Raw genomic sequence first — 57,671 nt, 5'->3', positions numbered from 1 at the left:
ACAAGATCATCGTTCTGGAGCCGCGGCGGCTCGCAGCAAGGGCGGCGGCGGCCCGTATGGCGTCCTTGCTCAACGAACAGATCGGCGACACCGTCGGCTACCGCATGCGACTAGACAATCGCATCTCCGCCAGGACCCGCATCGAGGTGGTGACGGAAGGCGTGTTCGCGCGGATGATCCTCGACGACCCCGAACTCCCCGGCGTCTCCACGGTCATCTTCGACGAATTCCATGAGCGCTCGCTGGATGCGGATTTCGGTCTAGCGCTGGCGCTCGACGTGCAATCGGCGCTGCGCGAGGACCTGCGCATCCTTGTCATGTCGGCGACGCTCGACGTGGAGCGTGTCGCAGCCCTGCTTGGGCATCCACCTGTAATAGAGAGCATGGGCCGCAGTTTCCCGATCGACATCCGTCATCAGGATCGGCCGGCCGGCGAGCGGATCGAGGATACGGTGACACGGGCAATCCTCGATGCGCATGCCAGCGAACAGGGCTCCATCCTCGCCTTCCTGCCGGGACAGGCGGAAATCACCCGCACCGCCGAACGGCTTGAGGGCCGGTTCGGCCCCGCGACGATGATCGCGCCGCTCGTACGGCAATCTCAGCCAGAAGGAACAGGACGCGGCAATCCGGCCGGCGCTGGCGGGTACCCGCAAGATCGTGCTGGCAACCTCGATCGCCGAGACATCGATCACCATTGATGGCGTGCGTATCGTTATCGATAGTGGTCTGCAGCGGTTACCCGTCTTCGAGGCCTCGACCGGCATTACGCGGCTGGAAACAGTGCGCGTGTCGCGCGCTTCGGCCGATCAGCGGGCCGGGCGCGCGGGGCGAACCGAGCCGGGCATTGCCATTCGTCTCTGGCATCCCGGCCAGACGGCGGCATTGCCTGCCTTCACGCCACCGCAAATCCTCTCCAGCGATCTCTCCGGCCTGGCGCTCGATCTCGCGCATTGGGGCGTACAGGATCCGACGACCCTCGCCTTCGCCGACCAACCGCCAGTCACAACTCTTGCCGAGGCGCGATCGCTGTTGCGTCAGCTGGGGGCGCTCGATGCGGAAAACGGGCTGACGGCACGCGGCCGGCTGATGCGGGAGCTGGCACTGCCGCCGCGGCTGGCCGCGATGGTGATCTCGGCCGCCGAGTTTGGCCAGGCACGTGAAGCGGCGTTGCTGGCCGTATTGCTGACGGAACAGGGGCTCGGCGGGCAGAGCATCGATCTCGAAGAGCGGCTGCGGCGCTTCAAGACGGAGAAGGGCGAACGCGCCGAGGCCGCACGCCGGCTGGCCGGAGAGCTCGCCTCGGCGGCCGGCGGCAGCGGAACCGCGGCCTCCGCACCGCCTGCTCTGGCGGGCTCGTTGTTGCTGCATGCCTTTCCGGACCGGATCGCCCTGCAGCGCGGCGACCGCGGACGCTTCGTCATGGCGAATGGGCGCGGTGCGGAACTGCCGGAAACGGAGCGCCTTGCCGGATCGCCGATGCTCGTTATCGCCGATCTGACCGCGGCGCGCGGCACAGGCACGCATCCTGGCAGCCGCAGAGATTTCGCGAGGGGATGTCGAGGAACATCTGCCGGGCGAGATCCGCACCGAGGATCAGAGTTTCTTCGACAAAGCCAGCCGGCAGGTGCGGGCACGGCGCGCCACGCGGCTCGGCGCCATCATCTTTGAGGAAACGCCGCTACCGCGCCCCTCCGGCGAACAGGCGGCAAAGGCGCTGGCCGAAGGAATTCGCGAGCTCGGGATCAGCGTGCTGCCCTTTTCCAAGGAGGCGGCGCAATTGCGGGCGCGGATAGGCTTTCTATACCGCACGATCGGCGAGCCGTGGCCCGACATGAGCGACGAGGCCTTGCTCGCACGGCTCGACGACTGGTTCACGCCGTTCCAGACCGAGGCGCGCGGCCTTTCCGACATTGCATCGGGCGGCCTTTCGAATGGTCTGATGTCGCTGGTGCCGCATGAGCTGCAACGGGATCTCGCCCGGATGGCGCCGACGCATTTCGAAGCGCCGACCGGCCAGCGCCATCCCATACAATATGATGGCGAGGAGCCGCTATTGACCATTCGGGTTCAGGAGTTGTTCGGCCTGAAGCAGCATCCGACCATCGGCGGCGGCAAACTGCCGCTGGTGCTGGAATTGACATCGCCGGCGCACCGGCCGATCCAGACGACGCGCGACCTGCCCCGCTTCTGGGCCGGATCCTGGAGAGATGTGCGCGCCGACATGCGCGGGCGTTATCCAAGGCACCCCTGGCCGGAAGCCCCGGCGGATGCGCCGCCGACGACACGCGTCAAACCAAGGGGGACCTGAAGATGGCACGCTTCTTCAGAGGACTGGAAAAACTCTCCGAGGCCGAGCTCAAGGCTCAGGATGGCCATCTCAGCAGCCGGCGGCTGAGGCTGCAGACGCTGGTGCGCCTGCGCTGGCTTGCCGTTGGCGGCCAGACGGTGACCGTCATGATCGTCGCCTTCTGGCTGAAGTTCCCGATGCCGCTAATGCCGTGCTGCGTGCTGATTGCCTGCCTCGCCTGGATCAACTTCTTCCTGACCCTGCGCTTTCCGCCGACGCACCGGCTGGAGCCGCCGGCGGCCTTCGCGCTGCTCAGTGTCGATCTTCTGCAGCTTTGCGGGCTGCTGCTGATCACCGGCGGCCTAGCCAATCCCTTCTCGATCCTGGTCTGCGTGCCCGTCATCATTTCCTTCGCCTCGCAGCCGATCCGCTACAGCATGACGCTGATAGGGCTGGCGATGATCTGCATTACCGGCCTTGCCTTCTCGCCCTTCCCGCTGCCCTGGTATGACGGTGTCGCCACCAGCGTGCACAGCGTGATGCAGCTGGGCGTATGGTGCTCCATCGCTTCCACCATGGCGTTTGCGGCTTTCTATGCCTATCGCGTCTCCATGGAGGCCTCGCAGCTTGCCGATGCCCTTTCGGCGACGGAGCTGGTGCTGCAGCGGGAAAAGCACCTCTCCCAGCTCGACGGGCTGGCGGCGGCGGCAGCACATGAGCTCGGCACACCGCTTGCGACCATCAGCGTCGTCGCCAAGGAGATGGAGCGCGAACTCAAGGAGGACGACCGGTTCCGCGAGGATGTGGCGCTGCTGCGCAGCCAAAGCGAACGCTGCCGCGATATTCTGCGGCGGCTGACGACGCTCTCCTCGGAAGACGAGGCGCATATGCGGCGGCTGACGCTGTCGTCGATGATGGAAGAGGTCATTGCGCCGCATCGCGAATTCGGGATCGCTCTGGAACTGATAGAGAGAAGCCCACGAGCCGGCGAGCCGGTGCTCAACCGCAATGCCGGCATCATGTATGGGCTCGGCAACCTGATCGAGAATGCCATCGATTATGCCCGCAAGACGGTGACCGTCACCGTGGAATATACCACCGATACGCTGACGATCGTCATCGAGGACGACGGCAACGGTTATTCGCCTGAGATACTGATGCGGATCGGGGAACCCTATGTGACCACACGGCAGCGAGACGACACCGCTGGCGGTCTTGGGCTCGGCCTCTTCATCGCCAAGACCCTGCTCGAGCGCTCCGGCGCCGCTCTCTCCTTCGGAAACCGCGATCCGGAAACACCGGGAGCCCGCGTCCGCGTCGAATGGCCGCGCATGTTGATCGACAGTAATTCGACAAAATGATTTTCACGGCTTAAAACAACGGCTGTCAAAATTGGTAGAATATGCAGGCGGATGATCGCCGGGATAGAAGATAGAATGACGGATAAAGAGCTTGCAGCCCCGTATGCCGGGGACAAGGACGCCGCTGCCCATATCGGCGCGGATGCGACATTGCTGATCGTCGATGACGACGGCCCGTTCCTGCGCCGCCTGGCGCGCGCGATGGAGACCCGGGGCTTCGTGGTCGAGACGGCGGAATCAGTGGCGGAAGGCGTTGCCAAGACCAAGGCCAACCCGCCGCAATATGCGGTCGTCGACCTTCGCCTCGGCGACGGCAACGGCCTGGATGTCATCGAAGCCATCAGGCAGAAGCGCGACGACACGCATATCGTCGTCTTGACCGGATACGGAAACATCGCCACGGCCGTCACCGCCGTGAAGCTCGGCGCGCTCGACTATCTGGCCAAACCCGCGGACGCCGATGACGTCTATGCGGCGCTAACGCAGCGCCCCGGCGAAAAGGCGGAAGTGCCCGAGAATCCGATGTCGGCCGACCGCGTGCGGTGGGAGCATATCCAGCGCGTCTATGAAATGTGCGAGCGCAATGTCTCCGAGACGGCGCGGCGCCTCAACATGCATCGCCGCACGCTGCAGCGCATCCTTGCCAAGCGCGCGCCGAAATAGAGCATTTCCTGGAAAAGTGTGCAGCGGTTTTCCGTCCGGAATTGCGCTGGCCGGAATTGCGCTGGAAAGTGACCTATTCCGGCGCGAAGGACTTGCCCGTCGCCCATTCCGCCAACAACAGGCGCTGGGCAGCCGCGCGGGAGAAATTCAACGTCACCGACTTGCGGGTTGCCGGCGCCAGACGATGCTCCGGCGCCTCGCGGATCATGTGGGCGCCGTAGCCGTCCGACAGAAACAGCCCGCATTCCTCCGGAAAGATATCCAACGGCACATCCTTATGCGTGGCGAAGAAAAGCCGATCGCAATGCTGCCGATAGTCGGGCCATTTGCGGTCGACGCGAAAATCCTCGATCGATGTCTTGATCTCGATGATCCAGATCTCGCCCTTTTCCGAGAGGGTGATGAGGTCGGCCCTGCGACCGCTGGCCAGCGGCAACTCAGGCAAGATGGCATAGCGCATCTCGTGCAGTAATAGTTGCATGCCTTTGCGTACAAGCATGGCACGTTCCGACTGCCGGCCATCTATTAACGGATTATTATTGTAAACGTTCAAAATCGTCATGAATTGCCTCGGGGACAGGCAAGCATTGTTGCAAAAAAACCATGTCCCTCTAATTTGCGCGCCGGCGCTATTTTTGTAGCCCCGCAGCAGCTTGCAAAGTTTAGTTTAATGGAAAATAAACCGTAGACAAAGATGATCAATAGTCATCCTTCCCCTGCCACGAAATTTCAAGAGTCTTCCATGCGCATCCGTAATGCTATGACCGCACTCGGCCTTGTCGCAATGCTCGCGTCGGCTGGCTATGCCACCACTGCCGCAGCCGCGCCGTCCGCAACCGCAAACTCCGCCGCCGACACCATCAAGACCTTCGATGGCGACTACGGCATGACGAGCGACAACGGCTTCGAGCTGCCGGCGATCCCGATCCAGAAGGTGAAGCCGCAGTTCCGCCGCCAGATCGTTGCTTACAAGTCCGACGAGGCTGAAGGCACCATCATCGTCAACACGCGCGAACGCCACCTCTATTACATTCTCGGCAATGGCGAAGCGATGCGCTACGGCATCGGCGTCGGCAAGCAGGGCTTCTCCTGGTCCGGCACCGCCTACGTCGCCTGGAAGCAGGAATGGCCGAACTGGCATCCGCCGAAGGAAATGGCGGTCCGCCGTCCGGAAATCGCCAAATATGTCGATGGCGGCATGAACCCGGGGCTTTCGAACCCGCTCGGCGCGCGCGCCATGTATCTCTACAATGAAAAGGGCCAGGATACGCTGTTCCGCCTGCACGGCACGCCGGAATGGGCTTCGATCGGCACCGCTGCTTCCTCGGGCTGCATCCGCCTGATCAACCAGGACGTCATCGATCTCTACAGCCGCGTCCTGCCGGGCCGCAGCACCAAGGTCGTCGTTATCCAGTAGTTATTACTGGTATCCAGATTGAAAAAGGCCGGGTTCGCGATGAACCCGGCCTTTTTGTTTTGGGGAATTGCGGTCGATGCTATGCCGCCTCACTCGCCCTTCGAGGCTTCGCCTTCCGCTGCGCGCCTCAGGATGAGGACTGATCTTTTCCCTTGCCGCAAGACTCTCTCCACCTCATCCTGAGGTGCCTTGCCGTCAAAGCGTCAGCGCAGACGACAAGGCCTCGAAGGATCGAGGTGGCCTCTGACCGAGGGAAGGACCTATCTCGCCTGCTTCGCCTTCAGCTCGATACGGCGGCGGTGCAGGACCGGCTCCGTATAGCCATTCGGCTGCTCGCGGCCCTTGAGCACGAGATCGAGCGCTGCCTGGAAGGCGATGGAGCCATCGAAATTGCCTGACATGGCGACGTAGAGCGGATCGGAAGCGTTCTGCTGGTCGACGACGGCGGCCATGCGCTTCATGGTTTCGATGATCTGTGCTTCGGTGATGACCTTGTGGTGCAGCCAGTTGGCCATGTGCTGCGCCGAGATGCGCAGCGTGGCGCGGTCTTCCATGAGGCCGACATTGTTGATGTCGGGCACCTTGGAGCAGCCGACGCCCTGATCGACCCAGCGGATGACATAGCCGAGAATGCCCTGGCTGTTGTTGTCGATCTCGCGCTGGATTTCCTCCGGCGTCCAGTTCGGCCTGGAGGCAACGGGCACGGACAGGATATCGGAAAGCTTGGCGCGAGCGCGGCTCTTCAGGCTCTTCTGCACGTCGGCGACATTGACGCGGTGATAGTGGGTGGCGTGCAGCGTCGCCGCAGTCGGCGACGGGACCCAGGCGGTATTGGCGCCAGCCTTCGGATGGGCAATCTTCTGCTCCAACATGGCCGCCATCAGATCCGGCATGGCCCACATGCCCTTGCCGATCTGGGCATGGCCGGAGAGACCGCATTCCAGGCCGATATCGACATTCCAGTTCTCATAGGCGGCGATCCATGCGGCCTGCTTCATATCACCCTTGCGGATCACCGGGCCGGCTTCCATCGACGTATGGATTTCATCGCCGGTGCGATCGAGGAAGCCAGTGTTGATGAAGACGACGCGCTCGCCAGCGGCGCGGATGGCTTCCTTGAGGTTGACCGTGGTGCGGCGCTCCTCGTCCATGATGCCCATCTTGATGGTGTTGCGTGGCATGCCGAGCACATCCTCGACACGCGAGAAGATCTCGGCCGCAAACGCGACTTCTTCCGGCCCGTGCATCTTCGGCTTGACGACATACATCGAGCCGGTGCGGGAATTCTTGCGGCAACCGCTCGGGCCGATATCGTAGAGCGCGATCAGGGCGGTGATCGCGGCATCCATGATGCCTTCCGGCACTTCGTTGCCGTCACGGTCGAGGATGGCCGGATTGGTCATGAGGTGGCCGACATTGCGCACCAGCATCAGCGAGCGGCAATGCAGATCGAAACTGCCGCCATCCGGAGCCGTATAGGCGATATCGGGATTAAGCCGGCGGGTGAAAGTCTTGCCGCCCTTGGCGACCTCCTCGGTGAGGTCGCCCTTCATCAGGCCGAGCCAGTTGCGATAGACTTCGGCCTTGTCCTCGGCATCGACGGCAGCGATGGAATCTTCGCAATCCATGATCGTGGTGATCGCCGATTCCAGGCGAACATCGGAAATCCCGGCCGGATCGGTCTTGCCGATCTCGGTGGTGGCGTCGATGACGATTTCGATATGAATGCCGTTCTGCTTCAGCAGGATATGCGAGGGAGTGCTGGCATCGCCGAGATAACCGGCAAAATGGCTGGCATCCGCCAGAGCTGCCGCGCCGTCCCTAGTCGCGATTGCCAAAGCTCCGCCCTTGACGGCAAGACCGGTGACATCCTTCCAGCTTGCGACGGCAAGCGGTACGGTCGAATCGAGGAAATCACGCACCCAGGCGATGACCTTTTCGCCACGCTTGGGATTGTAGCCCCTGCCCTTCTCGGCTCCGTCGGTCTCAGGAATGGCGTCGGTGCCGTAAAGCGCATCGTAGAGCGAACCCCAGCGGGCGTTGGCGGCATTAAGGGCATAGCGCGCATTCATGACGGGAACGACGAGCTGCGGGCCGGCAATCTCGGAAATCTCCGGATCGACATTGGCGGTCGAGATTGAAAATGCCGGACCTTCGGGCACGATATAGCCGATCTCGCGAAGGAAGGCTTCGTAGGCGGCGAGATCGACCGGCGCGCCGTTCTTGCGGTACCAGTCGTCAATCGCAACCTGCATCCGGTCGCGCTTGGCGAGCAGATCGCGGTTCTTCGGGGCTAGATCGTGGACGATTCCTGAGAAACCGGCGAAGAAGGTGTCGGCATCGATGCCGGAGCCCGGAAGCGCCTCCTTGACGAGGAAATCATACAGGACCGGTTCGATCTGCAGACCGTTCTTCTCAATGCGGCTCATGCCAAATACTCCTCACGGCCGTTTAACGGCTCAATTTTCACATGCTGCCACTTTGCGCACCGTTTCGCTTCTGTCAATTTTGCAATAATTCGAAAGTTTTATGCACTGAGGGAAACAATCAATCCGCGGCGATCCGGGGGCGGCCGCTGGCGGTGGCGATGAAACGCGCTTCGATCAACTTGCGATTGCCCTCGACCTCAGGCGCATCGACCTGCTCATCCACCGCGACGACGAGATCCACGGCACCGCTGAGCCGCGCCCGCGTCATTGCCGCCTCAATAGCGCGCGTTCGCGCATCGGCGAAACTCTTGTTCTCATCTATGAACCGCAGGTTTTCGCCGGAACCGCTCAGAATATAGATACCATCCTCCGGCATGGTGACGACGACGGTGGCGCTGGCCCTTACCTGGCCGACAACGGCACCGACGGCATTGGCGACATCCGCGTCGGCGGGAATGGCGCTTTCGGTCGTCAGCATCGTGGCGATTGCGGGATAGTAGACGGGCGCCGAAGCGCCAAGCCCGACGAGAGGGCGATCGAGCGAAACGGCGAAGCGGGCGATGCCGGGCACGCGACGCAGAGCGCGATCGATCGGGATGGACCTGGCTGGATCCAGATCGGCAACACCATCCTCGGCAAGGCAGGCGGCGAGAATGACTTCGGCCGACTGGCGTGTGAGGCGATCGACGATCTTTTGAGCGAGGTCTTCGACGGACGTGGCTATGGGGCGCCCGGAGCCATCCTTCAGCCGCATCGCCAGCGCCAGACCAAGCCGCGCTGCCTCAGCATTCCACTGATTCTGCCGACCGAGTACATGCATGGCATCCGAAGGCGTGAGCCCGCTCAGGTGCACCAGGCCCCGCGCCACCAGCCGATCCAGCGTCGCCTTCTGCGAGGTCATCGTCAGCAGCTTGTCCAGCGCCACGGGAACTGGACCAATCCTGTCGAACAGGGCCTGCTCGGGCGCGGTAAGCCCACTCGCCAGATGATCCGGCAAGCCGGTGCGCAGCGCGAAGCGGCCGGCATTGCGGGTAAGGTGCGATGCGCGCAATTGCTGCTCCAGCACGTCAAGCACGGCCGGCCCATGCGCATGAGCCGCAAGGCTCAGTGGCAGCAGGCGGCGCGGCCCGAGCTCGAAACTCACGACGAGGCCGCGATCGTTGATCTTCACCTCGGAATCGCCGCCAAGGCCATAGGTGCGCATCGCAACAGCCTCGACCATCGTGCGGTAGCCGCCGACAACGGCGCCGTCCGCATCCAGTCTCGGTCGACCGGCATCCATGACGGCGACATCGGTCGTCGTGCCGCCGATATCGGACACCACGGCGTCGTCGAGCCCGGTCAGATGGCGTGCGCCGACCAGGCTCGCGGCCGGGCCGGAGAGAATGGTCTCGATCGGTCGCAGCTTTGCTTCTGCAGCGGAAATCAAAGCTCCGTCGCCACGCACCACCATCATCGGCGCCGCAATGCCGCGCGCCGCGAGAAAACCTTCGCAAGCGCCGACCAGACGATCGATCATCGATACGAGGCGGGCATTGAGCAGCGTCGTCAGGGCGCGACGCGGCCCGCCCAGCTTGGAGGAGAGCTCATGGCTGCAGGTCACAGGCAGATGCGAGATTTCGCGGATGCAGTCGCGCACCTTGATTTCGTGAGCCGGATTCCGCACGGCGAAATAGCCGGCGACAGCAAAGGAGGAAACCGACTTCGCCAATTCCGGCAAGGCTTCTTCCAGCGCCGCCAGATCGAGCGGGTTTTCATTGCCGTGAACGTTATGGCCGCCCGGCACGAACAGCACCGGATCGGACCCAAGCGCTTCCGCCAGGCCATCGCGCTTCATATCATCAGGACCGAAGCCGATCATGATCAGCCCGGCGCGGCCGCCCTGCCCTTCCACCAGCGCGTTGGTGGCCAAGGTCGTCGACAGCGACACCAGGCCGATGGCCGAAACCGGCACGCCTGCCTCGGCAATGACGGCATCGACGGCGCCGGCGATGCCGACGGCCAGATCATGCCGAGTGGTGAGCGATTTCGCCTTGGCGATCACGCCATCGGTTTCATGGAAGAGAACGGCATCGGTGTAGGTTCCACCCGTGTCGATGCCGAGCAGGAAATGAGACGTCACGAAAATATCCAGCTCTTGAAGGGAATGTGATGCCGTTATTGCACCCTTCCGGCCTGAGCCGCTAGCTGGCAAGCGGCAAAAACAGTCTTAGCGACGTGTTACCCGCATCGGCAATCCGCCGCGCGGCTGGGTCGTCAGCTTCTGCACCGGCCAGGGATCGGTCTCCTCAGTCGGGTCGAAGCGGAAGCGGCGCATCATCACGGCAAGGGCGATGACGGCTTCCTGAAGAGCGAAGGTGGCGCCGATGCAGACGCGGGGACCGGCGCCGAAGGGCAGATACTGGAAACGGTTGATCTTGCCGCGGTTCTCGGGAAGAAAGCGCTCGGGCATGAAGGCGCGCGGTTTTTCCCAATAGAGCTCGTGGCGATGCAGCGTCCAGGGCATGATCAGGACGGTGATCCCCTTTTCTATCGTCACGCGCTCGCCCTTGGGGCTCGTCCATTCGTCATCGGCAATCGCAGCACGGTTGATCGAGGGCGCCGGCGGATAGAGGCGCATCGCTTCTTCGAAGGCGGCACGGACATTCGGCATCAGGTCAAGCCAGGCAACCGGCTCGGCATCCGTCGCCAGTACCCGGTCGATTTCCTCTTCCATGGCCTGACGCGTATGCGGACTGTTGGCAACGCAATAGAGCGTCCAGGCGAGTGCACGCGCCGTCGTCTCGTGACCGGCGCCGATGAAGGTGAGGATATTGTCCTCGATCTCCTCCATCGTCAGCCCGTCGGGGCCGGCCTTTTCCAGAAGCAGCGTCAGGAAATCGTCGGGCGCGCTGGCACGGTCCCGGCGCATCTTGTCGAGCCGCTGCTCCATGGTGTTGCGGACGATGCCGCGAAATTTGTCAAGCATCTTCTGGCCGCCGATGCGGGTAATGCGCGGCACCCAGGCGGGAGCGCGCAGCAGGTCCATGGGATCGACGCGCCCCATGCGATGCAGCAGATCGTTGACGTCATCGGCAAAATGCTCGCTTTCGGTGACGATCTCGCCGGAAAACAGTGTCTCGGCCAGTATGGCGAAGGTGAGCTCGGTCATATCGGCGGCGACGTCGAACGTGGCGCCCATATCGCCGACGGCTTCGTATTTACTCACATATTCCAGGCTCTGACTCAGCATCTGGCCGGCAAAGCCCTGGGCGTGGCGCGGCGTGAATACTGGTGCGACCGCCTTGCGCGAGCGCTTCCAGACCGGCCCTTCGGCGGTCAGCAGCCCGTCGCGCAGGATCGGCCGGAGCACCAGCTGGCGGATATCGGCCATGCGATAGTTGGCTGCGTTATCGACCAGAATATACTTGATCAGGCCGGGATCGTTGACGATTAGCGTCCGCTCGTTGAAGAACTTGGTCTTGATCCAGGGCAACGTGTAGGAAGGCTGGCCCCATAATTCGAGCGGATTGCGCAGGATCGTCCGGATGATCGTCAATCGTGACGGCGGCACGGTGCGCGGGATCGGCGCCGGCGGAGAGAAGGCTTCCGGGATCATGTCCATCAGATCAATTCTCCTCGAAAGCCGGGCTCCTGTTTGGTCTTCAGCGGCTCCACGCACCCGATATGGTGAGCGCTGCCCGCAAAACCTATAGCAACGACTTCAGGTCACTGAGCTTCTCATTGATAAGCCAGCCATAGTAATTTTCTTCCGGCCACACAGGCTGCCCGGCTCCCCGGTTCTTTGTGGCCAGGGCTGCGGCCCGCTTGCGGGTGTTACCGAGATTATAGAGCGTCGCGGTAATGCCGGGATTGCCCGAAATATCCATGCCAGCGATCGAGCGGTAGTCGTCGATCGACTTGCGGATCGACGCCGCCACGAAGGCGAGCGACAGATCCGGGTCCATGATGGCCTTGTAGACGCCGCCCGCATCCTTCTCGTTGAGCTTCGGAATGCCCGAGGTGCTGCTGACCAGATCGGACAGCTCGAGCGCCGTCAGCGGATTGACCTGGCCGAGGCCGAAGGTTTGGCCGGCATAGAAAGGCTGGAAGAACACGGCGCTGAAGCGATTGTCGGGATAGGATTTCCCGCCGACCGTCTTGCCGCGGAAATCATCTTCCCAGACATCGTCGCGGCAGGTCCAGAGGCTGTAGGAATCCCGCTTGCTCTTGCAGACGTCAAATTGCGGCCGGGCGATAAAATCATCAACATTTTCGCCATCATAGGCAAAACGGAAGCTCTGGCCGGCATAGGAGGCAGCCTTGACGTAGTAGGACTGCAGGCCGTCATAGGCATCGACATTGTAGGTGTGCTCGCCGACAAGCGCGCCGATGATATGGATCGGATCGATGCCATAGGCCCGCGCCGTCGATTTGATCTTCGACATCAGTTTGGTGTCAGTCGCCAGGAGCTCGCGCACCTTCTGGTACTTGCGGTCGAAGGTCGAATTCGTACCTCGAGTGCGGCGAACGGAGGCGCCGGGAACCGGTGGCTGCTCGGCATTGCGGTTACCGGGTGGCACCGCAGTCGCGGCCTCCGCATAGGCGGGGATCCAGGAGAGGCTGACGACCGCCAGGAGTAGTGTGATCAGTATACGTCGCAAGATGGCTGTCCTGTCGAAGTTTCAACCGATGTTTCCGTGCCGCTGCCTGACGGATAAACTTGGCCGAATAAAGCCATCCGAACAAAGAAACGGGCCCTTAACTAAAAAGTTAACGGCCCGCTGTCGAGTGTTTACTGTTCTAAATCGCCTTTACCGGCCTGCTACAGAATGAAGCGGGACAGATCGGTGTTGTTGGCGAGATCGCCGACATGCTCGCGGACATAGGCGGCATCGATGGTCACCGAGACGCCGGCGCGGTCCGAAGCATTGTAGGAGATTTCATCCAGCACCCGCTCCATGACCGTCTGCAGACGGCGTGCGCCGATATTCTCGACGGTGGAATTCAGGTGCACGGCAACATCGGCGAGTGCGTCGATGGCGTCGTCGGTGAAATCAAGCTTCAGGTCTTCCGTTTCCATCAGCGCCTTGTACTGACGGATGAGGCTTGCTTCCGGCTCGGTCAGGATGCGGCGGAAGTCTTCCTTGGTCAGCGGCTTCAGCTCGACGCGGATCGGCAGACGGCCCTGCAATTCCGGCAGAAGATCCGAAGGCTTCGAGACATGGAAGGCGCCCGACGCGATGAAGAGGATATGATCCGTCTTGACCGGGCCATACTTCGTCGAGACCGTCGTGCCTTCGACCAGCGGCAGCAGGTCGCGCTGCACGCCTTCGCGGGAGACGCCGGCGCCCATGCCGCCGTCGCGCGCCGTGATCTTGTCGATCTCGTCGAGGAAGACGATGCCGTCATTCTCGGCCGATTGCACAGCTTCGCGCTGGATCGCCTCGTTGTCGATCAGCTTGTCGGATTCGTCGCGAACGAGTTCCTTGTAGGAATCCTTGACCGTGGTGCGTACCTTCTTGGTGCGACCGCCCATGGCCTTGCCGAACATTTCCGACAGGTTGAGCACGCCGATATTGGCGCCGGGCATGCCGGGGATTTCGAAACCGCCGGGCATGCCGGAGCCGGTATCGGCAACTTCGATGTCGATTTCCTTGTCGTCGAGCTGGCCGTCACGCAGCTTCTTGCGGAAGCTGTCGCGCGTTGCCGGCGATGCTGTCGCGCCAACAAGCGCATCGAGCACACGCTCTTCGGCACTCATATGCGCCTTGGCCTGCACCTCGGCGCGCTTCTTTTCGCGCACCAAGCCGATGCCGACTTCGACGAGATCGCGGACGATCTGCTCGACGTCACGGCCGACATAGCCGACCTCGGTGAACTTGGTGGCTTCGACCTTGATGAAGGGCGCGCCGGCCAGCTTGGCGAGGCGACGGGAGATTTCCGTCTTGCCGACGCCAGTCGGGCCGATCATCAGGATGTTCTTGGGCATGACTTCATCACGTAGATCGGGCTCGAGCTGCTGGCGGCGCCAGCGGTTGCGCAGGGCGATCGCTACAGCGCGCTTGGCCTCATGCTGGCCGACAATATAGCGATCGAGCTCGGAAACGATCTCGCGGGGAGAAAAAGTGGTCATTTCGCGTGTTTCCCTATCAGGGCTAGGAACAATCAAGAAAGGAAATTAGGCTTCGGCGTCGAGCGTTTCCACGACCACATTGTGGTTGGTGTAGACGCAGATGTCGGCAGCGATATCGAGGGCGCGGCGGGCGACATCCTCGGCGGATTTGTCGCTATCCATCAGCGCCAGAGAGGCGGCGAGCGCAAAATTGCCGCCGGAGCCGATGGCGAGCGCGCCATGTTCCGGCTCGAGCACATCGCCGTTGCCGGTGATGGCGAGCGTAACGCTCTTGTCGGCCACCAGCATCATGGCTTCGAGATTGCGCAGATATTTGTCTGTCCGCCAGTCCTTGGCGAGCTCGACGGCTGCGCGCATCAACTGGCCGGGATATTGTTCGAGCTTCTTTTCAAGGCGCTCAAGCAGCGTGAAGGCATCGGCGGTCGCACCGGCAAAACCGGCGATGACATCGCCCTTGCCGATGCGGCGAACCTTGCGCGCATTGCCCTTCATCACGGTCTGGCCAAGGCTCACCTGGCCATCACCAGCCATCACGACCTTGCCGTTCTTGCGAATAGTCACGATTGTCGTCATTTAACACCTGTTTGCCCCCGTTCCGGCGGGCTTTCTGCCGGGCCGCGTTTCGGCCCCGTCAGCACCTATGTAAGAGTGCTTTTGACGATTGCAAATGGCAGCCAGACCGGATCGATGCAGACGAGCCGGCTAAAGACGCGGGGACGCGCGTAACTTCTGGATATTTCTCGATACGCCTGATAAGGAACCCCCGTATTCCGATGGAGCAGCCCATGGCAGAGACCGCAGCGAGCCGCACGGCAAGCGTTTCCCGCAAGACCAACGAGACTTCCGTCTCCGTTTCCGTCAACATCGACGGCAGCGGCAAGTCGACGATTTCGACCGGTGTCGGCTTCTTCGACCATATGCTGGAACAGCTTTCGCGACATTCGCTGATCGACATGGAGATCGACACCAAGGGCGACTTGCATGTCGACGATCACCACGCCGTCGAGGATACCGGCATCGCCATCGGCCAGGCCATTGCCAAGGCGCTCGGCGACCGCCGTGGCATCACGCGCTATGCCTCGATCGACCTTGCCATGGACGAGACGATGACCAAGGCGGCCGTCGACCTCTCGGGCCGGCCGTTCCTCGTCTGGAACGTCAGTTTCAGCGCGCCGAAGATCGGCACCTTCGATACCGAACTGGTGCGCGAATTCTTCCAGGCACTGGCCCAGAATGCCGGCATCACGCTTCATATCCTCAACCATTATGGCGCCAACAATCACCATATAGCCGAGACATGCTTCAAGGCCGTTGCGCGCGCATTGCGCACCGCAACCGAGATCGATCCGCGGCAGGCAGGCCGGGTGCCTTCGACGAAAGGCACGCTCGCCTGAGCCCCAACTTGGGGAATTGAGGAAATGGCAAGCTATCTGATTTTGACTCCGCCAGGGGCGCCGAACCGATCCAAAGTATCGGATCGGTATCGCGACGGAACTCGATTCATCCGCGACGGTTTTTCCTGGAAAGCCTTTGTGTTTCCGGCCTTGTGGATGCTTTATCACCGCCTCTGGCTCCACGCGGTGGCCGCAATCCTCTTGCAGGGCATTGCGCTGGAACTGATGCGTCAACCGGGCTTTTCCGCGGCCGGCGCAGCCATCCTGCTTGCAGTCCATCTTCTGGCGGCGCTCGAAGGCCGTCATGCGCTCAGCCAGCGGCTGATCGACCGTGGTTGGAAAATGGAAAACCTTGTCTCGGCGTATGATCTGGCGACGGCAGAGGAAATTCATTTTTCCGAGATCGAGCAGGAGCCGCAGCGCGATATCCATTCGAAGGATTGGGATATCTCAGCCAACAACACCAATTCCAGCCGCCGCTCCGGCCCGAATTTCGGCCTGCCCGGCTATGACGGAGGACGCTGACCATGCGCGTCGCAATTATCGACTACGGTTCCGGCAATCTGCGCTCGGCCACCAAGGCTTTCGAGCGTGCTGCCCGCGAAGCCGGCATCGATGCTGAAATCGACCTCACCGATGACGCCGAGCGGGTCGCCACCGCAGACCGCATCGTGCTGCCCGGTGTCGGCGCCTATGCCGATTGCCGCCGCGGGCTCGATGCCGTTTCCGGCATGGCGGAAGCCGTGATCGATGTCGTGGAACACAAGGGCCGCCCCTTCCTCGGCATCTGCGTCGGCATGCAGCTGATGTCCTCGCGCGGGCTGGAAAAGACGATCACGCAAGGTTTTGGCTGGATCAAGGGTGACGTCAAGGAAATGACGCCCAGCGACCCCGGCCTGAAGATCCCGCAGATCGGCTGGAACACGCTGGATATCCGGCATCCGCATGCGCTCTTCGACGGCATACCCACAGGCGCGGACGGGCTGCACGCCTATTTCGTCCATTCCTATCATCTGGCCGCGGATCACAGCGAAGACGTTATCGCGACGACGAGCTATGGTGGCCCGATGACCGCCTTCGTCGGCCGCGACAACATCGCCGGCGCGCAGTTCCATCCGGAAAAGAGCCAGAAACTCGGCCTTGCCCTGATTGCCAATTTTCTGCGCTGGAAGCCGTAAGGCTCGCGCTCCAAGGACCGAAAACATGATACTTTTCCCCGCTATCGACCTCAAAGACGGCCAATGCGTGCGCCTGAAGCTCGGCGACATGGAGCAGGCGACCGTCTACAACCCCGACCCCAGCGCGCAGGCGAAAGCCTTTGAAGACCAGGGCTTCGAGTGGCTGCATGTGGTCGATCTCAACGGCGCCTTTGCCGGCGAAACCGTGAACGGTGCTGCCGTCGACGCCATCCTCAAGGCGACGAAGAACCCGGTGCAGCTCGGCGGCGGCATCCGCACGCTCGACCATATCGAAAACTGGCTGTCGCGCGGGCTCACCCGCGTCATCCTCGGCACGGTCGCGGTGCGCGATCCGGCCCTGGTGATCGAAGCCTGCCGGAAATTTCCGGGCCATGTCGCCGTTGGTATCGATGCCAAGGGCGGTAAGGTGGCGGTCGAGGGCTGGGCGGAGGCTTCCGAACTCGGCGTCATCGAACTGGCCAGGAAATTCGAGGGCGCTGGCGTTGCCGCCATCATCTACACTGATATCGACCGTGACGGCATCCTCACAGGCATCAACTGGGCTTCGACGCTGGAACTTGCCGACGCCGTTTCCATTCCCGTCATCGCTTCGGGCGGGCTTGCCTCGCTCGACGATATCAAGCGCATGATCGAGCCCGACGCCCGCAAACTGGAGGGTGCGATTTCCGGCCGCGCGCTCTATGATGGCCGCATCGATCCCAAGGAAGCACTGGCGCTGATCAAGCAGGCCAGGGAGGCAGTGCAATGACCCTCAAAGCCCGCGTCATCCCCTGCCTCGACGTCAAGGACGGCCGCGTCGTCAAGGGCGTCAACTTCCTCAATCTGGTCGATGCCGGCGATCCGGTCGAAGCCGCCAAGGCCTATGACGCCGCCGGCGCCGACGAGCTCTGCTTCCTCGACATAACAGCCTCTTCCGACAATCGTGACACCATCTTCGACGTGGTGGCGCGCACGGCCGAACAATGCTTCATGCCTGTCACAGTCGGCGGCGGCGTGCGCGCTATCGCCGACATCCGCAAGCTGCTGCTCTGCGGCGCCGACAAGGTGTCGATCAATTCGGCGGCGGTGAACAATCCGGATTTCGTCACCGAGGCTGCCGACAAGTTCGGCAATCAGTGCATCGTCGTCTCGATTGATGCCAAACGGCGGCGGACCGAAGCGCTCGGCGGCGACAATATGAGCGCCTGGGAGATCTATACCCATGGCGGCCGCAATGCGACCGGCATCGATGCCGTCGATTTCGCCCGCCGGATGGTCGAGCGCGGCGCCGGCGAACTGCTCGTCACCTCCATGGACCGCGACGGCACCAAGGTTGGCTACGATCTGGAGCTGACGCGGGCGATCGCGGATGCCGTGCGCGTGCCTGTCATCGCGTCGGGCGGCGTCGGTGATCTCGACGATCTCGTCGCCGGCGTGAAAGAAGGCCATGCGACGGCGGTCCTTGCCGCCTCGATCTTCCACTTCGGCACCTATTCGGTAGGCGAAGCAAAGCGCTACATGGCAGAGCGCGGCATTCCCATGCGGCTTGATTAGGAGGCAGCGAACCAATGAGCGGATTTACCCTTTCCGACCTCGAACGCATCGTCGAGGAACGCTCCAAGGCATCGCCCGAGGAATCCTGGACCGCCAGGCTATGCGCCGCCGGCCAGCCAAAGGCGGCAAAGAAGCTGGGCGAGGAAGCGATCGAAGCCGTGATGGCTGCGGTTACCAACGATCACGACAACCTCACCTATGAGGCTGCGGACTTGCTTTATCATCTTATGGTCGTATTGAAGATTGCAGGCATTCCGTTGCAGAATGTCATGGGTGAGCTCGAAAGGCGAACCGTCCAATCCGGCCTTCAGGAGAAGGCAAGCCGGTAGAACGTGATGACGATAGCGACCAAGACCCCAGCGGCGCCCGAAACGCTCGATATTTTCCAGGCGAAAGACTATTCGCCCTATTATTTCTTCTCCTCGGAGGAGTGGGCGAAATTCCGGGCAGACACGCCACTGACGCTGACGGCGGATGAAGTGACGCGGCTGCGCTCGATGGGCGACCCGATCGATCTCAACGAGGTCCGGCGCATCTATCTGTCGCTGTCGCGCCTTTTATCCTCGCATGTGGAATCCTCGCAGATCCTGTTCGAGCAGCGCAATCGGTTCTTGAGTCTCTCCGATGTCGCCAAGACGCCCTTCGTCATCGGCATTGCCGGCTCTGTCGCCGTCGGCAAATCCACCACGGCCCGTATCCTGAAGGAATTGCTGCGCCGCTGGCCGTCGAGCCCGAAGGTCGACCTGATCACCACGGACGGCTTCCTCTATCCGAATGCCGAGCTGCAGCGCCGCAACCTGATGCAGCGCAAGGGCTTTCCGGAAAGCTACGACACCGCAGCGCTTTTGCGGTTTCTTTCGGCGATCAAGGCCGGGCAGCCTGATGTCAAGGCGCCCTGTTATTCACACCTTGTCTATGACGTGCTGCCGAACGAGTTCAAAACCGTTGACCGCCCGGATATCCTGATCTTCGAAGGCATCAACGTGCTGCAATCGCGGCATCTGCCGGCCGATGGCAAAATCGTGCCGATGGTCTCGGACTTCTTCGATTTCTCGATCTACATCGATGCCGACGAGCCGTTGATCCACAATTGGTACGTCGCCCGTTTCATGCGGCTGCGTGAGACCGCCTTCCGCGACCCCAACTCCTTCTTCCACCGCTACGCCTCGATCAGCGAGGACGAGGCCCTGGCGATTGCCGAGGGGCTTTGGAAGAACATCAACCTCAAGAACCTCAGACAAAACATCCTGCCGACCCGCCCGCGCGCCGACCTCATCCTGCAGAAGGGCAAGAACCATCTGATTGAGCAGGTTGCGCTCAGGAAGCTTTAGGGGGTTACCCTTCTCAGGGTCAGGTTTATCCGCCCGCCATTCTTCAGCAATGTTGATGTGGCCGGATGGATGCGATCAACACCATGAAAGCAGAGCCTGCCCTGGCCGCCCAGAACGACGATATCGCCGCTTGAGAGCTTGAAAGATAGCGTGCGATCATTGCGCTCGAGACCGCCGACCCGGAAGAGGCAGGTGTTGCCGAGCGAGATCGACAGGACGGGGGCAGCCAGATCCTGCTCGTCGCGATCCTGATGCAGGCCCATGCGGGCATCGTCGTCGTAGAAATTGACGAGGCAGGCCTGCGGCGGCTTTTCATAGCCTGCTATATCATTCCAGAGATCAAGCAGTTGCGAGGGCATCGCCGGCCATGGCTTACCGGTGACCGGATGCGTCGGCTGGTAACGATAGCCGCGCTGCTTGTCCGTGACCCAGCCAAGCGAACCGCAATTGGTCATGCGCACCGACATTTCCTTGCCGGTGCCAGGCATGACCGGCGTGAACAGCGGAGCTTCGGCCACAATGGCGCGGATTGCCTCGACCAGCGCTTCCTGTTTGGGACGGTCGAGATAATCGGGAAGATGACGAATTCCGTTGGGGAGCAGCATGACGGCCTTCCGAAAACTCAATCCGCTCAAGATAGCGCGACAGGCGATTCGGAGCAGCCCGAAAAGCCAACCTAATCGCCGCCCGGCTTACCGCGCATCTTCTTGACCTCGGAGCGACCTGATTTTTCCTTCAGCCGGCGCTCGATCGAGCCCTTGGTCGGCTTGGTCTTTCGGCGCGGTGGCGGTGGCGGAGCGGCAGCTTCGAGCAGCAGTTCCTTCAGCCGCTCGCGCGCATCTTCGCGATTGCGGTCCTGGCTGCGGAAACGGCTGGCTTCGATCATCAGCACGCCGTCCTTGGAGATGCGACGCCCGGCAAGCCGCACGGCATTTGCCTTGACGCGGTCGCTGAGTGAAGGGGAACTCACAATACCGAAAAACAATTGGACTGCGGTCGCGACCTTGTTGACGTTCTGCCCACCCGGGCCACCCGCCAGAACGAATTGTTCCGTCAGCTCCCAGCCGGCGATCGTGATCCGGTCGTTGATGTAAAGCGCTTCGCTGGCCATGATTTTCTCCGCGCCTGTCTATCCCACATCGCAGCACGGTTGAAAACTACTGGCGGACAAAATGAAACCCGGCGAACTGGTCGCCGGGTTTCACGTGAGTCATTCCCGTTCTGGATGTTTATTCGGCTGCGACCCGGATTCCCGGTGCCGCATCGCGGACGTTGCCGTCCACATGATCTTCGAACTTGGCGAAGTTGGTCACGAACATCTGCACCAGCTTCTTGGCCTGCGCATCATAGGCTTCGCCGTCGGCCCAGGTGGAGCGCGGGTCGAGGATGGCCGTATCGACGCCCTCAACGGCAACCGGCACCGCGAAACCGAAATTCGGATCCGTGCGGAACTCGACATTGTCGAGGTCGCCCTTGAGCGCTGCGGCCAGCAGGGCGCGCGTTGCCTTGATCGGCATGCGGCGACCCGTGCCGTAGGCGCCGCCAGTCCAGCCGGTGTTGACCAGCCAGCAACCGGCGCCGTGGCGGGCGATCAGCTCCTTCAGCAGATTGCCGTATTCCGTCGGATGGCGCGGCATGAAGGGAGCGCCGAAGCAGGTCGAGAATGTGGCTTCCGGCTCGACGACGCCCTTTTCCGTGCCGGCAACCTTGGCGGTGTAACCGGAGAGGAAATGGTACATGGCCTGGTCCGGCGTCAGCCTGGCGATCGGCGGCATGACGCCAAAGGCATCGGCGGTCAGCATGATGATCGTCTCGGGATGGCCCGTGATGCCCGATTCCGAAGCGTTCGGGATGAAGTGCAGCGGATAGGCGCTGCGGGTGTTCTCCGTCAGCGAGCCGTCGTCGAGATCCGGGACGCCATGCTCGTCGAGCACGACATTTTCCAGCACGGTGCCGAAGCGGCGGGTCGTTTCGTAGATTTCCGGCTCTGCTTCGGCCGAAAGACGGATGGTCTTGGCGTAGCAGCCGCCTTCGAAGTTGAAGATGCCGTTTTCGCCCCAGCCATGCTCGTCGTCGCCAATGAGCGTGCGGCTCGGATCAGCTGAAAGCGTCGTCTTGCCGGTGCCCGACAGGCCGAAGAAGATCGCGGCGTCACCGTCCGGGCCGACATTGGCAGAGCAGTGCATCGGCATGACATCGCGTTCCGGCAGCAGGTAGTTGAGCGCGGTGAAGACCGATTTCTTCATCTCGCCGGCATAGGAGGTGCCGCCGATCAGGACGACGCCGTTGACGAAATCGCAGGCAATGACAGTTTCGGTGCGGCAGCCGTAGCGCTCGGGGTCGGCGCGGAAGCTCGGCAGATCGATGATCGTCAGCTTCGGCACGAAGCCTTCAAGCTGCGAGCGCTCGGGACGGATCAGCAGATTGCGGATGAACAGCGAGTGCCAGGCGAATTCGGTGATGACACGCGTCGGCAATGCATAGTCACGGTCGGCACCGCCGATCAGATCTTGCACGAACAGGTCCTTGCCGCGCGCATGCGCCAGCATGTCTTCATGCAGCAGCGCGAAATGCTCCGGCGACATCGGCTTGTTGTTGTCCCACCAGATCTGATCCTCGGTGGTCGCGTCGCGCACGACGAACTTGTCCTTCGGAGAACGGCCGGTGTGCTGCCCCGTCAGCGCCCGCAGCGCACCGTCTGCGGTCAGATCGGCTTCGCGGCGGCGAATCGCCTCCTCATAGAGATGGGCCTCCATGAGGTTATAGCGCACGCTGGCAGCGGCTCCCAGGCCGATCGATCCCAGTTCGGTTGCGGGATTACGGACGCCGAATTGCTCCATCACTTTTTTCCTCAACAAGGCCTTGGCCGTTAGAACTGTCTAAAGCGTAGAGGCGTCTTTTTAAAAGCACAAGAGCATTAAACGAGAAATCTTTAATGATATCAGTTATTTAATCGATTTAAATAAAATTTCATAATTTTAAATCGTTTGAAAGAGAGACGCCGAGACGTTTGGTCGCACAACCTGCGGGCAAGCGGATCGGCGCTCGACAATCCTCCCCTTTATCTTTGCCACAATTTGTTCCACCTTTATCCCCATAAGCGCGCCAGGTTACCGCCGACCGAGCTGGCAGACCGCCTGGGCTGGATTCCAAATCCGGGAGACGCGCACTGATGACGGAGACGAATACCATGTTGACAATCGCGCTCGTTGACGACGACCGCAATATCCTGACTTCCGTATCGATTGCCTTGGAAGCAGAGGGATATAAGGTAGAGACCTATACGGACGGGGCTTCGGCGCTCGACGGCCTGCTTGCGCGGCCGCCGCAACTCGCGATCTTCGATATCAAGATGCCGCGCATGGACGGCATGGAGCTGCTCCGCCGCCTGCGTCAGAAATCCGATATTCCTGTCATCTTCCTGACCTCGAAGGATGAGGAAATCGACGAGCTCTTCGGCCTGAAGATGGGCGCCGACGATTTCATTACCAAGCCTTTCTCGCAGCGCCTTCTGGTCGAGCGCGTCAAGGCGGTGCTGCGCCGCGCCTCTGCCCGCGAAGCTGCGAACGCCGCCGGCGGCGCTGCCGCCGCCAAACCGGGTGCAGCGCAACAGGCCCGCTCCCTGGAACGCGGCCAGCTCGTCATGGACCAGGAGCGTCACACCTGCACCTGGAAGGGCGAGCCGGTGACGCTGACTGTCACCGAATTCCTGATCCTGCATTCCCTGGCGCAGCGCCCTGGCGTCGTGAAGAGCCGCGATGCCCTGATGGACGCCGCCTATGACGAGCAGGTCTATGTCGACGACCGCACCATCGACAGCCACATCAAGCGGCTCCGCAAGAAATTCAAGATGGTCGACCTCGATTTTGATATGATCGAGACGCTGTATGGCGTCGGCTATCGTTTCCGCGAAGCCGCCTAAAGCCGGAGATTTCAGGTCGAACCGGCCTGAAATCTGACTTCGCTCCGGAATCAAAAGCAAAGCATGATGCCGCCTGAAAGCGCTTATACTTTTCGGCTTCATGCTCGGATAGTTAACTGGACCATACGGCCGACAATGGAATAAGAGCATGCGAACGGGGTCGTCGACCCCGTTCTTCGAAAGGGCCGGTGGCTTGGCACAGCTGGTGCAGGACAGAGATATAGACGATACGGAAGGCGCGAGCGGCGTTCGAATTGGGCGCCGGCGATGGACTCATCCGTTCGTTCTCATCCGCCGCATCTTCGGCAATGCCGTGTTTTCGAGCCTGACGCGGCGCATCCTGTTCTTCAATCTGGCCGCACTCGTCGTTCTCGTCGGCGGCATTCTCTACCTCAATCAGTTTCGCGAGGGCTTGATCGATGCTCGCGTCGAAAGCCTGCTGACGCAGGGCGAAATCATCGCCGGTGCCGTTTCCGCCTCGGCATCGGTCGACACGAATTCCATCACCATCGATCCGCAGAAGCTGCTGGAGCTGCAGGCCGGCCAGAGCATCACGCCCGTTCCGAACGACGAGGATCTGGAATTCCCGATCGATCCGGAAAAGGTGGCGCCAGTGCTGACGCGGCTGATCTCGCCGACGCGCACCCGCGCCCGCATCTTCGACGCCGACGCCAATCTCCTGCTCGACAGCCGCCATCTCTATTCCCGTGGCCAGGTGCTGCGCTACGACTTGCCACCGGTTGACGATGCCGCGCAAAGCTGGTCCGACTGGTTCAGCGGCCTGCTCAACAAGATGCTCCAGCCGGGCAATCTGCCCGTTTACAAGGAAGCGCCCGGCGGCGACGGCTCAATCTATCCGGAAGTGATGAATGCCCTGACCGGCGTTCGCGGCGCCGTTGTCCGCACTACCGAAAAAGGTGAGCTGATCGTTTCGGTCGCTGTGCCGATCCAGCGCTTCCGCGCCGTGCTGGGCGTGTTGCTGTTGTCGACCCAGGCCGGCGACATCGACAAGATCGTCCATGCCGAGCGCCTGGCGATCATGCGTGTCTTCGGTGTGGCGACGCTCGTCAACGTCGTGTTGTCACTGCTGCTATCCTCCACCATCGCCAATCCGCTGCGCCGGCTTTCGGCTGCCGCCATCCGCGTGCGCCGGGGCGGCGCGAAAGAGCGCGAGGAAATTCCCGATTTCTCCGCCCGCCAGGACGAAATCGGCAACCTGTCGATCGCGCTGCGTGACATGACATCGGCGCTCTACGACCGTATCGACGCCATCGAAAGTTTTGCCGCCGATGTCAGCCACGAGCTGAAAAATCCGCTGACATCGCTGCGCAGCGCCGTCGAGACGCTGCCTCTTGCCAAGAGCGACGATTCCAAGAAGCGGCTGATGGACGTCATCCAGCACGACGTGCGCCGCCTCGATCGCCTGATCAGCGATATATCGGACGCATCGCGTCTCGACGCGGAACTCGCCCGCTCAGATGAAAAAACGCTCGATCTCGAAGTGTTGCTGCGCGACATGATCGATATTTCCCGCCAGGTCGGACACAGCAAGCGAGCGGTCGAGATTGAATATCTGGTCGACCGCAAGCCGGCCAACAAGGCGAAGTTCACTGTCGTCGGCCATGACCTGCGTATCGGCCAGATCATCACCAATCTCATTGAAAACGCACGCTCTTTCGTTCCGAACGAGACCGGCAAGATCACGGTGAGGCTGACACGGACGAGAACGCGCTGCGTCATCTATGTCGAAGATAACGGTCCCGGTATCCAGGCCGAGGACATCGACCGTATCTTCGAACGCTTCTATACCGACCGGCCGGAATCGGAAGGCTTCGGACAGAATTCCGGCCTTGGCTTGTCAATCAGCCGGCAGATCGCCGAGGCGCATGGCGGATCGCTGCGGGCTGAGAACATCATCGACAGCGAAGGCACGGCACTGCTCGGCGCCCGCTTCATCCTCTCGCTGCCCGCCCAGACGCAGGCCTGATGAGCGGTCAGATGAGCGGCGACGCAACCAATATCCACGCAACCGCCATCGTCATCGGCAAGACCGGGCTTTTGTTTCTCGGACCATCGGGCAGCGGCAAATCATCCCTGGCTTTTTCCTGCCTCGCAGCCGCCAAGCCGCTCGGGCTTGCCGCAGCGCTGGTCGCCGACGACCGGGTGCTGATCGCCAGGCAGAACGGCTCGGTCACCGCCGAATGCCCGCCCTCGATCGCCGGCCTGATGGAGATTCGCTATACCGGCATTGTTCGTCTGCCGTACGTTCCAAAGGCCGAAATGCATTTTGCCGTCAGCCCGGTCAACCCCGCCACGGCGGAAAGGCTGCCTCCCGAGGACGAGCAGATCGAGGTTGCCGATTCCATTCGGTTACCCCTGATCCGTTTGTCCGCAACCTCCGCGAACCCGCTCGCCATAATAATGGCGAAAATCGGCGTCAGTTTCGAATAATCGGCAATTTAGGCCCGCACAGGCATTCAAATCCTGTATTTTAAGCTTGCACTTCGTCTTTTCATCGCCAAGATGTCCCCCCACCGGTGGACGACATTGCTGCATTGCGATATGGGCCACCTGTTTGCGTAATGCGATGGGAGCAGTAATATCATGATCGGACTTGTGCTTGTCACTCATGGCAAGCTGGCTGAAGAGTTTCGGCATGCGTCGAGCATGTCGTTGGTCCGCAGAAGTTCATAGAAACGGTATCTATTGGTCCCGAAGACGACATGGACAAGCGGCGGCAGGACATCCTGCAGGCCGTGGCCGGTGCTGACGATGGGCACGGCGTTATTATCCTGACCGACATGTTCGGTGGCACTCCTTCCAATCTCGCAATCTCCGTCATGAACAGCGGCCACACCGAGGTCATTGCCGGCGTGAACCTGCCGATGCTCATCAAGCTCGCAGGCGTACGCGGCGATAACAACATGGAGAAGGCTCTCGTTGAAGCTTCGGAGGCCGGACGTAAATACATCAACGTGGCCAGCCGCGTGCTCAGCGGCAAATGACGGACAGCACCGCCTCTATGACCGAGCTTTCCAGGGAACTCCTGATCATCAATAAGCGAGGCCTTCACGCCCGCGCCTCCGCTAAATTCGTCCAGACTGTCGAGGCCTATGACGCCGCCATCACTGTTTCGAAAGACGGGACGACGGTCGGTGGTACCTCGATCATGGGCCTGATGATGCTGGCGGCCAGCCCCGGCTGCAGCGTGCTGGTAACGGCCAGTGGCAATCAGGCCGCCGAAGCGCTCGAGGCGCTGGACCAGCTTGTGGCCAATAAATTCGGCGAGGAAATGTAGGCTCTTCCTACAAATCGCCACAACGATATAAAGACATAAAGACTTCTTTATATCATCATTGATTTCCACTCTGAAGCCTGCTACACGGCATCATCCACACGCTGTCAGCGTGCAATTTTTGTTGCATTCGGCCGTGGCGTTTGCCCGCGGCGCGACTGCATCGTTCAGGCTGGAGATCTTCATGAGCACTGAAAAGGACTACGTCGTCGCGGATATCGGCCTTGCCGACTTCGGCCGCAAGGAAATCACGATTGCCGAAACCGAGATGCCGGGCCTGATGGCCTGCCGCGCCGAATTCGGTGAAGCACAGCCGTTGAAGGGCGCACGCATCACCGGCTCGCTGCACATGACGATCCAGACAGCCGTTCTCATCGAGACGCTGGTGGCGCTCGGTGCAGAAGTTCGCTGGGCATCCTGCAACATCTTCTCGACCCAGGACCACGCTGCTGCCGCGATCGCTGCTTCCGGCGTTCCGGTCTTCGCGATCAAGGGTGAAAGCCTCGAAGACTACTGGATCTACACCGACAAGATCTTCCAGTGGACCGATGGCGGTCTCTCCAACATGATCCTCGATGATGGCGGCGATGCCACGATGTACATCCTGCTCGGCGCCCGCGCCGAAGCCGGTGAAGACGTGCTTTCCAACCCGCATTCGGAAGAAGAGGAAATCCTCTTCGCACAGATCAAGAAGCGCCTTCAGGCATCGCCCGGCTGGTTCACCAAGCAGCGCGACGCCATCAAGGGCGTGACCGAAGAAACCACCACGGGCGTCAACCGTCTCTACCAGCTCAGCCAGAAGGGCCTGCTGCCCTTCCCGGCCATCAACGTCAACGACAGCGTCACCAAGTCGAAGTTCGACAACAAGTACGGCTGCAAGGAATCGCTGGTTGACGGCATCCGCCGCGCCACCGACGTCATGATGGCCGGCAAGGTCGCCGTCGTCTGCGGTTATGGCGACGTCGGCAAGGGTTCTGCCGCTTCGCTTTCCGGCGCCGGCGCCCGCGTCAAGGTCACGGAAGTCGACCCGATCTGCGCACTCCAGGCTGCGATGGACGGCTATGAAGTCGTTCAGCTGGAAGACGTCGTCGGAAGCGCCGATATCTTCATCTCTACGACCGGCAACAAGGACGTCATCCGCATCGATCACATGCGCGCGATGAAGGACATGGCGATCGTCGGCAACATCGGCCACTTCGACAATGAAATTCAGGTTGCCGCTCTGCGTAACCTGAAGTGGACGAACATCAAGCCGCAGGTCGACATGGTCGAGTTTGCCAAGGGCAACCGCATCATCCTGCTTTCGGAAGGCCGCCTGCTGAACCTCGGCAACGCCACCGGTCACCCGTCCTTCGTGATGTCGGCTTCGTTCACCAACCAGACGCTGGCGCAGATCGAGCTTTTCACCAAGCCCGGCCAGTACCAGAACCAGGTCTACGTGCTGCCGAAGCACCTCGATGAAAAGGTCGCTCGCCTGCATCTCGCCAAGCTTGGCGTAAAATTGACCGAGCTTTCGGATGAGCAGGCTGCGTATATCGGCGTGACGGCGCAAGGTCCTTTCAAGTCGGACCACTACAGATACTGATTTTAAGATCTATATCCACAACATCTTGTGGCCCCGGCATTGACAAATGCCGGGGCTTATTTTTTAGCCAGCTCCCTTCCCGCAGATTCCCTTAGGCAGTATTGTTTTTGAACTTGATTCGTGACGAACCGGGCGTGCCCGGAGCCATGAAAATGGGATGTCTTGTCAGGATGCGGCACATTAAAGGACGGAGACAAACCTCTTATGTCTGAAGGGGAAGACAACCTGCATCAGCCAGCGCTACGCAAAACGGCGGCGCGGCTGCAGCGGGGCGGTGCATATATGTTTTTACCGCGGACGAAACGAGGAAATGACAAGGGTCGGCTGGCCTCGCTGACCCGTCTGCTACGGCTCAGTGTTTTCGGTGGCCTTGTCACTGGTCTGGCAGGTCCCGTATTGGCGCAGAGTGACACCGCGACGCAGACGACCGTGCGCCTGTTCACCTCTTCCGAAATGGCCGTCTTCTCCATCATCATCGGCGTCATCTCCGCCGCACTGCTGTCGACCGTGTGGATGGTCCGGCAACGCGGCAATCTGGAAAGCGAAAGCCGCGAGATCCGCACGGCGCTCTCCGATGCCAATCAACGCATTTCGCAGTATCAGGCGCTGATCGCCGACAAGAACCGCCGCATCGTCATCTGGGACGGCCAGAACGCACGCCCGGAACTGCTCGGCCAGCTTCCAGTCGAAACCGGTGCTCCTCAGGACAATGAATTCCTCGCCTTCGGGCGCTGGCTGAAATCATGGTCGGCCGGCGAGCTCGACAAGGCGATCGACAAGCTGCGCGGCAGCGGCCAGAGTTTCGACATGGTTGTCGAGACCAATCGTGACGAAATCCTCGAAGCGCAGGGCCGCATCTCCGGCGGCCGCGCCTTCGTCCGCTTCATCGCGCTCAACAATCTGCGCGCCGAACTGGCGGAGCTGAAGATCGAGCGCGACCGGCTTATGACCTCGATCTCGGCCTTCCAGAACCTGCTCGACGCCATCGACCTGCCGGTCTGGCAGCGGGATGCGGACGGGAAGCTAACCTGGATCAATCAGGCCTACAGCGAAGCGGTCGAGGCCGTTTCGACCGATGAAGCCATTCGCGAAGAGCGCGAATTCCTGACGACCGTCGCCCGCGAGCGCATTCGCGCCTCCACCACGCCGGAATCGCCCTTCCACGACAAGATTTCGACCGTTGTGCGCGGCAACAGAACCTTCTTCGACGTCGTCAACGTCAAATCTCCAAACGGCTCCGCCGGCATAGCCATCGACGTTTCCGAGGCGGAATCGGTTCGTGCCGAGCTGGCTCGCACGCTGAAGAGCCATGCCGAAACCCTCGATCATCTGGCGACGCCTGTTGCGATCTTCGACGGCGACCGGCGTCTGCAATTCTACAATCAGGCCTTCGTCCAGCTCTGGGAACTCGACATCGCCTTCCTCGAAAAGCGGCCAGACAATAGCGAGCTTCTCGACCGGCTGCGCGGCGCCAAGAAATTGCCCGAGCAGCTCAATTGGAAGACCTGGAAGGACGGCGTTCTCTCGGTCTACCGCGCGCTTGATACGCAAAGCGACCTCTGGCACCTGCCCAACGGCCAGATTTTGAGGGTTTTTGCCACGGCGCATCCGCAGGGCGGCGCTACCTGGGTGTTCGAGAACCTGACCGAACAGGTCGATCTCGAAACGCGCTACAATACGCTGGTCAAGGTGCAGGGCGAGACCATCGACCATCTGTCCGAAGGCGTTGCCGTCTTCGGGCCTGACGGCCGCATCCGCCTGTCCAACCCGGCCTTCCGCATTCTCTGGAATATCACCGAGACACAGGCCAAACCGGGCACGCATATTCAAGTGCTGGCCGAAGCCTGCGCGCCCTCCTATGACCAGCCTGATGGCTGGAAACGATTTGCCGAGCAGATCACCAGCTTTGAAGACGAACGGCCGTCGTCGCAAGGGACGCTGGAGCTCTATTCGAACCTCGTTCTCGATTACGCCGTCATTCCGCTGCCGAATGCGCAGACCATGCTGACCTTCGTCAACAAGACGGACAGCGTGCGCGCCGAACGGGCGCTGACCGAGAAGAACGACGCGCTTTTGAAGGCGGACGAACTCAAGAACGATTTTGTCCAGCATGTGTCCTACGAATTGCGCTCACCGCTCACCAACATCATCGGCTTCACCGATCTCCTGAAGACGCCCGGCATCGGTTCGCTGAACGATCGGCAGGCCGAATATATCGACCATATCTCCACCTCCTCGTCCGTGCTGTTGACGCTGGTCAACGACATTCTCGACCTTGCGACCGTCGATGCCGGCATCATGCGGCTGAACTATTCCGAGATCGTGCTCAGCGATCTCCTCGACGAAGTGTCGATGCAGATTGCCGACCGGTTACAGGAAAGTGGCGTCACGCTGGAAATCACCGTCCCCAGCCATCTCGGCTCGATCGTTGCCGACCAGCAGCGGCTGAAGCAGATCCTGCTCAAGCTTCTCACCAACGCCGCCAACTTTGCACCCGAGGGCTCAACCATTGCGCTCAAATGCGGGCGCGAAGGCACGGATTTCGTCTTCTCGGTTGCCGACAAGGGCCCCGGCATTTCGGAGGATCTGATCAATACCGTCTTCAACCGCTTCGCTTCCAACGGCAAGGGCGGCAAGCGCAGCGGCGCCGGCCTCGGCCTTTCCATCGTCGAGAGCTTCGTCAGCCTGCATGAGGGCGAGGTCTCCATCGAGAGCCAGCCCGGCAAGGGAACGACGGTAACGTGCCGGATCCCCTCCATCGAGCTGCCCCGTTACGCCGCAGCAGAATGACAGCAACCGACCTCAGCCTGTCCCTCTTCCTCGCAGATGACGCCGCCACCACCCAGCTTGGCGAAGATCTGGCGCTGGCGGTGAAGATAGGGGATTGTCTGGCTCTTTCAGGCGATCTTGGCGCAGGCAAGTCCTCGCTCGCCCGTGCGCTGTTGCGCGCCATGGCCGACGATGCCGAACTGGATGTGCCGAGCCCGACCTTCACGCTCGTGCAATCCTACGAACTGCGCTTCCCCGTCTCGCATTTCGACCTCTATCGCCTCGGCGACCCCAGCGAACTGGCGGAACTCGGCTTTGACGAGGCGTTGCAGACCGGCGTCTGCCTGGTCGAATGGCCCGAGATGGCAGAGAGCGAGCTGCCGAAGGAGCGCATCGACCTCAAGCTGGAACACGAGGGCGAAGGACGGCGTGCAACGATTACGGCACCGGCCAAGCAGATGGCACGCATCGAGCGCGTGCTGGCGATTCGCGCTTTTCTCGATGCCAACGGCTATGCGGGCGCCAATCGTCGCTTCCTGACAGGCGATGCCTCCCTGCGCGCCTATGAATCCCTCTATCCGCACGGCGGCGGCAAGCGCATCATCCTGATGGACTGGCCGCGCCTGCCGGAAGGGCCGCCGGTGCTCGACGGCAAGCCCTATCCGAAGGTCGCGCATCTGGCCTGGGACACCTATCCCTTCGTCGCGATCGCCAATGTCCTGCGCGAAAACGGCTTTGCCACCCCGGAAATCTTCGCCGCCGACTACGACCTCGGTATTCTGTTGATTGAAGATCTCGGCACCGATGGTGTGCTCGACGAGCATGGCAAGCCGATTGCCGAGCGCTATCGCGCCAGCGTCGCGTGCCTTGCGCATCTGCACGGCCTTGTCATCCCCCACGACATTCCGGTGACGCCGGATCATATCCATCACATTCCGGATTTCGACCGGACCGCCATGAAGATGGAGGCGCGGCTGCTGCTCGACTGGCATCTGCCCTGGAAGCGCGGCACGCCGGCCAGCGACGAAGAGCGTGCCGATTATCTGGCGATCTGGGACCGGCTGATCGATCAGCTTGCCGATACCGAAAAGAACCTGCTGCTGCGCGACATGCATTCGCCGAATATCATCTGGCGGGCACAGGAGGAGGGCATACAGCGCATCGGCCTCATCGATTTCCAGGACGCCATGATCGGGCCGACCTCCTATGACGTCGCCTCGCTCGTTCAGGATGCGCGCGTGACGATCGAGCGCGATCTCCACGATCAGCTTATGGCCGACTATCTCGCGCTTCGTCATGCCCAGGGCGGCTTCGACGAGGCGAACTTCCTGAAAAGCTGGGCGATCATGTCGGCGCAGCGCAATTGCAAGCTCGCCGGCCTCTGGGTGCGGCTGTTGCAGCGCGACGGCAAGCCCGGCTACCTCAAGCACATGCCGCGCACGCTTGCCTATCTCGCCATCGCCTTCGAGCATGAAGCCCTCGCCCCCTTGCGCGAATGGTGTGAGAAAGCCGGCATCGGCCAGGCATAGAAAACGAACAACGGCGACGTTTTTCCGGCCTTGTGTTAAAGGAAAATGAGCGACCGAATCACGAGTTCGAGACGAAATGACCATCAAGCAAGCCATGGTATTGGCCGCGGGGCTCGGAACCCGGATGCGGCCGATCACCGACACCATCCCGAAGCCGCTGGTAAAGATCGCCGGTAAGGCGATGATCGATTATGCGCTGGACGCGCTGGCGGAAGCCGGTGTCGAGCGGGCGGTCGTCAACGTGCATCACCATGCCGACCAGATGGAGGCGCATCTGCGCAGCTATCGCGGCCTCGAGATCCTGATCTCCGACGAGCGGGACGCGCTGATGAACAATGGCGGTGGTCTGGTCAAAGGCTTCAAGCTGCTGAACCGCGACCCGGTTTTCGTGATGAATGCCGATCTGTTCTGGATTGGCGAGAAGCCGGGCACACCGACGAATCTTGAGCGCTTAGCCGGATTCTACGATGCCTCCCGCATGGACATGGCCATGCTCTGCGTCGAGTTGGAGAAGACGACAGGCCATAACGGCAAGAATGATTTCAGCATGGCCGAAGACGGCCGGCTGCAGCGCTATCGCGACGCGCAGCACAATGGCGTCGTCTATGCAGGCGCCATTGCCATGAACCCGTCGCTCCTCGACGACGCGCCGGATGACGCCTTCAACATCAATATCTACTTCGACAAGGCCATCGCCCGTAATCGCCTCTATGGCACCATGCTCGACGGTCACTGGCTGACTGTGGGGACACCCGAGGCAGTCGGCGAGGCGGAGGAGGCGATCCGGACTTTCCGGGCGTTTGCGTGAGGCCCATGGCAGGTGGGCACCGGCAACGCATTCTGACGATCCCGGCGGGCCTGCCCTTCCTGAAGACCCTTGCGGCCGCTCTTTGCGACGGTCGGCTGACCGAGCATTTTCGCCATGATCCGGGCGACCCGCTGTCGCTCGCCAAGGTCAGCATCTTCCTGCCGACGCGGCGCGCGGCGCGCGTCCTGCGTTCGGAGTTCGTCGATCTGCTTGGCGGTCGCTCCGCCATCCTGCCGGTCATTCGCCCGCTCGGCGAAACCGATGACGATAGCGGTTATTTCGAGGAAACCCTGCCTGAGACCGCCGACCTGGCGCAGCCGCTTGCCAATACCGCCCGGCTGTTGGAACTCGCGCGACTGATCCTTGCCTGGCGCAACAAGCTGCCGCAGATCGTCCGCGATATCCATTCCGATTCGCCGCTCGTGGCGCCGGCAAGCCCGGCCGATGCCATATGGCTTGCCCGTAATCTCGCAGAACTCATCGATTCCATCGAGACAGAAGACCGGGACTGGAGCGAGCTTGCCAACCTCAGCGCCGAGGAGCATGCGCTCTGGTGGCAACTAACAGCCGAATTCCTGGCAATCGCCAGCGCTTTCTGGCCGGCGCGGCTGGAAGAACTTGGCAAATCCTCGCCTGCCCGCAACCGCAACGCCATTCTTCGCGCCGAAGCGCTGCGGATCGGCGCCATGCAGCATCCGGGCCCGGTGATCATCGCGGGCTCGACCGGTTCGGTGCCGGCAACGGCGGAGCTGATCGCGGCCGTTGCCTCGCTGCCGCAGGGGGTGATCGTCCTGCCGGGGCTCGATCTTTCGATGCCGGAAGAGGATTGGCAGCTTGTGGCGCCGGAAACGGCCATTGGCGAAAGATCGGACCCGACCACCCGCAGCCATCCGCAATATGGCCTCTCGCTGCTGCTGAAGCGCTTGCACGTCACCCGCGACGATGTCGAAACCGTTGCTGAGGCGACGGAGGCTATGCAGATGCGCGCGCAGATCCTGTCGCGCGCCCTGGCGCCGGCCAAGGCGACGAGCGGCTGGGGAAGCTGGCGCAAGACGCTTGCTCCCGACGCAATTGACCAGGCCTTTGCCGATGTCTCGCTGATCGAGGCATCGAACGAGCGCGAAGAAGCAACGGCCATCGCCATTGCATTGCGGCTGGCGCTGGAGAAGCCGGGTCGTAATGGTGGCGAAAGCCAGGCCGCCTTGATCACGCCCGACCGCAACCTCGCAAGGCGCGTCACCGCCGAGCTTGCCCGCTTTGGCATCACCGCCGACGATTCGGCCGGCACGCCGCTTTCGGCAATGCCGCAAGGCACGCTGCTGCAATTGCTGCTGGAGGCGACGCTTCGCCCGGGCGATCCTGTGGCCGTCGTCTCGCTGCTCAAGCATCCCCTCGCCCGCTTCGGCATGCCACCCGAAATGCACCGGCCCGGCGTCGATGCGCTGGAAATCCTGGCGCTCAGAGGCGGCCTTACCAGTATCGATATCGGCACACTGGAAGCATTGCTCGATACCAGGCTGGCCGAACAGGCAAATGATCGCCACGCGCCGCAGTGGCGCAAATCGCTCCCACCCGAATCCGTCGAACATGCGCGCGAGCTGGCGCGGCGGGTCACCAGGGCATGCGAACCACTGACATCAGCGCTTTCCTTGCGGACGGCCGAGGGCCTTCCGGCCCTTTCGGAATGGGCCGAGCGTACCGGCCGGACACTCGAAGCCGTAGCAGTCGATGAGCGCGGTGATCTGGCAGCACTCTGGTCCGGGGAAGCCGGAGATACGCTCGCCAGCCTACTGAAGGAAGTGATCGATACCGACGGCCAGCTTGAAGCGGACGGGCCGCAATGGATCGACATCATGACGGCGCTCTGCGTCGGACAGGCAGTGAAGCCGCGAGCGCTCAGCCATCCGCGCCTCTTCATCTTCGGCACGCTGGAAGCACGCCTGCAGAGCGTCGATACGCTCATCCTCGGCGCGTTGAATGAAGGCTCCTGGCCGGGGCAAACGGCAAACAACCCCTTCATCTCCCGCACGATGAAGACCGAGATCGGACTGGAACCGCCGGAACGGCGTATCGGCCAGCTTGCCCATGATTTCGAAATGGCGAACGGCACGCGCGACCTCATCTATTCCCGTGCGCTTCGCCAGGGCTCGACGCCGACTGTGGCGTCGCGCTGGCTGCAGCGGCTCATCGCGCTTGGCGGCGAGGAGCTCGAAGACGCCATGAGGGAGCGCGGCGATCAGTACCGCCACTGGGCTGCCATGATCGACGAAGGCGACAATCAGGCGCCCGCGCTACGCCCGGCCCCGCGGCCACCGGTCGAGCTGCAACCAAGGAGCTATTCCTTCAGCGAGGTGGGACGCCTTCGCCGCGACCCCTATGCCATCTATGCGCGGCGTGTGCTGCGGCTCGATCCTGTCGATCCGTTCAATCGCGATCCCGGCCCAGCCGAGCGCGGCACGCTCTATCACAAGATCATCGACCGTTTCGTCCGTGAGGGACACATCGCCGGTACGCCGGATGCGGCGCTGGCGATGGACCGCATCATCGCGGAGCTCTTCGATGCCGCGCAATTGCCTGATCATATCGACAGCGTCTGGCGGCCGCGTTTCCGTGAGGTCGCCAGCGCCTTTCTTGTTTGGGAAGCGGAACGACGGCCGGAGGTTCGCAACACCGCGACGGAAGTGCCGGCTGGCGTCGAAATCGAGCCGATCGGCATCAGGCTGACCGGGGTTGCCGACCGCATCGACATCAAGAACGACAAGGCGGCCGATATCATCGACTACAAGACCGGCTACAATCCCTCGCCGCCGCAGGCGCGTGCGCTGCTCGACCCGCAGCTGGCGCTGGAAGCCTATGCGCTGAAGCAAGGCGCGTTCCGCAATATCGGCACGCTGATGCCCGAAAACCTGCTCTATGTCCGGCTGCGGCCCGGTGATCGTTTCAAAGTCGATCAGGTCAACAACGAACATTCCAGCCGCGGCGGCAAGACGGAAACCAAGTCGGCTATGGATCTGGCGCAGGAGTCGATGGACCAGCTGGTCAAATTCGTGACGCTGCTGCAATCGGGCGAGAAGGGCTTTTCCTCGCGGCTGATCCCCGCCCAGCAGTTCGAATATGGCGGTGACTACGATCACCTTGCCCGCGTTTCCGAATGGTCGACGGCGGAGACCGAGCAGGAGGGCGGCGATGAGTGAGCCTTTCACGAGTGACGCGGCCACCCTGCCCGACAGCGACGATCCCGGCGTCTGGATCAGCTGGACGACGATCCAGCAATCCATCGCCTCGGACCCTGAACGCTCGGCCTGGGTTTCGGCCAATGCCGGCTCGGGCAAGACGCATGTGTTGACCCAGCGCGTCATTCGGTTGCTTCTCGCCGGTGCAAGACCCTCTGCCATACTTTGCCTCACCTATACCAAGGCCGCCGCCTCCGAAATGTCGAACCGCGTCTTTGATCGGCTCGCCGCCTGGGCGACGATGCCGGACGAGGAGCTGAAAAAGCGCATCGCCGATATAGAAGGCAAAGAACCGGATCTCTTCAAGCTTGCCGAGGCGCGCCGGCTGTTTGCCAAAGCGCTGGAGACGCCGGGTGGTCTGAAGATCCAGACCATCCATGCCTTTTGCGAGGCCTTGCTGCATCAGTTTCCGCTCGAAGCCAATGTCGCGGGCCACTTCTCCGTTCTCGACGACCGTGCGGCGGCGACGCTGCTCGACGATGCGCGGCGGGCGCTATTGGCATCCGCGACGCCGCATGGCGACCCCGAGCTGGCGCAGGCCTTTGCCTATGTGCTCGATCTTGGTGACGAATCAGGGCTGGAAACGCTGCTCGGCGATATCGTCGCCAATCGCAATGCCATTCGCCGCTTTACCGAGGCGGCGGGACGCCAAGGTGGTCTTGAAGCATCCCTGCTGGCGCGGCTTGGCCTGTCCGCCACCGACACTGAAACTGGCATCGCGGGGCAATATTGGCCGCTTCCCGGCCTTTCCGGCGCAACGCTGGAGCTTTACCTGACGCTTGCCGTTCAGAAGGGCGGTGCAAAGGCGCAGGCGATCGCAAATGATCTTCATCGAGCTAAACATGAAAACGATCCGACTGCCCGCGCAGAAATACTCGAAGAGATGATGCTGACGGAGAAGGGCAAAGGCAAACCAAAAGCGGATAACCAGTTTTTTGTGAATGCGATGCTTGCTGACGCCCCCGCACTCGCCGATGCCGTCGCTGAAGCCCGCGCCCATGTCGTTGCCTGTCGCGACCGGCTGAAGCTGATGCGGATGTATCGCGCGACCCGTGCCGCCCTTACCCTCGCCGACCGGCTAAACCGCGACTATGAGGAACTGAAGAAGCGGCGCAGCCAGCTCGATTTCGAGGATCTCATCACCCGCACCGCCGATCTCCTCACCAAGAAGGGCGTCGGCCCCTGGATCCACTACAAGCTGGACAAGGGTATCGATCACATTCTGGTCGACGAGGCGCAGGATACCAGCCCGATCCAGTGGAGCGTCATCCAGTCGCTGGCGGAGGATTTCTTTTCCGGCGAAAGCGCGCGGCCGACGCTGAGGACGATCTTCGCCGTCGGCGACGAGAAGCAATCGATCTATTCGTTCCAGGGCGCGCGGCCGGAACGCTTTTCCGAGGAAAGCGATCGCGCGCGCCGGCGGGTGGACGCGAGCGGCCTGAAATTTTCGTCGATCCGGCTGCCCCTCTCCTTCCGCTCGACCGCCGATGTGCTCGGCGCCGTCGACCATGTCTTCACAAGTCCCGAAAATGCCAAGGGACTGAGTGCCGTCGACGAGCCGGTGGTGCACCGCTCCAGCCGCATCGGCCATCCCGGCGCCGTCGATCTCTGGGAGATGATCGCACCAGAGCCGGCCGCCAAGGAAGAGGACTGGACGGCGCCTTTCGATTTGACGCCCGAAAGCGCACCGCCTGCCATCCTCGCGCGGCGGATGGCGCAGACGATCGGCAATCTTGTCGGGCGGGAAGCGATCATCGAGAAGGGCAAGAGCCGTTTCATCGAGGCCGGCGACATTCTCGTGCTGGTGCGCAAGCGCGACAGTTTCGTCAACGCACTGACCCGCGCGCTGAAGCGACGCGGCAATATCCCCGTTGCCGGCGCCGACCGGCTGGTGCTGACCAGCCATATCGCCATTCAAGATCTCCTCGCACTCGGCCGCTTCCTGCTGTTGCCGGAAGACGATCTTTCGCTGTGCGCCCTGCTGAAAAGTCCCCTGTTCGACCTCAACGAGGAAGACGTCTTCGCGGTCGCGGCCTATCGCGGTGACGGCCAGAGCGTCTGGAGCCATCTGCTGAGATTCGCCGAGGATGGCCATGATCGTTTCCAGTTGGCGGCCGATCGGCTGAAAACCTTCCTTGCTTTGTCGAAAAGCCTGGCCGTGCATGATTTCTATGCTCGCGTGCTCGGCAGCTTCGGCGGCCGGCGGCAATTTCTGGCGCGGCTCGGCACCGAGGTCAGCGATATCCTCGACGAATTCCTGACCTTTGCGCTCGATCATGAGACCAGCGGCCTGCCGGGCCTGCAATCCTTCATTTCGACGCTGGAACTCGAAGCGCCGACGGTCAAGCGCGAGCAGGACAAGGGCCGCAATGAAGTGCGGATCATGACGGTGCATGCCTCGAAGGGGCTGGAGGCGCCGATCGTCTTCCTTGTCGATGGCGGCGGCAAGGCCTTTACCCACACACATCTGCCAAAGATGCGGCTGATCGAGACCGGCAAAGAGCAGATCCCGCTGCCAGTCTGGGTGCCGGTCTCGGCACTCGCCAATTCGCTGACGCAGGCCGATACGGCGCGCCTCCAGTCGCTGGCGGAGGAAGAATACCGCCGCCTGCTCTATGTCGGCATGACGCGTGCTGCCGACCGGCTGATCATCTGCGGCTATCGCGGCATCCGTGAAAACAGCGACACCTGGCATGCGATGATTTCGGCGGCATTACGCGGAGATGAGCAGCATTGCACGCTGCAGACCTTTTCCGGTCCGGATGGTGACTGGCAGGGGCTGAGCTGGCGGGTCGCGCAGGTGAAGCTCGACTTCGAAACCATGCCGGAGCCGGAAAAACTGACAAAGCGAGTGAGCTTGCCAGCCGGGCTCAGCCAGCCGCTGCCGCCGCAGAGAAACCTTCCCCGGCCGCTCAGCCCTTCCGGTGTCGGCACCGTCATCGACGACGAGGCCGACAATCTGCTCGTCACGTCTGCGCTTTTCGGCGAGAAAGCGAAATCGGATCGCGCCTTGCAGAAGGGCCGCTTCATCCACCGTATGCTGCAGACATTGCCCGATATCGCGCCGGAAGAGCGGGCGGATGCGGCGCGGCGCTATGCCGAACGAGCCGCGCGTTTCTGGCCACAGACCGAGCGGGAGGCGCTGATAGGCTCCGTCATGGCGCTGCTCTCGCATCCTGACCTGCAGGGGACATTCAGCGCGCATGCGCAGGCGGAGGTCTCGATCATGGGGACGCTAAAACTCGGTGGTCAGTCCTACGCCGTCTCCGGCCGCATCGACCGGCTGGCGGTGCTCGAGGATCGCGTCGTCATCCTGGACTACAAGACGAACCGCGTGCCGCCCGGCAGCGAAAACGCCATCCCTTTCGCACACCGGGCACAGCTTGCCATCTATCGCTCCATCCTTTCGCCGCTCTATCCGGGAAAGCAGATCGACTGCCTGCTGGTCTATACCGAAGACGCCTCGATCTATACGCTGTCTGACGATACGCTTGCGTCGGCGCTTGTGGAGCTCCAGACAAAGTGAAATATCGGACATTGAAATTCAGGCGCCGAGGCCTCACATAGATAAAAACCCGCAAATCCTGATAAAGGAGTAGTCTATGGCTACCGTTAAAGTCGATACTTCCAACTTCGCTGCCGAAGTCCTTCAGTCCGCAGAGCCCGTCGTCGTTGATTTCTGGGCCGAATGGTGCGGTCCGTGCAAGATGATCGCTCCGGCTCTTGAAGAACTTGCCGTGCAGTTCGAAGGCAAGGTCAAGGTCGCCAAGCTCAACATCGACGAAAATCCGGAACTGGCCGCCCAGTTCGGCGTTCGCTCGATCCCGACGCTTGCCATGTTCAAGGGCGGCGAAGTCGCCGACATCAAGGTCGGCGCTGCTCCGAAGACTGCCCTGCAGAACTGGATCTCCAGCGCATCCTGATCGGTATCGACTGAATGAACTAAAAAAGCCCGGCTCGACCGGGCTTTTTTATTGAATGGATGAGGCTTATCGAGGCGGCGTGCCGTTGTCGGAGAGGACATCGCCGACAAGATAAAGCGAGCCGCCAATCAGGATGCGCGGGGCGGGCGAGCCCGGCACTGCGAAGGCCTTGATTGCGTCCAGTGCCTCGCTCACATTCGACATCGGTTCGGCGACAAGACCGGCATCATAGGCAGCATTCGCCAGAATGACAGGATCAATCATCGCGTCGCTCGCGCGGATCGGCACGCAATAGACCTTTTCCGCGAGACCGGCGAAGGCCTTGAAATAGCCGACGGGATCCTTGGTATTGATCATGCCGATGATCAGGAAAAGCGGCCGCGGCTGGCGCTCTTCGAAATTGGCCATGGCTTCGGCGATGACTTCGCCGGCGCCGGGATTGTGGCCACCATCGACCCAGATCTCCGCACCTTCAGGCGCATGCGCGATGAGATTGCCTTCCGTCAGCCGCTGCAGGCGCCCCGGCCATTCGACCGAGGTCATCGCCTTTTCCATCATCGCTTCGGTGACGACGAAACCGGCTGCCTTCACGGCGCGGATGGCGGCAGCGGCATTGCCATATTGGTGACGGCCCGGCAGGCGCGGCAACGGCAGATCGGCAAGGCCGAACTCGTCCTGATAGACCAGCTTGCCATATTCCTCGTGCGCCGAGAAATCCTGGCCGAAAACGGCGGTCGGGCAACGAAGCCGTTCGGCGGTCGAGATCAGCACATCGAGCGCGGCATCATATTCCTGATGGCCGATGACCACAGGATGGCCTGACTTCATGATGCCGGCCTTCTCGGCGGCGATCAGCTCGACCCGATCGCCCAGATAGGGCTGGTGATCGAGCGAAATCGGCATGATGACGGAGACGGCCGGATCGGAAATAACGTTGGTGGCATCAAAGCGACCGCCAAGGCCAACCTCGATGACAGCAGCATCAGCCGAGTGTTCAGCAAAGAGCAGGAAGGTCGCGGCCGTCAGGATTTCAAAGACGGTAATCTTCTGGCCATCATTGGCCTCGGCAATGCGCCGGAGCACATCGGCAAAAACAGCATCGCCGACGAGCGCACCGCGTCCGCCCTTGACGCCGATACGGTACCGCTCGTGCCAATTGACAAGATGCGGCGAGGTATGAACGTGGACGCTATAGCCGCCGGCTTCGAGCAGGGCGCGACAGAAGGCCGTCACCGATCCCTTGCCATTAGTGCCGGCGACATGGATCACCGGCGGCAATTTCCTGTGAGGATTGCCGAGAACATCGAGCAGCCGGGTTATCCGCTCCAAAGAGAGATCGAAGCCTTTGGGGTGGAGCCCCATCAGCTTTTCGATTTCCCGGGCTGCCTCGCTCGTTGCGGATTGATCCATAGCCGTCATCCCGCACCTCCGCCTTTCGGCCTTCGATGATATCAGGCGCTCGCGGCTACCGCCAGCGCAGCGCCATTCTTGCTCTTGGCGGACACATCGTTTGCCGGCGCCTTGGTCAGGATCTTCAGGAGCGTCGCGAGCGTGTCCGGAATATCATGGCGCTTGATGACCATATCGACCATGCCGTGCTCCAGCAGGTATTCCGAGGTCTGGAACCCTTCCGGCAGCTTCTCGCGGATCGTCTGTTCGATGACGCGCTTGCCGGCAAAGCAGATTTCCGCACCCGGCTCAGCCAGGTGAATGTCGCCAAGCATGGCGTAGGAAGCGGTGACGCCGCCGGTCGTCGGATTGGTGAGAACGACGATATAGGGCTGGCCGGCTTCCTTCAGCATGTCGACGGCAACCGTGGTGCGCGGCAGCTGCATCAGCGAGAGGATGCCTTCCTGCATGCGCGCGCCGCCAGAAGCCGGGAACATGACCAGCGGGCATTTCTCGGAAATCGCCCGCTCGAACGCCTTGACGATGGCCTCGCCGGCGGCAATGCCGAGCGAACCGCCCATGAAATTGAATTCGTGCACGACGGCAACGAGCTTGACGCCGCGAACCTTGCCGACGCCGGAAAGGATCGTGTCTTCCTGCTCCGTCTTGACGCGGCTGTCCTTCAGACGGTCGGTATATTTCTTCGAGTCGCGGAACTTCAGCGGGTCCTGCGCGACCTTGGGCTGCGGCAGGGCTTCGTAGTCGCCATTGTCGAAGAGATCGGCAAGACGGGCCTTGGCCGGCATCTTCATATGGAAGCCGGAGGCCGGGATGACCCACTTATTGTCTTCCAGATCCTTGTGGAAGACCATCTCGCCGGTCTCCGGGCACTTGATCCAGAGATTCTCCGGAACCTCGCGACGGCCCAGCATGGAGTTGATCCGCGGGCGAACGTAATTCGTGATCCAGTTCAATTCGAAACTCCTAATCGATCAAATTCATCGATATCGTAGTCACCACCTAATGCCCATAGGCCTTTTCTTCAATCCGCAACGATTGAAGAGAGGCTATATGGGGACATTATTCGGCAGCAACAAGGCGCGCGGAGCGCGTTCCCGTTGACAGGCCGCGGACAAGCGTCGCGACGGCCTGGATGGTGTCGGCGCTCGCCTTGCCATCCTTGGTGAGGCTGGTGGCGATCTGGTTGACGATGGCGGTGCCGACGACGACGCCGTCGGCAGAGCCGCCGATGACCTTGGCATGTTCGGCCGTCTTGACGCCGAAACCGACGCAGATCGGCAGATCGGTGTGCTGCTTGATGCGCTGAACGGCGCCCGACACCAGCGACGGATCCGGCAGGGCAGAACCGGTGATACCGTTCATCGAGACATAATAGACGAAACCGGACGTGTTCTTCAGAACCGCCGGCAGGCGCTTCTCATCCGTGGTCGGTGTCGCCAGGCGGATGAAGTTGATGCCCTTGTTGATGGCGGGAATGCAGAGCTCGTCATCCATTTCCGGCGGCAGATCGACAACGATCAGGCCGTCTATGCCGGCGACGATGGCATCATCGAGGAACTTTTCGACGCCGTAGATATAGATCGGATTGTAATAGCCCATCAGCACGATCGGCGTATCGGCGTCCGTCTTGCGGAAATCGGCTGCCAGCTGCAGCGTCTTCTTTAGCGTCTGGCCGGCCTTAAGCGCACGCTGGCCGGCAAGCTGGATCGCCGGGCCGTCGGCCATGGGATCGGAAAAGGGCATGCCGAGCTCGATAACGTCGGCGCCGGCTTCCGGCAGCGCCTTCATGATGCCGAGCGAGGTGTCGTAGTCGGGATCGCCACCCATGAAATAGGTGACGAGTGCCGGGCGGCCTTCAGCCTTGAGAGCGGCGAAGCGTTTGTCCATACGTGCGGTCATGGCGTCTAACTCACATTCCGAGAAGCTTGGCGACGGTGAAGATGTCCTTGTCGCCGCGGCCGGAGAGGTTCATCAGGATGATCTCGTCCTTGCCCATCTTCGGGGCGCGCTTGATGACTTCGGCGAGCGCATGGCTTGGCTCCAGCGCCGGAATGATGCCTTCGAGGCGCGTCAGCGTCTGGAAGGCTTCAAGAGCCTCATGGTCCATGATCGGCACATATTCGGCGCGGCCGATATCGTTCAGCCAGGAATGCTCGGGGCCGATTCCGGGATAGTCGAGACCTGCCGAAATCGAATGCCCTTCCTTGATCTGGCCGTCGCCATCCTGCAGCAGGTAGGTACGGTTGCCGTGCAGCACGCCGGGCGAACCGGCGGTGATCGAGGCGCAGTGCTCGTCGCCCTGAAGGCCCTTGCCGCCGGCTTCGACGCCGACAATCTTGACGCTTTCGTCATCGAGGAAGGGATGGAAGATGCCGATCGCATTCGAACCGCCGCCGACAGCGGCAATGACGAGATCCGGCAGGCGCCCTTCGGCCTCAAGCATCTGCGCGCGGGCTTCCGTGCCGATGACAGCCTGGAAATCCCGAACCATTTCCGGATAGGGATGCGGGCCGGCAGCCGTGCCGATCAGATAATAGGTGTCGTCGACATTGGTGACCCAGTCACGAAGAGCCTCGTTCATGGCGTCCTTCAGCGTGCCGCTGCCGGCCGTTACCGGAATAACTTCGGCGCCTAGCAGCTTCATGCGGAAGACGTTCGGCGCCTGACGCTCGACGTCAGTCGCGCCCATGTAGACGACGCAGGGCAGGCCGAAGCGGGCGGCAACCGTTGCTGAAGCAACGCCATGCTGGCCGGCGCCGGTTTCAGCGATGATGCGGGTCTTGCCCATGCGCTTGGCGAGCAGGATCTGGCCGATGCAATTGTTTATCTTGTGCGAACCGGTGTGGTTCAGCTCTTCGCGCTTGAAATAGATCTTGGCGCCGCCAAGCTCGGCCGTCAGGCGCTCGGCGAAATAAAGCGGGCTCGGGCGGCCGATATAATGCGTGCCGAGCGATTTCAACTCCGCCTGGAAGGCCGGATCGTCCTTCGCCTTCGCCCATTCCTCCTGCAGATCCAGGATCAGCGGCATCAACGTTTCGGCAACGAAACGACCACCGTAAATGCCGAAACGACCGTCCTCATCGGGGCCGGAGCGGAAGGAATTGGGTTTTGGCGTCTGGTTCACTCTCTAACTCCCTGCTGCCGGTTCCGGCAGGCATGCTTCTGCAAAAGCGTCGAAAAACTGGTCGATCTTGCCCAGATCCTTCACGCCCGGCGCGCTTTCGACGGCGGAGGAAAGATCGATGCCCGTGGCCTTGGTGGACGCCAGCGCCAGGGCGACATTATCCTTGTTGACGCCGCCGGACAGCATGTAGTCAACCCGATCGTCGAGCCAGCTCATCAGGCTCCAATCGAAGGACACGCCGTTTCCACCCGGCAACTCCGAGCCGACGGGCGGCTTGGCGTCGAACAGGAAGCGGTCGGCAATGCCTATATAGGATTCCACCCGCTTCAGATCGTCAGCGTCGCGCACCGACATGGCCTTCATGACGGGGACATTATGCACCGCCTTGATGGTCAGCACACGCTCCGGGCTTTCATTGCCATGGAGCTGCAATAGATCCGGCCGCACCAGCGCCATGATCTCATCGAGATCGTCATTGGTGGGATTGACCGTGACGGCCACAACCTTTGCCTTGCCGCGCGCACGCTCGGCCAGCTGACCGGCCAGATCCGGCTCGATATAGCGCGGGCTCTTCTCGAAGAAGATGAAGCCGATATGGGTAGCACCGCGCTCCAGCGCACGATCCACCGCTTCCGGCGTCTTCAAGCCACAAATTTTGACATCGGGGTTCATGGCAGCGGAGTGACATGAAATTTCAAAAGAGTCGAGCCTAAAGGCGACGTTGGCGGGATTTTTAGGCTCTTCCCATAAGGTGGCTGTCGCCTTCTCCGGGGCCATCCCCGCCCTTCGAGGCTTCGCACCTCAGGGTGAGGATGGAGTACGCAACGTCACATCACGCCGATACCCCTGCCCGCTTGAGGCCAATTCAATATGTCGTCTTGCAAGGAAGTTAGCCCTCATGGTGAGGTGCGCAGGTTCCTGAGCTTGCCGAAGGGACCGGAGCCTCGAACCACGAGGGCGGATGCTTGGCTCCCTTTTCATCCACAGGGCTATGCACTCAATCAAAATCGATCGCGTGCAATTGGCTGCCGTGGCGCTTCAGCCAGGCCTTGGCTTCGTCCATATCGGGGCAGAGCTTGCGGCAGAGCGCCCAGAAGCGTGGGCCGTGGTTCATTTCGCGCAAATGCGCGACCTCATGGGCGGCGAGATAGTCGATCACCAGTGGCGGTGCCATGACGATGCGCCAGGAGAAGCTGAGGTTTCCCTGCGACGAGCAGGAGCCCCAGCGGCTGCGGGTATCCTTCATGGTGATGGAAGAGACCGTGGCGCGGATTGCTCCGGCGTGTACCGCCACAAGCCTTTCCAGATCGGCGCGCGCTTCCTTCTTCAGGAACGTCGCGATGCGGCGGCCGGCATGTTCGGGCAGGCCGCTGACGCGCAACACCGGCAGGCCATCCACGGTCACCACTTCGGTCAGGCCGCGCACGGTGCCGGTATGCTCGATGCGGTGGCGCACGCCGCGCAGAAGGATTTCGCCGCCGCTGCGCAGGCCACTATCCGTGGTGAATTTGGCGAGCTTGGTCAGGAGCCAGCCCTGGTGCCGGTCAAGGAAGGCATTGACCTCACGGGCGGCAAGACCGCGCGGAATGGTCATCTTCAGCGCCCGGCCGCCGGGCTCGATCCTGAGCGTGATCCGCGTCGCCTGCTCATGCTGGCGAATGGTCAAGGGCATCAGGCGGCCAGCAATGTCCAAGGTGCGCGTTTCCGGCGCGGGCGGCTTGGCTGGAGATCTTCGTGATCGGGATAGAAGCGGAAACATGGAAGCAGTTTTATACGATTCGGGCTGATATCGGGCAAAGAAAAACCGGCACCTGATGATGCCGGTTTAGATTAATTATATTGAAGGCCTAGAGGTCACGGCGTCTGGAATTCCGTTGCCGGGCCGCCATTGTTGTCGTTGCGCTTGACGCTGTTGCGCTCGCGCATGAAGCGGTCGAACTCATCCTGGTCCTTGGCGCGGCGCAGCTCGCGGACATAGCCGTCGAAGTCGGCGCGCATCTCGTCGAGCTTGCGGCGTTCCTCCTCAAGGCGTTCAAGCTCGGCCTTGCGCCAGTCGTCGAAGGCGACGTTGCCGGTGGAGAAAGAGTGACGGTTGCGGCCGCGACGACGGCCACAGCCGGCAAACACGCCGTCGGCCCTTTCATTCACATCCCGTTTGAAATCCCGCAGACGTTCCCCGAAGAGAATATACGCGAGCATGGCAAAGCCGAGCGGCCAAAAGACCACGAAGCCAAGGACCATGAGGGCAATGGTAGCCGGAGTCCAATCCGGGCGAAGCAATGCAGATTGGTTCATCGTAAGGTGTCCTCGCACGGCGCATCGCCCCCTCGACCGACACCGATCGATGGTAAGGGTTCTGCGCGGTTTTTAAATCTCTACAGCATCTCAGCGCGTTCAAAGGACGCGCGGCGCGGTAAACGGCCCGATCGTCTGCGGTACCGCTGGAATCGAGATGGTAACCTCTTCGTGAGCCTTCAATGGCATCTTGAGGCGAAATCCGACAAGTGCTTGAATCAGCGCAGATAATTCAACAAAAGCTAATAGTTTGCGCTGCTGGAGCGGCTCGATGCGTTGTCGAGCCGCCAAGTCGCTGTATCTGTTTGATTTTCCGTGCGCTCAGGCGGATTTGCCGCCCTTGATCACCCGTTTGACGACCGGGCGGCCGGTGCGGGCATGCTCTCGGGCAAAGGCGAGGATGCGCGGCGCGATCTCGCGGCGAAAACGCGAGCCGTTGAAGACGCCGTAGTGGCCGACATCGGGCTGCAGATAATGCATGCGCATATGATCGGGGATATTGGTGCAGATGGTCTGCGCCGCCTGCGTCTGGCCGACGCCGGAAATATCGTCGTTCTCGCCTTCAACCGTCAACAGCGCGACATTGCGGATGGCGGAGGGATCGACGAGCTGGCCGCGATGCATGAGTTCGCCCTTGGGCAGCGCGTGCTTGATGAATACCTGATCGACCGTCTGCAGATAGAATTCCGCCGTCAGATCCATGACAGCCAGATATTCGTCGTAGAAATCGCGGTGCTTCTCGGCCGGCTCGCCGTCATTCTTGACGAGATGCACGAAAAAATCCTTCTGCGCGATCATATGCCGGTCAAGGTTCATCGACATGAAGCCGGAAAGCTGCAGGAAGCCGGGATAGACCGGACGCAGGAAGCCCGGCTGCGGCCAAGGCACGTTCATGACGACGTTATCGGCAAACCATTCCAGCGGCTTGTCCTTGGCGAGCTGGTTGACGGCCGTCGGATTGATGCGTGTGTCGATCGGACCGCCCATCAGCGTCATCGACGCAGGCGCCAGCGGATCGCCGGCGGCTTCCATCACGGCGGCAGCGGCCAAAACCGGCACCGACGGCTGGCAGACGGCAACGACATGCGTATCCGGGCCGAGGTGATGCAGCATCTCGATGACGTAATCGATATAGTCTTCCAGATCGAAGGTGCCCTCGGTCATCGGCACCATGCGAGCATCGATCCAGTCGGTAATGTAAACATCAGCGCCCGGCAGAAGGGCTTCTACGGTGCCGCGCAGCAGCGTCGCATAGTGGCCGGACATCGGCGCAACGATCAGGATGCGAGGATCGGCGGCATGGCCGGCAGGCAGGCTGCGCTCGAAACGGATGAGATTGCAGAAAGGCTTCTTCCAGACGATCTTTTCATGCACCGAGACCGGCTTGCCTTCGATCTGCGTCTCGTGAAGGCCGAATTCCGGCTTGCCGTAGCGCCGGGTGGTGCGCTCGAACACTTCGAGGCTTGCCGTCAGCGTGCGCCCGAGCATGGTATGCGACAGCGGATTAAGCGGGTTGGCATAGGCCAGGCGCATCATGTCGGCCGCAGCGCGAAAAGGTGCGAGAGCGGCATGGTTGAGTTCGTAAAACTGATAAAACATGGGGGCGTTACCTTTCGAAATGCGGGCACGCGCACTCGCAAATCACATGATTTTCAAAACCTACGCGCCTCGCGTATCGCTGCCTTCATTGCAACGCTCCTCCAGTTGCGCTGCGCAGCGGAATGATCACGGCTCCTCGGCGCGATAGTCATCCTTTAAGTTCTTACTATCCAACCTAGCAGTTTTTGCTGCAGAGCAACATAAATACTGATGGCTCTACCTACAAAAAACGCCGGAGAATCGCTTCTCCGGCATCAAGAATGATCTCAAAAGGTTAAAGTTCCTGAGCCCGAGGCCTCAGGCGTCGGCGTGGAAAGTCTGGCGCTGGCTGCCCAGGCCTTCCATGCCGAGTTCGACGACATCGCCCGGCTTCAGATATTGCGGCGGCTTCATGCCCATGCCGACGCCGGGAGGCGTGCCGGTGGAGATGACATCGCCCGGATGCAGCGACATGAACTGGCTGAGGTAGGAAACGAGGAAGGCGACGCCATAGACCATGGTCTTGGTGGAACCGTTCTGCATCGTCTTGCCGTTGACCTTCAGCCACATGCCGAGGTTCTGCGGATCGGCAACCTCGTCCTTGGTGACGAGCCAGGGGCCGATCGGGCCGAAGGTGTCGCAGGACTTGCCTTTGGTCCACTGGCCCGAACGCTCGGTCTGGAAGGCACGCTCGGACACGTCGTGGGAGACGCAGTAACCGGCGACATAATCGAGAGCGTCGGCCTCGCTGACATATTTCGCCGTCTTGCCGATGACGACGCCAAGCTCGACTTCCCAATCGGTCTTTTCAGAGCCGCGCGGGATCAGTACATTGTCATTCGGGCCGACGATGGCCGAGGTCGCCTTCATGAAGATGATCGGCTCGGGCGGCACGGTAGCGCCGGTTTCGGCGGCGTGGTCGGAGAAGTTCAGGCCGATGCAGATGAATTTGCCCGTGCCGGCGACGCAGGCGCCAAGGCGGCCTTCGGCCAATTCCGGCAGGCTCTTCGGATCGAGCGCTGCGATCTTCGCGAGACCTGCGGGCGAAATCGCCTCGCCACCAATATCGGCGACATGGGCCGAGAGATCGCGGATCTTGCCATCACTATCCAGAAGCGCCGGCTTTTCCTTGCCGGCTTCGCCAACACGCAACAATTTCATAGATTTTCCTTCCCTGCATTTCCAAAGATAAGATTGTTTCCACCATATATGAACGAATTATTCACCAGTGTCACCAATCGATTTCGAAGAGCATAGCATGCCTCGGCTTGCGGCACCGGAACAACAGTCTTTCTAGGATTGATGTAATGACCTGGCGATTTCGACGATCGTGTCAAAGGCCGTGTCGATATCCGCGGCCGTTGCCTCGAACTGTCCGGCCTGAAAGCGAATGACCAGACGACCGGCAACGCGGGTCTGCGTCAGATAGATGCGGCCATCATTGTTGATGGCGGCGATGACGCGCTGCGTGTGGCTTTCCTGATCTGTGCCGGCGGGCGCCTTGTGATCGAACGAAAACAGCGACAGGAAAGGCTCTGTGACGATTTCGAAATCGGGTTCGGCCGCCAGGCGCTTAGCCAGATTCTGCGACCAGGCGACATGATTGCGGATCATCGTCCGCAGTCCTTCCAGCCCGTGATAACGCAGCAGGAACCAGAGCTTCAGCGCCCGGAAGCGGCGGCCGAGCGGCACCGACCATTCGGAATAGTTGATGATACCATCATGACCGTGCGTGCGCAGATATTCCGGCTGGATCGCCAGCGTGCGCACCAGCGTTTCCGGCTCGCGCACGAACTGGACGGAGCAATCGAACTGCGCGCCGAGCCATTTATGCGGATTGAAGACGACGGAATCGGCGCGTTCCACACCCTGCCAAAGTTCGCGGAATTCCGGGCAAATCATCGCCGAGCCCGCCCAGGCGGCATCGACATGCACGTAGAGCCCGTTTGCATGGGCGACATCGACGACGGCGGCAATGTCGTCGCAGGCACCGACGCTGGTGCCCCCGACGCAGGCGATGACGCCGGCCGGCAGCAGTCCAGCGGCGCGGTCACGCTCTATGGCGGCGGCAAGCGCCTGCGGATCCATGGCCTTGTTGGGGCCGCCGGAAGGGATGCGCACCAGGTTCTCCGCGCCGACGCCGGAGATCCAGATGGCGCGGTCGATCGAGGTGTGGACCTGATCGGTCGAATAGATGCGCACTGCCTTGTTGGCCGCGAGACCGCGGCTGTTGCCCTGCCAGTCCAGCGCCCTCTCGCGCATGACCAGAACAGCGGCAAGGGTTGCGGTCGAGGCGGAATCCTGGATGACGCCGGTGAAGCTTTCCGGAAGGCCAAGGGCCTGGCGCAGCCAATCGACAACCTTGGTCTCCAGCTCGGTGGCAGAGGGCGAGGTCTGCCAGAGCATGCATTGGGCGGCGATGGCGCTGACCAGATATTCGGCGATGACGGAAACCGGGGCGGCATTGGCAGGAAAATAGGCGAAGAAACGCGGATGTTGCCAGTGCGTCATGCCTGGCACGAGGATATCCTCATAATCCTTGAAGATATCCTCCATGGCTTCGCCAGATTCCGGTGGGGAATCCGCGATGTGCGCCGCTATTTCGCCGGGGGCCGTCCTTGGCCGCACTGGCCTGTCGCGAAGCGAGGCGCGATAGTCCGCACCCCAATTTGCCGCCTTCTCCGACCACTGCCGGAACTCCTCCCAATTCATGACGGTCCTCCCTCTTCCATCAAAGCGAGGTGGACCTTAGACGGGTTTTGGAAGGTGGTCGAGTATCAGAACAGCTCGTCCAGCGCCGGCCCGAGCGGCACGATGCCTGTCGGATTAAGCGTTGATATGGAGTAGTAGCCGCGCTTGATATGGTCGAAATTCACAGTCTCGGCAATGCCCGGCCAATCGAGCATGCGCCGGCAGAAAGACTGAAGATTGGCGTAGTCCGACAGTCGGCGGAGATTGCATTTGAAGAGGCCGTGATAGGCCAGATCGAAGCGAACGAGCGTGACGAACAACCTGATATCGCTTTCGGTGGGATTGTCGGCGAAGAGAAATTTCCTGTCTTCCAGCTGGGCTTCCACCCAGTCGAGGCAATCGAACACCTCGCGAAACGCTTCCTCATAGGCAATCTGTGTCGTCGCGAAACCGGTGCGATAAACGCCATTGTTGAGGGCCGGGTATATCCGTGCATTGAAGCTGTCGATATCCCCGCGCTTTTCAGCCGGGTAGAGATCGATGTTGTTGCGGGCGAGATCGCCGAAACCATCATTCAGCATGCGCAGAATGTCCGATGACTCATTGTTGACGATCGTGCCGGTCTGCTTGTCCCACAGGACCGGCACCGTTGCCCGGCCGGTGAAAAGCGGATCGGCCTTCGTGTAAATCTCGTGCATGTAGGTGGCGCCGTTGATCGGGTCATCCGTCGCGCCGGGATAGTCGCCGAAACGCCAGCCCTGCTTGGATAGCGCCGGCTCGACGATGGAGGCGGAGATGACCTCTTCCAGGCCCTTGAGCTTGCGGCCGATCAGCGTGCGCGATGCCCAGGGACAGATCAGCGCGACATAGAGATGATACCGGCCAGCCTCTGCCTTGAAGCCACCCTCGCCTGTCGGGCCCGGCCGGCCGTCCGGCGTCACCCAATTGCGAAAACTGGATGTCTGGCGAACGAAGCCGCCTTTTTCATCCTTGGCCTGGACCGGCTGCCAGTCTTCTGTCCATGTCCCGTTTACCAGCAAGGTTTCATCTCCGAACGCGCGCGTTTCTTCATGGCGACAGCATAGCGGAATAGAATTCTGCCGGAATAACGTAAACTTGAAACAGACTGTCTACCTGGCGCGTGAAGATGCCTCTATGTATGAAAACCTGCGTTTCATGATCAAGTTCCTCGGAGCATCCCATGGCAAAATCCGTTTCCACCGTCAGAACCGATCACGCCAGTCGCTACCTGCAGCAGCTCTGCAAGCACTGGAGCCATCGATTTGAGGTGGAATTCAACGAAGCCGCGGGCAAGGTGCCTTTCAGCCCGGAGTCATCTCTGGGATTGGCAGCAAACGCCACCAGCCTGATCATGACGTTGACCGTCGAGAAGTCCGAAGATCTCGAACGCATGCAGGCTGTCGTCGCCGATCATCTCAAGCGCTTTGCCTTCCGAGAAGAGCTCGACATCGCCTGGACCGCCGATGCGGCCAACCCATAGGTTCCTCATCCCCATGTTTATCGCCAGCCGGCCTTCCGTTTCCGGCAATCTGCAGCTGGCTCCCTCCGAAGGAAAGAAGCCCCATGACCTCAAGCAATAACCGCGAATCGCAATATCCGATCGACAAGCTCTTTCTCGATCGCTGGTCACCCCGCGCCTTTACCGACGAGACGATCCCGGAAGCGGATCTGCTGACCATTCTGGAAGCAGCCCATTGGGCGCCGTCGGCCTCGAACCTGCAGCCCTGGCGCTTTCTCTACGCGCTGCGCGGCTCGGAGCATTGGGAGAAGTTTCTCAGCGTGCTGGTCGAGTTCAATCAAGGCTGGGTGAAATCCGCATCCGCGCTGCTTTTCGTCATCTCCCGCACCCATAATGGCGAGCTTGGCTCCGCAGAGCAGAAGCCCAGCTACAGCCATTCGTTCGATGCGGGAAGCGCCTGGGGCTTCCTGGCGATCCAGGCACATCTAGCCGGCTACGAAGCACACGGCATGACTGGTTTCCATGTCGAGAAATCCTATGAGGTTCTCGGCATCCCGGATGGCTTCCGCGTCGAAGCCGCCGTCGCAATCGGCAAGGTCGGCGACAAGAGCCTGCTTCCGGAAAAGCTGCGCGAGCGTGAAGTACCGAGCCAGCGCAAGCCGCTTTCGGAACTCGCCTTCAACGGCACGTTCATCGCCAAGTAATTGATAGAAAGGCAAAAGGCCCGCCGGAACTTTCGGCGGGCCTTTTTCATGTCTGAAGCAAATAATCAGATGTCGAGATTGGCGACGTTCAGGGCATTGTCCTGAATGAACTCGCGCCGGGGCTCGACTTCATCGCCCATGAGCCGGGCAAACAAGCCATCGGCATCGGTCGCATCCGGAACCTTGACCTGCAGCAGCGAGCGCACGTTCGGATCAAGCGTCGTTTCCCAGAGCTGTTCGGCATTCATCTCGCCAAGGCCCTTATAGCGCTGCATGGTCAGACCCTTGCGGCCGACAGCGAAAATCGTTTCCAGCAGCTTGCGCGGTCCGGAAATCTCGGTCTGTCCATCGCGGCGCATAAGCTTCGGCGGTAGGTCGTAGGTTTCCTTCAGTCGGGCACCGAGCTGGTCGATGAGGCGTGCATCCTGCGAGCCAATCAGCGCCATGTCGAGAGAAACCACTTCCTTGACGCCGCGCACCACGCGCTCGAAGCGCAAACCGCCCTCGCCGGTTACAGCACCGCTCCAGCCGCGTTCGGTTTCCTCGGCGATGATATCGAGCCGCTTGGCAACATCATCAACGAGAACCGCGGCCCGGGTCGGGTCGCTGACCACCTCGGCATTGAGCGCGCCGGCAATTGCAGCCTGCTCCACGACATCGCGGTTATAGCGCGAATGCAGGTTGTCGATCAGCGTGCGCAGGCGCAATGCATCGTAGATAACCTCGCGCAGATCCTGGCCGGCACGTACTTCGCCGTTACCCAGGTGCAAGCTGGCATCGTCGAGACCCTGCCCGATCAGATATTCTTCCAGCGCCTTCTCGTCCTTCAGATACTGCACCGACTTGCCGCGCGTCACCTTATAGAGCGGCGGCTGAGCGATGTAGAGATGGCCGCGCTCGATGAGATCGGGCATCTGGCGGAAGAAGAAGGTCAGCAGCAGGGTGCGGATATGGGCGCCGTCGACGTCGGCGTCCGTCATGATGATGATCTTGTGGTAGCGCAGCTTGTCGGCGTTGAATTCGTCCTTGCCGATGCCGGTGCCAAGAGCGGTAATCAGCGTGCCGATTTCCTGGCTCGACAGCATCTTGTCGAAACGGGCGCGCTCGACGTTGAGGATCTTGCCGCGCAGCGGCAGGATCGCCTGGTTTTCGCGCGAACGGCCCTGCTTGGCGGAACCACCGGCCGAATCACCCTCGACGAGGAAGACTTCGGACTTGGCGGGATCGCGCTCGGAGCAGTCTGCCAGCTTGCCCGGCAGCGAGGCGATGTCGAGTGCGCCCTTGCGCCGGGTCAACTCACGCGCCTTGCGGGCAGCTTCGCGGGCGGCGGCCGCTTCGACGACCTTGCCCACCAGCACCTTTGCATCGGTCGGATGCTCCTCGAGCCAAGTGCCGAGCGCTTCGTTGACGAGGCTTTCGACCACCGGGCGGACTTCGGAGGAAACCAGCTTGTCCTTGGTCTGCGAGGAGAATTTCGGATCGGGAACCTTGACCGACAGAACCGCCGTCAGACCTTCGCGGCAGTCATCACCCGTCAGCGTCACCTTTTCTTTCTTGGTGATGCCGGATGATTCGCCGTAGGAGGTGATCTGGCGCGTCAGCGCGGCGCGGAAGCCGGCCATATGCGTGCCGCCGTCGCGCTGCGGGATGTTGTTGGTGAAGCAGAGCACGTTTTCGTGGTAGCTGTCATTCCACCACATGGCGACTTCAACCGTAATCCCGTCCTTCTCGCTGCGGATCGACACCGGCTTTTGAACCAGTGGCTTCTTGGCGCGGTCAAGATAGGAAACGAAGGCTTCCAGGCCGCCGTCATAGAGCATCTCTTCCTGCTTGATGTCGGAATGACGCTTGTCGGTGAGTAGGATGCGGACGCCGGAATTCAGGAAAGCGAGCTCGCGCAGGCGATGCTCCAGCGTGCCATAGTCGAATTCCGTCATGGTGAAGGTTTCGGAGCTCGGCATGAAGCTGACTTCCGTGCCGGTAGCATCACCGGCATCGCCGGTTTCCTTCAGCGGCGCATCGGCGACACCGTGGGTGAAGCTCATCTCATGGATCTTGCCATGACGGCGGATCTTCAGGCGCAGCCAGACCGAAAGTGCGTTGACGACAGAGACACCAACGCCGTGCAGACCACCGGAAACCTTGTAGGAATTCTGGTCAAACTTACCGCCTGCATGAAGCTGGGTCATGATGACTTCAGCCGCCGAAACACCTTCCCCACTGTGAATAGCCGTCGGAATGCCGCGACCATTGTCCGTGACCGTGACCGAACCGTCGGGATTGAGCGTTACCGTCACGATGTCAGCATAGCCGCCGAGCGCTTCGTCAATGGCATTGTCGACGACTTCGTAGACCATGTGATGCAGGCCCGAGCCGTCATCCGTATCACCGATATACATCCCGGGACGCTTGCGCACGGCGTCAAGGCCCTTGAGAACCTTGATGCTGTCTGCGCCATATTCGGCGCTGCCGCCGTTTTCGGTTATATCGGTCATTTTATTGAAGTCTTTCCAGTGTTTAGAGAATCTCGCCGATTGCTGCCGAATCAGCGGTTTTTCTTGCCCTGAATATAGGATGTTTCACCCCGAACTTCCAAACGGAAGGCCCCGAAATCAGGTATAAAACAGGGGATTACGGCGCTTTTCAGCCTGATTTTCCGCCATTTTCGAGAAGCTGGGATAGCTCTTTGATGGTGGCGGCGTCAAGATTGCGAATCTTGCCCGCCAGTCGGTTGACGAAAGCCGTATATTCGGGCGCCAGTCCCGATGTATCGACGACGATACGCGGGTCGGAAAAGCGCGCCACCAGGAACAATTCCTCGGCTTCATCCCAGATAATGTTGAAATATCCGGCGATGCGCTGCAGGAGATCGAAGGTCGGCGTGCCGCGCTTTCCGTGTTCTAAGGCGGATAAATAAGCCGGCGACACATTGAGCGCCGCCGCCATTTCCTTTTGCGAGACGCCCTTGCGCAGTCTCAGTTTTCGCACCGCTTCGCCGAAAGGGGTCAAGGTCTGTCCCCCTTTGGCCGGGACAGCCGAATATAGAGCGCACCGTCGCCGCCGTGATGTTGCGCCGCCGTCTCGTAGGAAGAAATCAGGAAGCGGAACTCCGGCTTGGAAAACCAGAGCGGCACGGCACGCTTGAGTGCGCCCTCGCTGCCCATGGAGCTGCCCTTGCCCGTTATGACGAGCACATGGCGAAGTCCCCGCCCATGAGCGTGCAGAAGGAAATCCAGAAGCATGCCATGCGCCTCGCTCTGGATGAGGCCGTGAAGGTCGATACGAGCTTCCAGCGCCAATCGCCCCTTGGCGATCTTGCGTTTGACCGGACGTTCGAGCTGATGATGCTTGCCGGAAGGCTGCTTTGCAGGTGTCGCTGCGTTTTGCGTCTCGGCCGGCGCTGCAGCCGTTGCCGATTTAGCCGCGCGTGCCTTTTCCTCGCTCTCCGCTTCAGCCGCCAATGCGGCTTCGAAGGCTTCCATATCGGCCATGCGGCCGGGCATCGGCCGGGCGCTTTTTGCGACCCTGCCCCAGAGGATGCGGTCCTCCGTGCTGAGCTTGCGCTCCTTGTCCTTTCGTTCCGGGGCCATCAG

General features: G+C 61.3%; 48 protein-coding genes and 2 pseudogenes (2 of these 50 cut by a window edge). 25 read left to right on the top strand and 25 right to left on the bottom strand.

Annotated elements, in window-relative coordinates:
- The 3 genes and pseudogenes from hrpB to BSK43_RS03860 all read left to right on the top strand — a co-directional run.
- A pseudogene (hrpB, locus tag BSK43_RS03870) lies at window positions 1-2,311 on the top strand (ATP-dependent helicase HrpB); it begins 157 nt to the left of the window's first position.
- Window positions 2,312-2,313: 2 nt separating this feature from the next.
- Window positions 2,314-3,651 (top strand): ActS/PrrB/RegB family redox-sensitive histidine kinase, encoded by a 1,338-nt coding sequence (locus BSK43_RS03865; RefSeq protein WP_136686714.1) that lies wholly within the window; start codon window positions 2,314-2,316, stop codon window positions 3,649-3,651.
- A 75-nt stretch (window positions 3,652-3,726) separates the two neighbouring features.
- Entirely contained in the window at window positions 3,727-4,314 is a 588-nt protein-coding gene (locus BSK43_RS03860; protein WP_077470376.1) for an ActR/PrrA/RegA family redox response regulator transcription factor, read from the top strand.
- A gap of 73 nt (window positions 4,315-4,387) precedes the next feature.
- Here BSK43_RS03860 and BSK43_RS03855 read toward each other — a convergent pair whose 3' ends face one another.
- Entirely contained in the window at window positions 4,388-4,876 is a 489-nt protein-coding gene (locus BSK43_RS03855) for an MmcB family DNA repair protein (protein ID WP_077470377.1), read from the bottom strand.
- A 180-nt stretch (window positions 4,877-5,056) separates the two neighbouring features.
- Here BSK43_RS03855 and BSK43_RS03850 point away from each other — a divergent pair, with 180 nt between their 5' ends.
- The gene (locus BSK43_RS03850; protein ID WP_077470378.1) at window positions 5,057-5,731 is read left to right on the top strand and encodes a L,D-transpeptidase; all 675 of its coding nucleotides are present in this window, start codon (window positions 5,057-5,059) and stop codon (window positions 5,729-5,731) included.
- Between the two features lie 260 nt (window positions 5,732-5,991).
- Here the strand turns inward: BSK43_RS03850 and BSK43_RS03845 are convergent, their stop codons facing one another.
- The 6 genes from BSK43_RS03845 to hslV form a co-directional block, all read right to left on the bottom strand.
- On the bottom strand, window positions 5,992-8,160 hold the full coding sequence (locus tag BSK43_RS03845) for a malate synthase G (RefSeq protein ID WP_136686712.1): 2,169 nt from the start codon (window positions 8,158-8,160) through the stop codon (window positions 5,992-5,994).
- Between the two features lie 118 nt (window positions 8,161-8,278).
- Window positions 8,279-10,282, bottom strand: a complete 2,004-nt coding sequence (locus BSK43_RS03840; protein ID WP_077470379.1) for a hydantoinase/oxoprolinase family protein — start codon at window positions 10,280-10,282, stop codon at window positions 8,279-8,281.
- A gap of 87 nt (window positions 10,283-10,369) precedes the next feature.
- The gene (locus BSK43_RS03835; RefSeq protein ID WP_077470380.1) at window positions 10,370-11,764 is read right to left on the bottom strand and encodes a cytochrome P450; all 1,395 of its coding nucleotides are present in this window, start codon (window positions 11,762-11,764) and stop codon (window positions 10,370-10,372) included.
- Window positions 11,765-11,849: 85 nt separating this feature from the next.
- Window positions 11,850-12,803 (bottom strand): DUF1402 family protein, encoded by a 954-nt coding sequence (locus BSK43_RS03830; protein ID WP_077470381.1) that lies wholly within the window; start codon window positions 12,801-12,803, stop codon window positions 11,850-11,852.
- A 161-nt stretch (window positions 12,804-12,964) separates the two neighbouring features.
- On the bottom strand, window positions 12,965-14,275 hold the full coding sequence (gene hslU, locus BSK43_RS03825; protein ID WP_136686710.1) for an ATP-dependent protease ATPase subunit HslU: 1,311 nt from the start codon (window positions 14,273-14,275) through the stop codon (window positions 12,965-12,967).
- 45 nt (window positions 14,276-14,320) lie between these two features.
- On the bottom strand, window positions 14,321-14,848 hold the full coding sequence (gene hslV / locus BSK43_RS03820) for an ATP-dependent protease subunit HslV (RefSeq protein ID WP_077470382.1): 528 nt from the start codon (window positions 14,846-14,848) through the stop codon (window positions 14,321-14,323).
- A 212-nt stretch (window positions 14,849-15,060) separates the two neighbouring features.
- Here hslV and hisB point away from each other — a divergent pair, with 212 nt between their 5' ends.
- The 7 genes from hisB to coaA are packed head-to-tail and all read left to right on the top strand — an operon-like array spanning window position 15,061 to window position 19,732.
- Window positions 15,061-15,669: an imidazoleglycerol-phosphate dehydratase HisB gene (hisB, locus tag BSK43_RS03815; RefSeq protein ID WP_015338215.1), complete on the top strand. Its 609-nt coding sequence runs from the start codon at window positions 15,061-15,063 to the stop codon at window positions 15,667-15,669.
- A 24-nt stretch (window positions 15,670-15,693) separates the two neighbouring features.
- Entirely contained in the window at window positions 15,694-16,194 is a 501-nt protein-coding gene (locus tag BSK43_RS03810) for a DUF2628 domain-containing protein (RefSeq protein ID WP_077470383.1), read from the top strand.
- 2 nt (window positions 16,195-16,196) lie between these two features.
- Window positions 16,197-16,847, top strand: a complete 651-nt coding sequence (hisH, locus tag BSK43_RS03805; RefSeq protein WP_077470384.1) for an imidazole glycerol phosphate synthase subunit HisH — start codon at window positions 16,197-16,199, stop codon at window positions 16,845-16,847.
- 25 nt (window positions 16,848-16,872) lie between these two features.
- Window positions 16,873-17,616 (top strand): 1-(5-phosphoribosyl)-5-[(5-phosphoribosylamino)methylideneamino]imidazole-4-carboxamide isomerase, encoded by a 744-nt coding sequence (hisA, locus tag BSK43_RS03800; protein ID WP_077470385.1) that lies wholly within the window; start codon window positions 16,873-16,875, stop codon window positions 17,614-17,616.
- On the top strand, window positions 17,613-18,401 hold the full coding sequence (gene hisF / locus BSK43_RS03795) for an imidazole glycerol phosphate synthase subunit HisF (protein ID WP_077470386.1): 789 nt from the start codon (window positions 17,613-17,615) through the stop codon (window positions 18,399-18,401). The genes hisA and hisF overlap by 4 nt, the downstream gene beginning before the upstream one ends.
- 14 nt (window positions 18,402-18,415) lie before the next feature.
- On the top strand, window positions 18,416-18,730 hold the full coding sequence (locus BSK43_RS03790) for a phosphoribosyl-ATP diphosphatase (protein WP_077470387.1): 315 nt from the start codon (window positions 18,416-18,418) through the stop codon (window positions 18,728-18,730).
- A 6-nt stretch (window positions 18,731-18,736) separates the two neighbouring features.
- Entirely contained in the window at window positions 18,737-19,732 is a 996-nt protein-coding gene (coaA, locus tag BSK43_RS03785) for a type I pantothenate kinase (RefSeq protein WP_077470388.1), read from the top strand.
- On the opposite strand, the gene BSK43_RS03780 is transcribed toward coaA, so the two are convergent.
- From BSK43_RS03780 to BSK43_RS03770, 3 genes are all read right to left on the bottom strand, one after another.
- Entirely contained in the window at window positions 19,729-20,337 is a 609-nt protein-coding gene (locus BSK43_RS03780; protein WP_077470389.1) for an alpha-ketoglutarate-dependent dioxygenase AlkB, read from the bottom strand. The genes coaA and BSK43_RS03780 overlap by 4 nt on opposite strands.
- Window positions 20,338-20,408: 71 nt before the next feature.
- The gene (gene arfB, locus BSK43_RS03775; protein WP_077470390.1) at window positions 20,409-20,843 is read right to left on the bottom strand and encodes an alternative ribosome rescue aminoacyl-tRNA hydrolase ArfB; all 435 of its coding nucleotides are present in this window, start codon (window positions 20,841-20,843) and stop codon (window positions 20,409-20,411) included.
- A gap of 118 nt (window positions 20,844-20,961) precedes the next feature.
- Entirely contained in the window at window positions 20,962-22,572 is a 1,611-nt protein-coding gene (locus tag BSK43_RS03770) for a phosphoenolpyruvate carboxykinase (RefSeq protein WP_077470391.1), read from the bottom strand.
- Window positions 22,573-22,922: 350 nt separating this feature from the next.
- Here BSK43_RS03770 and BSK43_RS03765 point away from each other — a divergent pair, with 350 nt between their 5' ends.
- The 12 genes and pseudogenes from BSK43_RS03765 (at window position 22,923) to trxA (ending at window position 40,796) form a co-directional block, all read left to right on the top strand.
- A complete protein-coding gene (locus BSK43_RS03765; protein WP_197923095.1) occupies window positions 22,923-23,654 on the top strand; it encodes a response regulator transcription factor in 732 nt (243 codons plus the stop codon).
- 193 nt (window positions 23,655-23,847) lie between these two features.
- Complete coding sequence (locus BSK43_RS03760; protein WP_205910587.1) at window positions 23,848-25,641, top strand: sensor histidine kinase; 1,794 nt, start codon at window positions 23,848-23,850, stop codon at window positions 25,639-25,641.
- 11 nt (window positions 25,642-25,652) lie between these two features.
- The gene (locus BSK43_RS03755) at window positions 25,653-26,105 is read left to right on the top strand and encodes a serine kinase (RefSeq protein ID WP_077470518.1); all 453 of its coding nucleotides are present in this window, start codon (window positions 25,653-25,655) and stop codon (window positions 26,103-26,105) included.
- 153 nt (window positions 26,106-26,258) lie between these two features.
- Window positions 26,259-26,659, top strand: a pseudogene (locus BSK43_RS03750) (PTS sugar transporter subunit IIA).
- Between the two features lie 17 nt (window positions 26,660-26,676).
- Window positions 26,677-26,952, top strand: coding sequence for an HPr family phosphocarrier protein (locus BSK43_RS03745; protein ID WP_068390562.1), 276 nt, complete (start codon window positions 26,677-26,679; stop codon window positions 26,950-26,952).
- Window positions 26,953-27,133: 181 nt separating this feature from the next.
- The gene (ahcY, locus tag BSK43_RS03740; RefSeq protein ID WP_077470519.1) at window positions 27,134-28,534 is read left to right on the top strand and encodes an adenosylhomocysteinase; all 1,401 of its coding nucleotides are present in this window, start codon (window positions 27,134-27,136) and stop codon (window positions 28,532-28,534) included.
- 204 nt (window positions 28,535-28,738) lie between these two features.
- Window positions 28,739-31,324, top strand: a complete 2,586-nt coding sequence (locus BSK43_RS03735; protein ID WP_077470393.1) for a PAS domain-containing sensor histidine kinase — start codon at window positions 28,739-28,741, stop codon at window positions 31,322-31,324.
- Window positions 31,321-32,832, top strand: coding sequence for a tRNA (adenosine(37)-N6)-threonylcarbamoyltransferase complex ATPase subunit type 1 TsaE (gene tsaE, locus BSK43_RS03730; RefSeq protein WP_077470394.1), 1,512 nt, complete (start codon window positions 31,321-31,323; stop codon window positions 32,830-32,832). The genes BSK43_RS03735 and tsaE overlap by 4 nt, the downstream gene beginning before the upstream one ends.
- A gap of 76 nt (window positions 32,833-32,908) precedes the next feature.
- Window positions 32,909-33,640, top strand: a complete 732-nt coding sequence (locus tag BSK43_RS03725; protein ID WP_077470395.1) for a nucleotidyltransferase family protein — start codon at window positions 32,909-32,911, stop codon at window positions 33,638-33,640.
- A gap of 5 nt (window positions 33,641-33,645) precedes the next feature.
- A complete protein-coding gene (gene addB, locus BSK43_RS03720) occupies window positions 33,646-36,834 on the top strand; it encodes a double-strand break repair protein AddB (protein WP_077470396.1) in 3,189 nt (1,062 codons plus the stop codon).
- On the top strand, window positions 36,827-40,399 hold the full coding sequence (addA, locus tag BSK43_RS03715) for a double-strand break repair helicase AddA (RefSeq protein WP_077470397.1): 3,573 nt from the start codon (window positions 36,827-36,829) through the stop codon (window positions 40,397-40,399). Before addB ends, addA begins: the two co-directional genes overlap by 8 nt.
- 76 nt (window positions 40,400-40,475) lie before the next feature.
- Window positions 40,476-40,796 (top strand): thioredoxin, encoded by a 321-nt coding sequence (gene trxA, locus BSK43_RS03710; RefSeq protein WP_047633967.1) that lies wholly within the window; start codon window positions 40,476-40,478, stop codon window positions 40,794-40,796.
- Between the two features lie 66 nt (window positions 40,797-40,862).
- Here the strand turns inward: trxA and BSK43_RS03705 are convergent, their stop codons facing one another.
- The 11 genes from BSK43_RS03705 to BSK43_RS03655 form a co-directional block, all read right to left on the bottom strand.
- Window positions 40,863-42,215: a folylpolyglutamate synthase/dihydrofolate synthase family protein gene (locus BSK43_RS03705; RefSeq protein WP_077470398.1), complete on the bottom strand. Its 1,353-nt coding sequence runs from the start codon at window positions 42,213-42,215 to the stop codon at window positions 40,863-40,865.
- Window positions 42,216-42,247: 32 nt separating this feature from the next.
- Entirely contained in the window at window positions 42,248-43,159 is a 912-nt protein-coding gene (gene accD, locus BSK43_RS03700) for an acetyl-CoA carboxylase, carboxyltransferase subunit beta (protein ID WP_077470399.1), read from the bottom strand.
- Between the two features lie 106 nt (window positions 43,160-43,265).
- The gene (gene trpA, locus BSK43_RS03695) at window positions 43,266-44,105 is read right to left on the bottom strand and encodes a tryptophan synthase subunit alpha (RefSeq protein ID WP_077470400.1); all 840 of its coding nucleotides are present in this window, start codon (window positions 44,103-44,105) and stop codon (window positions 43,266-43,268) included.
- Window positions 44,106-44,115: 10 nt separating this feature from the next.
- A complete protein-coding gene (trpB, locus tag BSK43_RS03690; protein WP_136686708.1) occupies window positions 44,116-45,330 on the bottom strand; it encodes a tryptophan synthase subunit beta in 1,215 nt (404 codons plus the stop codon).
- A gap of 3 nt (window positions 45,331-45,333) precedes the next feature.
- The gene (locus BSK43_RS03685; RefSeq protein ID WP_068390448.1) at window positions 45,334-46,002 is read right to left on the bottom strand and encodes a phosphoribosylanthranilate isomerase; all 669 of its coding nucleotides are present in this window, start codon (window positions 46,000-46,002) and stop codon (window positions 45,334-45,336) included.
- 325 nt (window positions 46,003-46,327) lie between these two features.
- Window positions 46,328-47,089, bottom strand: coding sequence for a SprT family zinc-dependent metalloprotease (locus tag BSK43_RS03680; protein WP_077470401.1), 762 nt, complete (start codon window positions 47,087-47,089; stop codon window positions 46,328-46,330).
- 95 nt (window positions 47,090-47,184) lie between these two features.
- On the bottom strand, window positions 47,185-47,625 hold the full coding sequence (locus tag BSK43_RS03675; protein WP_068390441.1) for a DUF2852 domain-containing protein: 441 nt from the start codon (window positions 47,623-47,625) through the stop codon (window positions 47,185-47,187).
- Window positions 47,626-47,946: 321 nt separating this feature from the next.
- Entirely contained in the window at window positions 47,947-49,224 is a 1,278-nt protein-coding gene (gene phaZ, locus BSK43_RS03670) for a polyhydroxyalkanoate depolymerase (protein ID WP_077470403.1), read from the bottom strand.
- A 297-nt stretch (window positions 49,225-49,521) separates the two neighbouring features.
- The gene (locus tag BSK43_RS03665; protein WP_077470404.1) at window positions 49,522-50,364 is read right to left on the bottom strand and encodes a fumarylacetoacetate hydrolase family protein; all 843 of its coding nucleotides are present in this window, start codon (window positions 50,362-50,364) and stop codon (window positions 49,522-49,524) included.
- 132 nt (window positions 50,365-50,496) lie between these two features.
- Entirely contained in the window at window positions 50,497-51,915 is a 1,419-nt protein-coding gene (locus BSK43_RS03660) for a pyridoxal-dependent decarboxylase (protein ID WP_077470405.1), read from the bottom strand.
- A gap of 65 nt (window positions 51,916-51,980) precedes the next feature.
- Window positions 51,981-52,934, bottom strand: a complete 954-nt coding sequence (locus BSK43_RS03655) for a glutathione S-transferase family protein (protein ID WP_077470406.1) — start codon at window positions 52,932-52,934, stop codon at window positions 51,981-51,983.
- 161 nt (window positions 52,935-53,095) lie between these two features.
- Here BSK43_RS03655 and BSK43_RS03650 point away from each other — a divergent pair, with 161 nt between their 5' ends.
- Together BSK43_RS03650 and BSK43_RS03645 are read left to right on the top strand one after the other, a co-directional pair.
- Window positions 53,096-53,395, top strand: coding sequence for a DUF2218 domain-containing protein (locus BSK43_RS03650; RefSeq protein ID WP_077470407.1), 300 nt, complete (start codon window positions 53,096-53,098; stop codon window positions 53,393-53,395).
- Window positions 53,396-53,478: 83 nt separating this feature from the next.
- Entirely contained in the window at window positions 53,479-54,078 is a 600-nt protein-coding gene (locus BSK43_RS03645; protein ID WP_077470408.1) for a nitroreductase family protein, read from the top strand.
- Between the two features lie 65 nt (window positions 54,079-54,143).
- On the opposite strand, the gene gyrB is transcribed toward BSK43_RS03645, so the two are convergent.
- From gyrB to BSK43_RS03625, 4 genes are all read right to left on the bottom strand, one after another.
- The gene (gene gyrB, locus BSK43_RS03640) at window positions 54,144-56,573 is read right to left on the bottom strand and encodes a DNA topoisomerase (ATP-hydrolyzing) subunit B (RefSeq protein ID WP_077470409.1); all 2,430 of its coding nucleotides are present in this window, start codon (window positions 56,571-56,573) and stop codon (window positions 54,144-54,146) included.
- A 148-nt stretch (window positions 56,574-56,721) separates the two neighbouring features.
- Complete coding sequence (locus BSK43_RS03635) at window positions 56,722-57,087, bottom strand: helix-turn-helix transcriptional regulator (protein ID WP_068390414.1); 366 nt, start codon at window positions 57,085-57,087, stop codon at window positions 56,722-56,724.
- Window positions 57,084-57,668 carry a Smr/MutS family protein gene (locus BSK43_RS03630; RefSeq protein ID WP_077470410.1) on the bottom strand — a complete coding sequence of 195 codons (585 nt, stop codon included), beginning with the start codon at window positions 57,666-57,668 and terminating at the stop codon, window positions 57,084-57,086. The genes BSK43_RS03635 and BSK43_RS03630 overlap by 4 nt, the downstream gene beginning before the upstream one ends.
- Window positions 57,668-57,671, bottom strand: the 3' portion of a protein-coding gene (locus BSK43_RS03625) for a murein transglycosylase A (protein WP_136686706.1). The gene runs 1,115 nt beyond the window's last position; the window shows 4 of its 1,119 coding nt (coding positions 1,116-1,119); its start codon lies beyond the right edge, outside the window; its stop codon occupies window positions 57,668-57,670. The genes BSK43_RS03630 and BSK43_RS03625 overlap by 1 nt, the downstream gene beginning before the upstream one ends.

The organism is Rhizobium sp. P44RR-XXIV (assembly GCF_001999485.2).
Taxonomy (GTDB): Bacteria; Pseudomonadota; Alphaproteobacteria; order Rhizobiales; family Rhizobiaceae; genus Rhizobium.
This window is presented reverse-complemented; position numbering and strand designations above follow the sequence as displayed.

What these genes read in the sequence shown, in the direction of transcription:
- BSK43_RS03865 (WP_136686714.1), top strand. Translation starts at nt 2,314, where the DNA reads ATGGCACGCTTCTTCAGAGGACTGGAAAAACTCTCCGAGGCCGAGCTC.
- BSK43_RS03860 (WP_077470376.1), top strand. Translation starts at nt 3,727, where the DNA reads ATGACGGATAAAGAGCTTGCAGCCCCGTATGCCGGGGACAAGGACGCC.
- BSK43_RS03855 (WP_077470377.1), bottom strand. Translation starts at nt 4,876, where the DNA reads ATGACGATTTTGAACGTTTACAATAATAATCCGTTAATAGATGGCCGG.
- BSK43_RS03850 (WP_077470378.1), top strand. Translation starts at nt 5,057, where the DNA reads ATGCGCATCCGTAATGCTATGACCGCACTCGGCCTTGTCGCAATGCTC.
- BSK43_RS03845 (WP_136686712.1), bottom strand. Translation starts at nt 8,160, where the DNA reads ATGAGCCGCATTGAGAAGAACGGTCTGCAGATCGAACCGGTCCTGTAT.
- BSK43_RS03835 (WP_077470380.1), bottom strand. Translation starts at nt 11,764, where the DNA reads ATGGACATGATCCCGGAAGCCTTCTCTCCGCCGGCGCCGATCCCGCGC.
- hslU (WP_136686710.1), bottom strand. Translation starts at nt 14,275, where the DNA reads ATGACCACTTTTTCTCCCCGCGAGATCGTTTCCGAGCTCGATCGCTAT.
- hslV (WP_077470382.1), bottom strand. Translation starts at nt 14,848, where the DNA reads ATGACGACAATCGTGACTATTCGCAAGAACGGCAAGGTCGTGATGGCT.
- hisB (WP_015338215.1), top strand. Translation starts at nt 15,061, where the DNA reads ATGGCAGAGACCGCAGCGAGCCGCACGGCAAGCGTTTCCCGCAAGACC.
- BSK43_RS03810 (WP_077470383.1), top strand. Translation starts at nt 15,694, where the DNA reads ATGGCAAGCTATCTGATTTTGACTCCGCCAGGGGCGCCGAACCGATCC.
- hisH (WP_077470384.1), top strand. Translation starts at nt 16,197, where the DNA reads ATGCGCGTCGCAATTATCGACTACGGTTCCGGCAATCTGCGCTCGGCC.
- hisA (WP_077470385.1), top strand. Translation starts at nt 16,873, where the DNA reads ATGATACTTTTCCCCGCTATCGACCTCAAAGACGGCCAATGCGTGCGC.
- hisF (WP_077470386.1), top strand. Translation starts at nt 17,613, where the DNA reads ATGACCCTCAAAGCCCGCGTCATCCCCTGCCTCGACGTCAAGGACGGC.
- BSK43_RS03790 (WP_077470387.1), top strand. Translation starts at nt 18,416, where the DNA reads ATGAGCGGATTTACCCTTTCCGACCTCGAACGCATCGTCGAGGAACGC.
- coaA (WP_077470388.1), top strand. Translation starts at nt 18,737, where the DNA reads ATGACGATAGCGACCAAGACCCCAGCGGCGCCCGAAACGCTCGATATT.
- BSK43_RS03780 (WP_077470389.1), bottom strand. Translation starts at nt 20,337, where the DNA reads ATGCTGCTCCCCAACGGAATTCGTCATCTTCCCGATTATCTCGACCGT.
- arfB (WP_077470390.1), bottom strand. Translation starts at nt 20,843, where the DNA reads ATGGCCAGCGAAGCGCTTTACATCAACGACCGGATCACGATCGCCGGC.
- BSK43_RS03770 (WP_077470391.1), bottom strand. Translation starts at nt 22,572, where the DNA reads ATGGAGCAATTCGGCGTCCGTAATCCCGCAACCGAACTGGGATCGATC.
- BSK43_RS03765 (WP_197923095.1), top strand. Translation starts at nt 22,923, where the DNA reads ATGTTGACAATCGCGCTCGTTGACGACGACCGCAATATCCTGACTTCC.
- BSK43_RS03755 (WP_077470518.1), top strand. Translation starts at nt 25,653, where the DNA reads ATGAGCGGCGACGCAACCAATATCCACGCAACCGCCATCGTCATCGGC.
- BSK43_RS03745 (WP_068390562.1), top strand. Translation starts at nt 26,677, where the DNA reads ATGACCGAGCTTTCCAGGGAACTCCTGATCATCAATAAGCGAGGCCTT.
- ahcY (WP_077470519.1), top strand. Translation starts at nt 27,134, where the DNA reads ATGAGCACTGAAAAGGACTACGTCGTCGCGGATATCGGCCTTGCCGAC.
- BSK43_RS03735 (WP_077470393.1), top strand. Translation starts at nt 28,739, where the DNA reads ATGTCTGAAGGGGAAGACAACCTGCATCAGCCAGCGCTACGCAAAACG.
- tsaE (WP_077470394.1), top strand. Translation starts at nt 31,321, where the DNA reads ATGACAGCAACCGACCTCAGCCTGTCCCTCTTCCTCGCAGATGACGCC.
- BSK43_RS03725 (WP_077470395.1), top strand. Translation starts at nt 32,909, where the DNA reads ATGACCATCAAGCAAGCCATGGTATTGGCCGCGGGGCTCGGAACCCGG.
- addB (WP_077470396.1), top strand. Translation starts at nt 33,646, where the DNA reads ATGGCAGGTGGGCACCGGCAACGCATTCTGACGATCCCGGCGGGCCTG.
- addA (WP_077470397.1), top strand. Translation starts at nt 36,827, where the DNA reads ATGAGTGAGCCTTTCACGAGTGACGCGGCCACCCTGCCCGACAGCGAC.
- trxA (WP_047633967.1), top strand. Translation starts at nt 40,476, where the DNA reads ATGGCTACCGTTAAAGTCGATACTTCCAACTTCGCTGCCGAAGTCCTT.
- BSK43_RS03705 (WP_077470398.1), bottom strand. Translation starts at nt 42,215, where the DNA reads ATGACGGCTATGGATCAATCCGCAACGAGCGAGGCAGCCCGGGAAATC.
- trpA (WP_077470400.1), bottom strand. Translation starts at nt 44,105, where the DNA reads ATGACCGCACGTATGGACAAACGCTTCGCCGCTCTCAAGGCTGAAGGC.
- BSK43_RS03685 (WP_068390448.1), bottom strand. Translation starts at nt 46,002, where the DNA reads ATGAACCCCGATGTCAAAATTTGTGGCTTGAAGACGCCGGAAGCGGTG.
- BSK43_RS03680 (WP_077470401.1), bottom strand. Translation starts at nt 47,089, where the DNA reads ATGTTTCCGCTTCTATCCCGATCACGAAGATCTCCAGCCAAGCCGCCC.
- BSK43_RS03675 (WP_068390441.1), bottom strand. Translation starts at nt 47,625, where the DNA reads ATGAACCAATCTGCATTGCTTCGCCCGGATTGGACTCCGGCTACCATT.
- phaZ (WP_077470403.1), bottom strand. Translation starts at nt 49,224, where the DNA reads ATGTTTTATCAGTTTTACGAACTCAACCATGCCGCTCTCGCACCTTTT.
- BSK43_RS03665 (WP_077470404.1), bottom strand. Translation starts at nt 50,364, where the DNA reads ATGAAATTGTTGCGTGTTGGCGAAGCCGGCAAGGAAAAGCCGGCGCTT.
- BSK43_RS03660 (WP_077470405.1), bottom strand. Translation starts at nt 51,915, where the DNA reads ATGAATTGGGAGGAGTTCCGGCAGTGGTCGGAGAAGGCGGCAAATTGG.
- BSK43_RS03650 (WP_077470407.1), top strand. Translation starts at nt 53,096, where the DNA reads ATGGCAAAATCCGTTTCCACCGTCAGAACCGATCACGCCAGTCGCTAC.
- BSK43_RS03645 (WP_077470408.1), top strand. Translation starts at nt 53,479, where the DNA reads ATGACCTCAAGCAATAACCGCGAATCGCAATATCCGATCGACAAGCTC.
- gyrB (WP_077470409.1), bottom strand. Translation starts at nt 56,573, where the DNA reads ATGACCGATATAACCGAAAACGGCGGCAGCGCCGAATATGGCGCAGAC.
- BSK43_RS03630 (WP_077470410.1), bottom strand. Translation starts at nt 57,668, where the DNA reads ATGGCCCCGGAACGAAAGGACAAGGAGCGCAAGCTCAGCACGGAGGAC.